The sequence below is a fragment of the Azospirillum sp. CT11-132 genome (assembly GCF_047302835.1).
Classification (GTDB): Bacteria; Pseudomonadota; Alphaproteobacteria; order Azospirillales; family Azospirillaceae; genus Azospirillum.
Window position 1 is genome coordinate 64,678 of record NZ_JBGLZA010000003.1, and the last position, 55,479, is coordinate 120,156.

The window sequence follows — 55,479 nt, forward strand, 5'->3', positions numbered from 1 at the left end:
GAAGAGGGGCGCCCACTGTGGGCGCCCCTTCTTTGCATCCGCTACGAAACGATGCTGTCGCGGTCAGTGCGTCGAACCCGCCGCCGACAGCGAGGCCAGTGCGTCCACCGGGCAGGTTCCGAGCGGGCGCAAGGCGGGTTCCAGTGCGGCGAACATCGCGCGCACGCCGTCCTCGTTGACGTGCAGGGCGTCCATGAACAGCTCGTCCTTGTCCACCGCGCGGCGGGCGTCGACCACGGTGACGCCGGCGGGCAGGCGGCTTTTCAGCTCGGCGAAGAAGGCGTCGAAATTCCTCAGCTTGCCGGCATAGGTCGGGAAATAGGGGGTGATGACCACCGCCACCCGGGTGCCATGCGCCTGGGCGCTGCGGATGATGTGGTCCAGCGCCTGCCAGTTGACGTCGGCGGCGGTCATCACTTCCTCGGGCGCGGCGGCGAGCTGGATTTTCATCGGTTCGGGGATGGCGCCCACCAGGGTGCGGTCGGCGGCGGGCTTCACCAGACCGGCGATCAGCCGCATGGTCTGGTTGTTGTTGAAGGTCATCAGGTGGAAGGCGTGGTTGGCCATCCACAGCTCCTCGTTCTCCTGCCGGACGAAGGCGTCGATGCGCGGCGAGTAGTAGGCCAGCAGCGGCAGGTCGGCGAGGTCGTGCGGGTTGTCGACCACGCCGGTCGGCTCCAGCACCAGCAGGCGCGGCGCGCCGTGGCGTTCGACGTAGTCCTCCCACAACAGGGCCGACAGCACGGTCGGCGCCCCGCCCATTCCCAAATTCAACGCCCGGCCACAGGTCATGTCCTGCAGGGCGGAGACGGGGAAATGGTTGTCCGCCCGCGAGTTGCCGAGCACCAGCACGTCGGCCGGCCCGCGAACCGGGTGCGGCTCGGCTTTCAGGGCGGCCTTCACCAGCAGGGGACTCGGCTGCTCTCCCTGATCGGCGGGCGGTCTGGCGGGCGGCTTGATGCCCGGCCTTTCGGCTTCCGGTTCGAACGGGCGGTAGATCGCCATGAAGCGGTCGCTGGAGCGCAGCAGCAGGCCGCCCAGCGCCGACGCCAGGACCCGGTCCATCGCCGTGACGGTGGCGAGGATCAGCACGATGCAAGCCAGAAGGCGATACATGGGAGGGGGCTCCGTCGGGTCAGAACTGGAAGTAGATGAAGGCGTGGTTGGCGAAGCTGCCGAACAGCAGCATCACCAGGATCAGGGCGGAGCAGGCCATCGACCGCGCCACCACATTCATCCCGGCATAGCGGCGGCCGGCCCCACGCTCGATCATCGCGTCGACCATCAGCACGATCAGGCCGGTGACGGCGACACGCAGAAGCGAGCTGGCCTGCTGGTTGCCCTGCTGAAGCCCGAAATCACCGTCGGCGATGATGCCCAGGATGGTCCAGACCGTGTGCAGGTTGTCGGCGCGGAAGGGCAGCCAGGTCAGCGTCACCACGGCGAAGACCAGCCCGATCATCACCAGCCGCCCGGCGGCCAGCACCGGACCGCTGAGCCGCACCGGGCTGAGGACGGCCAGTCGGCGGGCGCCGTCCTCGACCAGCATCAGCCCGCCATGCAGCGCCCCCCACAGGACGAAGGTCCAGTTGGCGCCGTGCCACAGGCCGGAGATCAGCATGGTGATGACGACGTTGCGGATGCGCAGCCAGCGCGTGCGGCTGCCGCCCATCGGCACATAGACATAGTCGCGGAACCAGGTGGACAGCGAGATGTGCCAGCGCCGCCAGAAATCGCGCATGCCGGTGGCGAAATAGGGCCGGGCGAAGTTCTGGCACATGGTGTAGCCGAAGATCTGCGCCAGCCCGATGGCGATCAGCGAATAGCCGGCGAAGTCGCCGTAGATCTGCAGCGAGAAGCAGATCAGCCCGATCACATGCTGGAGCGCGTTGAAGAACTCCGGCTGGTGGAAGCGGGCGTCGACCACCACCGCGGCGTTGTCGGCCAGCCCGATCTTCAGGAAATAGCCCCAGATCACCTTTTCCAGCCCGGCGAAGCGCTCCTCGAACGGGATGTCGCGTGGGCGCTGCTGGATTTGCGGCAGCAGGTCGCGCGCCCGCACGATGGGTCCGGCAACCAGCTGCGGGAAGAAGGCGACGAAGCTGGCATAGCGCACCAGCGAGCGTTCCGGCTGCTTCAGCTCTCCCGTATAGAGGTCGATGCCATAGCTGAGATTCTGGAAGGTATAGAAGGAGATGCCGACCGGCAGCAGGATGTCGAGCGTCCGCCGCCCGATCTCGATCCCCAGCGAGGCGAGCGCCACCTCGGCGCTGTCGGCGAAGAAGTTGTAGTATTTGAAGAAGAACAGCATGCCCAGGTTGGCACCCAGGCTGATGAACAGATACATCTTCTTGGTGCTGCGGTCGGGCGCATCGGCGATCTTCAACCCGCAATAGAAGTCGATGAAGGTGCTGAGCGCCAGCAGGCCGCAGAACCGGTAGTCCCAATAGCCGTAGAAGATGTAGCTCGCCACCAGCAGGAAGGGCGTGAAGGCGCGGGTGCGGGCCAGCGCCATGAAACCGGCGCTGAACACGGTGATGAACAGCAGGAAATTCAGGCTGGTGAAGCTCATCGTGCCCCCGGCAGAGGTGGTCGCGCGTCCTTGCATCCGCGCAGGAATGGCCATGCGCGGAAACGCGCAAAAAAGGCGCGGAATGACGCCGACCATAACCTCGATTTCGGGAATTCCCGGCCTCCGCGGTAGGGTTGTGCGGCCGGATTTGGGACGTACTCTGAAATGAGCCGGACCGATGATCCCAAACGGTTAGGACCTCCAAGCAGGGGCTGGGCCATACACGAAAGTGGCAAGCCCTCCCATTGCGGGCTTCCGGTTGGCCTGCCCGCGGTCATTAAGAGGGTGCAAGGCGGGGAACGAGCGGCTACATATGCAGCCGACAAACCCTTCAACTCTGGCTGACGAGGAGGCACCGCCATGCGGGCCGAGATCGAAGCGGCCGCCGGCGAGATCAGAGAATCGCTGGCGCTGCTGAGGAGGCATCTTTGACTGGGACAATGCACTGCGGCGTCTCGACGAACTGAACAACCTCGCGGAGGATCCCAAGCTTTGGGACGACCCGACGCGGGCCCAGACCATCATGCGCGAGCGCACCCAGCTCGACACCTCCGTCGCCGGGTATCGGGCGCTGGAGCGCGATCTGTCCGACAGCCTGGAGCTGATCGAGATGGGCGAGGCGGAAGGGGACGCCACCGTCGTCGCCGATGCCGAGGCCCAGCTCTACGGCCTGCGCGACCGCGCCAACAAGCTGCAGATCGAAAGCCTGCTGTCGGGCGAGGCCGATGCCAACGACTGCTTCGTCGAGGTGAATGCCGGCGCCGGCGGCACGGAGGCCCAGGACTGGGCGCTGATGCTGATGCGCATGTACACCCGCTGGGCGGAGCAGCACGGCTACAAGACCGAATGGCTGGACGAGACGCCGGGTGAAGAGGCCGGCATCAAGTCGGCCACCGTGCAGATCAAGGGCCACAACGCCTATGGCTGGCTGAAGACCGAGGCCGGCGTGCACCGTCTGGTGCGCATCAGCCCGTTCGACAGCCAGGCGCGGCGCCAGACCAGCTTCGCCGCCGTCTCGATTTCCCCGGTGATCGACGACAAGATCGACATCGAGATCAACGAGAAGGACTGCCGCATCGACACCTACCGTGCGTCGGGGGCCGGCGGCCAGCACATCAACAAGACCGACTCGGCGGTGCGCATCACGCACATCCCGACGAACATCGTGGTGAGCTGTCAGCAGGAACGGTCGCAGCACAAGAACCGCGCCAAGGCGTGGGACATGCTGCGTGCCCGCCTGTACGAACGCGAGCTGAAGATCCGCGAGGATGCCGCCGCCGCGCTGGAAGCCACCAAGACCGACATCGGCTGGGGCCACCAGATCCGCTCCTATGTCCTGCACCCCTACCAGATGGTGAAGGATCTGCGGACGGAGGTGGAAACCTCGCAGAGCCAGGCGGTGCTGGACGGTGCGCTCGATCCCTTCCTGGAGGCGGCGCTCGCCTCCCGGATCAAGGGGCAGAGCGACGACGCGCACGCCGCCGGGGGCTGACGGGTCGGAACGAAAAAAGGGCGGTCGCTTGCGGCCGCCCTTTTTGATTCCCAGCATTCTGGAATGCAAGGCTGGGCTCGGCTGTTTCAACAGGCTGCGGCCCCAACGATCTGGAGCAACCGATCCATGAACAGACTTCTTCTTCCGGCCCTGTGCGGCGCCATGCTGCTGGCGACCCCGGCCTTCGCGGCCTGCGAGACCGACAATCTGCCGGACGAGATGCGACAGGCCTTCATCTCCGGCGCGCAGGAGGCGCTGAACGAGCACGGCTTCAACGCCGGGACGGTGGACGGCAAGATGGGCTCGCGCACCCGCACCGCGATCCGCTCCTACCAGCGTGCGGCGAAACTGCCGGTCGACGGCTGCGCCACCCAGGGGCTGCTCGACCATCTGAACTTCAGCCAGCCCAAGATCTACGGCCCGAACAAGCCCCGCTGATCCGGGTTTAGGTTTCAGGCCAGCATGTCGAGCAGGCGGCGGCTGTTCTCCTGCGTCGCCTGCAGCACCTTGGCGTTCGCGGCGAAGTCCACCTGGGCGGAGGTCAGGTCCAGCACCACCGCCGGGTCCAGGTTGCCCGCCGCGATCTGCTCCGACGCCGCTTCGGTCCGTGCCTGCGCGTCCTGCAATCCGTCGAGCGCGCTGGCCTGCGGCCGGGAGGGCGTGGCGGTGCTGGCCGATCCGATGGCTGATCCGATGTCCATGACGCGCTGTCCGGCTGGTTGAGCGGTCAGGATAGCGGGCTGAGGGTTTAGGGTTGGTGAATGGGGGCGAAGTCAGCCCCCACCGACCATTACCCCTCCGCCAGCCAGTCCGCCAGCCGCCCCAGGAACGCCGTGGCCTCCGCCGGATCGTGCAGGCTCCAGGTCGCCGCGGTCTCGGCCGGGCTTTCCATCACCCGGATGCCGACTCCGCGGCCGGCCAGCGCGCGGAAGGCGTCCTCGTCCGTCTCGTCGTCGCCGAGATAGATCGGCAGGGTGCCGTTTCCCTCCAGCCCCAGCGTCTCCAGCAGGGTGACCACGGCGCGACCCTTGTCCCAGGGCAGGTTGGGGCGAAGCTCGAACAGTTCCTTGCCGCCGGTCATGCGCAGGCGCGGCTGGGCCTCCGCCACCGCGCGGACGGCTTCGCCGACCTCCGGCTTGTCGGGCGGGGCAACCTGCCGGGTGTGGATGGCGATGGCGAAGCGCTTGCGCTCCACCAGAGCGCCGGCGATACCGCCGAGCCGGTCGCGCAGAAGCCGTTCGGCCGCGTCGAGGTCGGGAACATACTCCACCCCCACCTGCCGGCGCAGGTCCGGACCGCGCAGGTCGAAGCCGTGGCTGCCGGCATAGACCAGCCCCTCCACCGCGACCATCGCCGTCAGGTCATCCAGGTCGCGCCCGCTGACGAAGGCGACCGGGCAGAGGGCCGACAGCCGCTGCACCACCGCGCGCGCCTCGTCCGGCATCACCGCCAATTCGGGGCGCGGCGCGATGGCGGCCAGCGTTCCGTCATAGTCGAGGAACAGGGCGGGGGTGCGTCCGCCCAGCGCTGCGGTGAAAGCGTCGAATTCCGTGAAAGCGGATGGTGGGAAGAGGGTCAATGCTGGCTCCTCGCGCCGCTGCCTGTCGGGATGCGGCGGCTGACCGGAGCCGGCACGCCGCAGGTGAGTAACGGGCGGGAGGGAAAAACGGCCAGTGTCCCAATGAAGGAGCGGGCTTGATGTGGCCGATCGGCAACACATCCCGCCAAAAGCTGCGGCCCCACGCAGGGGCCGGCTTTGGGGGTTGCAGGCCCCCCGGGTTCTGATACTGTTGCAGTGCAGCAAGCGATTGCTGCTTCGCCCTTCTTGGGCGTTTCCTCCCTAAACTCAAGGCCGCTGACTTCAGCGGCCTTTTTCTTGCCAGAAAGCCCCCTGGGAAGGCAACCCCTGAAAAAAGTCATAGCGCTGCGGTTTTTCCGTCTGGAATCCGCAGTTTAAGCGGGACGGGCCGCCGCTTGGGCGTGGTCGGCCACCGGTGCCGGCGATTCCGCTGAGTAAGAAAATCTTTTGCTTGCAAAGAGTTGCGCTGATTGGCGGCGGCCATCCGGGGCTGGCCGTTGGGTTTGGCGGCTGTGGAGGCGCTCCGGATTTGGGCGTTGTCCGGACCGTGGACGCTGTCCGTCCAGCGGAATTTTTTGTGCGGATCGGCTGTCAGACCGGGCCGGGGGGTGAAAAACCGCCGCAGGGGAACGGAAGCACTGCCACCGGCCGGCGAACTGTCGTATAGATCGACGTGAAACGCCTATCCGCCGTCATCCACAGGAGTCGTTCCCATGGACATCGCCATCATGGTCCTCGCCGTCGCTTTCTTCTTCTGGCAGACCATCACCGACTGAGCAGGCCACTGCCGTCGGACGAACGAAAAGGGCGGTCCGCGTGGCCGCCCTTTTTCATGTCGTCTTTCTCGTCGTCAGCCGGCTTACCGGCGGGTCAGTCGGCAGCGATCGGCGGCTCCAGCCGGGCATGGGTCGATGCGATCAACTGCAGCGTCTCCATGATCGACCCGATCGCCTCGTGCAGATCGGCCTGCTCGTCGCCGGGCAGTCTCGCCAGCACCGTCTCCAATTCGACGGCCGCGTTTTGCAGGCTGGCGCAGGCATGCTCCAGATGGCGTCCGGTGCCCTGACTTGCGTCAGGGTCATTTGCAGAATGCAAACGCACTGCCGGTTTTCCGGCCCGCGTCGCGTTCCGGTTTGCAAAATGCAAATGGACGCTGTTGCCCGCAGCCCGCGTCCCCACTTTTTTCCGCATCATGGGCGTACCCCCGTTCGGTCCGACCGGAGAATGCGCAAGTCCCGTGCCACTCCGTGACCGTTGGTTGCGGTCGCCGTCGCAGAGGTGGTGACGCTCAGTCCGGCCACAAGCGGGCGGCGCCGCGCATTCCGCTTTCGGCACCATGGCGGGCAACGGCCATCCGGGTGCGCGGCTCGGCCGCCAGCGTCCAGGCGCCCCAGCGCCGCGTCACCGCTTCGCACAGGCCGGGCAGCGCGGACAGGCCGCCGCCGACCACCACCATGTCCGGGTCCAGCAGGTTCAGCACCGGGGCCAGCGCCCGGGCCAGCGCGTCGGCATGCCGGGCCAATGTTCCGGCCGCGGCGGCATCGCCGGCCAGGGCGCGGGCGGCGATCTCCGGCGGGTCCAGCGTCTCGCCGGTCAGATGGCGATGCAGGCGGGTCAGACCGGCGCCGCACAGCACCGTCTCCAGGCACCCCGTCTTGCCGCAGCCGCAGGGCACCGGTGGGCCGTCGGCCTCCTCGCGCCAGGGAAGCGGCGCATGGCCCCATTCGCCGGCCAGCCCGTTGGCGCCGGGCAGGATGCGCCCGTCGATGACGATGCCGCCGCCGACCCCGGTGCCGAGGATGACGCCGAACACCACCGAGGCGCCACCGGCCGCTGCGCCGTCGGTCGCTTCCGACAGGGTGAAGCAGTTGGCGTCATTGGCGATCCGCACCGGCCGGCCGATCCGCCGGGCCGCATCCTCGGCGAAGGGACGGCCCTCCAGCCATGGCAGGTTCACCGCGCGCACCCGTCCGGCGGCGGCATCGACCACGCCGGGAAGGCTGATGCCGACGCCACGCGTGTCGCCAGCGGGAATACCGGCAGGAATGAGGGCGGCCACCGTCTCGGCCAGCGCATCCAGCGTGGCGTCGTAGCCGCGCGGGGTCGGGCGGCGGTGGCGGGCGAGTTCCGTCCCGTCGCGATCCAGCGCCACGGCGGCGATCTTGGTGCCGCCCAAATCGATTCCGAGTCGCATGCCTGCCGCCGTCCGGATGGTGGAAGATGACCGATTTTCGGGGGCAACCCTATACCGCTCCCCCGATCGGCGGGCCAGGGATGCTTTCGTGCCGGAAGGGTCAATCCACCCACCCCGGAAGAGAGGGGGTAACCGCCCTTTGCCCCGTCGGGGCTTGCGGGGGGCATCACTAGAGTCTCATGAGCGCATCCTTCACTGATCGGCGTCTTGAGATGTCCATGGACCGTTCTGCCCCGAAACATTCCTCGCGCGCCCGGCGCGCCGCTCCGGGCTACCACGATCCCGTTTCCGAATCCGCCGGCGCCACGGCGGCCGAGATCCGTGATGGACTGGTTCTCGCCTTTTTGGCCCGCAAGAGGCTGCTGGTGCTGGTGGGAGATGCCGGGTCGGGCCGTCCCGCGCTGTTCCGCCAACTGGTCGAGCACGTCGAGGCGGACGGCGCCATGGCGCTGCCGGTCGCGGCGTCGCTCGGCGCGGAGCTGGAGGATCTGGTCGCCGCGGCCGGCACCGGCGCGCTGCCCGATCTGGCCGCCGGGGATGAGGGCGGCGAGGTCGATTTCGACGCCCTGATCGCCGCGCTGGAGGAAAGGCTGGAGCTTGCCGGCTCCGGGCTGCTGGCGGTGGATAACGCCGCCGTGCTGGCGCCGCCGGTGCTGACCGATCTGGTCGATCTGACGCGGGCGGAAACGCCGTCCGGCCGCTTCATGCAGGTGCTGCTCTGCGGCACTCCCGAGTTGGAAGGAACCTTGGCGCGGGCCGGGCTGACGGATGTGCTGCGCGACATGGGCGTGATCTACCGGATGTCGCCCGGCGGGGGCTTCGTCGACGAGTCGCAGGAGGCCGCCGCATCGCCGGCGCCGCGTCCGGTGCCGATCCTGGCGCCGCCGCCCCAGTCGGCGGCGATTCCGCCCGCGAACGACTGGTCGGTGGGTGAGCGGCAGGAAGACCGGCCGCAGGATCACCGCTGGTCGGGCGATCAGGAATGGAGCGACCGCGATCCCGGACCGATGGCCGGTGCGGAAGGGCCGGTCGTCGACTATCGTAACCGGGGGTACCCGGGTTTCGGCCAGGGCCAGACGATGCGGGCGCCGCGCCGGACCGGGCTCTATGCCGGAGCGGCGCTGACCACCCTGGTCCTGCTGGGAGCCGCAGGCGCCGCCATCGCCACCGCGATGCCGGGCGCCTTCCCCGACCGGGCGCTGGCGATGGTGGAGGAGGGGTGGGTCCGCGCGCGCGATGCGGTCGAGCGGACGGTGCTGGGCCTGACCGGTGACGAGACTCCGGCCGCCAGCCGGCAGGCTGCCGCCGATACTGCCACGGCCGCGCCCGGTGCCGGCCCGTCGGTTCCGGCAACGTCGGTTCCGGCAGCCTCCGTTCCTGTGGCGCCTGCCGCTTCCTCCCCGACGTCTACGCCACCCGCCCCGCGTCCGGCCGCCACCGCCGATGCTCAGAAGACGCCGGCCCAGAGCGCGCAGCCGCCTGCGAGCGGCACCCAGACGGTGGCGAAGGCGGCGGTGCCCGCCTCGACAGCCACTCCGCCGGCGGCGGCGCCGGTCGAGACCGCGGCACTGCCGCCGGCCCAGTCGCAGCCGTCAGCCGCCAAGCCCTCCGCCTCGCCGGGCAATGCGGAGGCGGCGCCGGGCGTGGCCTCGCTGCCGCCGCTGGAGGACCCATCGGCCACGCCCGCCGTTCCCGCCGTGCCGCAGGTCGCCGTTCCCGACGCCGACACCGCCCAGCGCGTGCGCAGCATGGTCGATCAGGCCCGCCGCCAGATTGCCGGCAAGCGCCTGACCACCCCGCCCGGCGACAATGCCTTCGAGACGGTGCAGCGCATCCGCCAGATCGCGCCGTCGGCGCCCGAGGTGGCGGAACTGCTGACCACCATGGAGGACACCTATCGCCGCTGGGCGATGATGGCGGAGCGCGACGGCGACTGGTCGGAGACGAAGCGCTTCTACGAGCGGGCGCAGATGATCTCGCCTGCCAGCCCCGATCTGGCCGAACGAATCCGCGCGGCGGGCGAGCAGCGGGCCTATGCCGGCCCCTCCAACGGCCCTTCCACCGGCACCGCGTCCGGCACCGGCGGCGGAAGTTCCGCGGCGCCGGTGAAGGCGACTCCGGGTCTGGGCGACCGCGAATCGGTGCTGGCCCTGCTGCGCAACCCGTCGGAGCTGTCGCGCACGCTGCAGGCCGGGGCCAGTCCGGATACGCGGCTGGAGAATGGCAAGACCCTGCTGATGATCGCCGCCGAACAGGGGCTGACCGATGCGGTGCGGGTGTTGCTGGACCGTCATGCCCGATCCGATCTGCGCACCTCCGACGGCGCCACGGCGGTGATGTACGCCGCCTGGGGCGGGCATGATGCGGTGGTCCGCGCGCTGGCCGACGGCGGCGCCGATCTCGACACCACCAACAGCGACGGCAAGACCGCGCTGATGGCCGCCGCCGCCCGCGGCCATCAGGACGTGGCGCGCACGCTGATCCAGCATGGGGTGATGGTCGACCGCACCACCGCCTATGGCTGGTCGGCGCTGATGTACGCCGCCAACAACGGGCACGAGGCGGTGGCCAAGCTTCTGCTCGACAGCGGCGCCAACCCCTACCGCATGGACGCCAACGGCAACTCCGCCCTGACTCTGGGCGCGCTGCAGGGCCATGTGCAGGTGGTGGAGGCGCTGAAGCCCCGCTGATCCCCGCTCGGCGGTGGTCCTACTGGTCCAGGCGGACGGAGCCGCGCCACAGGCCGGCGCTCTGTCCGCCATTGGCGTAGTGGAAGACGCCCGGCCCGTCCGGTTGACCGTCGCGGAAGCGCCCGGCAAACCGGCTGCCGTCGGTGAAGGTCATCACGCCATAGCCTGACATCAGGTCGCCCGACCATTCCCCTTCATAGGTCTGGCCGTTGGCGAAGTGGTAGACGCCCGCCCCCTGGCGGATCGGCCGGCCCAGCCCCGAACCGGAGGATGGCTGCGCCCAGGTTCCTTCATAACGGTCGCCGCCGGCGAAGCCGTAGCTCCAGTATCGGCTGTCGGGACGGCTGCGCGCCCGATCCGCGGCGGTGCGGGCATCGCCGAGCGTGCGCATCGCCTGCTGCTCCGCTTCCACCGCCGGGCTGTCCGGGACAGTGAAGCCGGTGCCGGGCGGCGCGGTCGGGAAGCTGCGCGGCTGCTCCGTCCGGATCGGATCGGAATTGCCGGCGGCCGGCGGCTCCATCCCTTGCTCTATGCCGGGATCGCCGAAGGAGGGGCCGGCCTCCACCGGACCACGGGCGCGGGCGGCGAGTGGCGACGGGTCGGCCCAGCGGGTGGCCAGCACGCCGGCGGTGAGATAGCCGGTCCGGCCGGCCGGATCGCGCACGCGCAGCCAGCTTCCTTCCGGCACAGCCTCCAACACCGTCACCATGCTGCCGGCCGACAGTTGTGCGACGCCGCGCGCACCGACGGCCGGCCGGTCGAACAGGGTGCTCGACTTCGCCATCTCATATTCGCCGGGCGGAAGGCTTGGGGTGGTCACCGCGGGCGGTTCCTTCGCGGGCGGTTCCTTTGCCGGAGATGTGGTGGACGCGGCCGGCGGTGTGGCGGGCGGTTTGGCGGGCGCCGATGCCACGGCCGGCACCAGCACCAGATTGCTGCCCAACCGGTCCTGAAGCCAGGGCAGTTGCCGGCCGTCGCTGCGTTCGGCGACGGCGCGCGCCACCTCGGCCAGCGAATCGCGGAAGGCGATGCCGGGCTTGACCATCTCGCGCGCCAGCGCGGCGGTGAAGGGATCGGGACCCTTGCCCGACTTGGGCGGCACCGGCGGCACGCCCGGACGGTGGGCGTAGACGACGAACAGGCCGTCCGCCTCGATCGGCGTGCCCAGCGCGCCGCCGCCGACCCGCTGGGCCAGCGCCTCGGCGATGCCGGGGTCGATCACCACCACCGCCTTGCGTCCGCTGTCCCGCAGGTCGCTCAACACGGTGTCGAGGTCCAGGGCGGCGCGTGGCAGGTCCTCCGCACCCGTAGGCGCGGCGTCGGCCGGCAGCAGGAACTCCCGCTCCCCCAATCCGACGGCGAGGCCGGTGTAATAGACGAAGCCGAGGTCGGCACCGGACAGCGCCTCGCGGAAGCGCTCCAGCGCCGATTCCATGGCGATCCGCCCGACATTGTCGGCCCGCGTCACCGAGAAACCGGCGTTGCGCAAGGCCGACGCCATGGCCGAGGCATTGGCGGCGGCCTGATCCGACCGGCCGTCGAGCGCCGTGTAGCGGCCATTGTCGATGACCAGCGCCACGCGCTTTCCAGTGTCCGCCAGCGCGCCGCCGAAGGGCAGGGCGGCCAGCAGCGCCGCCGTGAGGACGGTCGCTTCAAGGCGACGCCTCCATCCTCCTGTCTTGCGGCGGGTGGCATGGCTTGCAGTCGGGGTCATCGTCACGGCGTTCCATCCTTCGTCTGCGCGGCAGCCTCCGGCACGGGCATGATCCTATGCGCCGCCCGATGCCGGGTTGCGTACCGCCGCCGGGAGCATAGCCTTTTCCACCAGTCGGGGACTCCGCTCTTTCGGGGCGGCGGACTGTGCCGGCGTTACCCCGCGTGGACAATGGGCGGAGCCGGAGCAGGCGCCGCGTCTCCTGCGGGAGGGAGGAGATCCGGCGAGGTATCGCTTTCCCTTCGCGGCGAAGCCGCCTATATGACGCTCCTTCGCAGACAACGAGGTTCGCCATGCCGCCCGTCAAGCCGTCCGTCGTCCGGATGTCCGACACCGAAATCGCCCGCGTGCAGATGTACCTGCGCAAGACGCTGGGCAATCCGAAGATCGTGATCGAGCCGCCGGCCAAGGCCGGCCAGTCGGCCGAAGTGACGGTGGATGGCGAGTTCTTCGGCACGCTGAACCGTGACGAGGACGAGGGCGAGGTGTCCTATGCCCTGAACGTCGTCATCCTGGAAGAGGATCTGCCGGAGCCGCCGGCCATTCCGCGCCGCTGATCACGCTGGTCTTTTCCTGACGCCCTAGCGGCTATGAGCGCGAAGCTCCGCCGCCAGGGCGGCCAGCAGGGTTTGCCCGCCCGACAGGGTCAGGCCGCGCACCAGCACGATCGCCTTGTGCCCGCCGCGCCGGTGCATGACCAGCCGCACGTTGCGGCTGCCCGCCGCCTTCAGTTCCGCCTTCACCGCATCATTGGGCGCGACGTTGCCGGCGACGAGGTTCATCTCCGCCTTGTGGCCGTATTCATGCGCCGGGTCGATCCAGGCGACGAACAGCGGCTTGCCGCCCACCATCGGGTACAGCGCCAGATCGCGGATCGTCTCATGCGCATGGATGCGTGAACCGTCCACCGTCAGCCCGCGTGCCGTCACGCCCAGCCGCACGGCCCGGCACTGGACCGTCTCGGTCAGCATCACCACCCACAGCAGCAGCACCGGAACCGCGCAGAAGACCGCCAGCCATTGCAGCATGCCGGCCAGTTCCTCGGGCGCCAGACCGGCCCCGGCGATGAAGCCCGTGGCCAGAAGCCCCGCGATCAGCAGATAGCGTGTGCGGATCACCGGGGTCAGCACCGGGGTCGCCACGAACACGGCACCGGCCGCGCCGTCCTCGCGCGTGATCTCAAGGCTGGGGGGCGGCTTGGCGGTGGGCATGTCTTGAGGGCGTTGCGGGGAAGGGGCGTGATCCTGTTCCGGCAGGGTGCCGCCCGTCCAGTTCTTTCGCCCATTCTCCTCCGATCGATCGCCCGTACCCGTGGAGCGTGTCAGGCCGGGGCGGCCCCTCGCCCGCACCTTGAAAATGGCGGGGGGCGTGGTAATCTCGGGGGCAGGAGGTGACGCGAGGCGCTTTCCTGAATGACGAGACCGGTTTCCCGGCCCCGCCATCCTTGGCTTACCTGTCCTGGTCCGTGTTGAAGCCCGCTTGGAACTCGAACTTCAGCTTGAACCAGAAGCGGCCAAGCCACTTCAGGAATTTTCTCACTCGCGTCACCTCCTTTCGGTTGCCTTTCATGCACGATGCGCGTCCGGCGGCGCGAGAATACCGTGCACGCATGTGCATGCCAACGTCGCTTCGGCGAAAATTTCCCTTAAAGTTGCGTTCTGATGCCCTCAGGCGAGAGACCTGGGCTTTTGCAACTCTGGCGCCTCGATCGGAGGGGTGATAGTTTGCGGGGCGGACGATTCCTGACCGGACCGTCAAGTCCGCTCCCCAAATCCGAGCTGTGAAGGACCGCCGCCCGTGACCTTCCCCAATCCGCTCGATGTCCGGGAGGCGACCGCTGCCCGGCAAGACTACGACCGTACCGCGTCCCTGGCCCCATCCCCGGTGGTCGTCGAGGCGCGCAAGCTTTCGCTGGTCTATCCCACGGCGGACAAGCCGGTCACGGCGCTCAGCGAGGTCGACCTGACCATCGCCCGGGGCGATTTCGTCTCTCTGATCGGTCCCAGCGGCTGCGGGAAGACCACGTTGCTGCGGGTGATCGCCGATCTGGAACGCCCGACCTCCGGCCATGTCGCCATCGAAGGCATGACGCCGGAGCAGGCGCGGCTGAAGCGGCTCTACGGCTATGTCTTCCAGGCGCCGGCGCTCTATCCGTGGCGGACGGTGGAGCGCAACGTGATGCTGCCGCTGGAGATCATGGGGCTGTCCAAAGCCGAACGCCAGCAGCGCGCCCGCGAACAGCTGGAGCGCGTCGGCTTGGTCGGCTTCGAGCGCAAGTTCCCCTGGCAGCTCTCCGGCGGCATGCAGCAGCGCGTCTCCATTGCCCGCGCCCTGGCCCTGCAGCCCGACCTGCTGCTGATGGACGAGCCGTTCGGCGCGCTGGACGAGATCACGCGCGACCATCTGAACCTGCATCTGACCCAGCTGTGGCGGGCGACCGGCAAGACCTGCGTCTTCGTCACCCATTCCATTGCCGAGGCGGTCTTCCTCTCCACCCGCATCGTGGTGATGAGCCCGCGCCCCGGCCGCATCCTCGACATCATCGACTGCGATTCGCTGCCGCGCGAGCGCACGCTGGACATACGCGAGTCGCCCGAATTCGCCGCCATCGCCCACCGCGTGCGCGAGGGGCTCAAGGAGGGGCACAGCTACGATGACTAAGTGTGCGCTTCCTGTGACGGTGATGACGCTGCTCCTGCTGGCGGCGTGGTATGTCGGGGCGGCGTGGCTGAACTGGCCGCAGGCGGCGGAGACGCTGGCCCGCACCGGCAAGCCCACGGTCTTCGGTGACGTGCTGGCCCAGGCCTATGCGATGAAGCGGCCGATCCTGCCCACCCCCGATCAGGTGGTGGTGGAGTTGTGGAAGTCGCTGACCGGCTATGCGCCGACCAGCCCGCGCAACCTGCTGTTCCACGCCTGGGTGACGACGGAGGCGGCGCTGACCGGGCTGGCGATGGGGCTGGTTCTGGGCATTCTCCTGGCCGCCGGTATCGTCTACACCCGGACGCTGGAGGCCAGCCTGCTGCCCTGGGTGATCGCGTCGCAGACCATCCCGATCCTGGCCATCGCGCCGATGATCGTCGTGATTCTCGGCAACATCGGGCTGACCGGGCTGCTGCCGAAGGCGGTGATCTGCATGTATCTGTGCTTTTTCCCGATCACCGTGGGCATGGTGAAGGGGCTGCGCTCCGCCGATCCGCTGTGGCTCGATCTGATGCGGACCTATTCGGCGGGCGGGATGCGCGCCTTCTGGTCGTTGCGGCTTCCAGCGTCCATGCCCTTCCTGTTCGCCAGCCTCAAGGTGTCGGTCGCCATCAGCGTGGTCGGTGCCATCGTCGGCGAGCTGCCGACCGGCGGGCAGGCCGGGCTGGGGGCGCGGCTGCTGTCCGGGTCCTATTATGGGCAAACGGTGCAGATCTGGTCGGCGCTGATCATGGCCTCGCTGCTGTCGGTGGCGCTGATCGGGGTGGTGCGCGGGCTGGAACTGGTTCTGCTGGGCCGGGCGGGTGCGCGATGAGCGAGGCTTTGACGAACCCTTACCGCACCAGCCTGCGCAGCGCCGCCGATTGGGGGCTGGTCGCCGTGGTCCTGCCGGCGCTGGTGGCGCTGGTCCTGCCGCTGGGCAGGTTCGACGATACGCCCGTCGGCTGGCTCGGTGGAACCATGGCGCCGCTGTTCCTCATCGGCGTGGTGCTGGCGGTGATTGCCGGCCGGTCCGCGCCGAAGCGGGTCTGGGGTGCCTGGGTGGAGCTGGCGGGTGTGGCGCTGGCCTGGCTCCTGCCGTTCCATTTGCTGAAAGAGGGATTGGACCTGTCGGCCGGCTGGGGGCTGTGGCTGTTCCTGGTGGCGGCGACCTTGCTGCTGTGGCGGGTGATGGGGGTGCTGGCCGGGGTGCCGGGCTGGACCCGCTCCGTCATTGTGCCCGGCCTGTTCGGCCTGGGCCTGCTGGTGGGGTGGGAGGTGCTGGTGCGCGGCTTCCAAGTGCCGGCGATCCTGCTGCCGCCGCCCAGCCGCATTGCCGCGGCGCTGGCCGCCAACGCGCCGGTGCTGTGGGACGATTTCCGCCAGACGGTGCTGACCTCCGTCCTGCGCGGCTATGTGATGGGCTGCGGCGCCGGCTTCCTTGTGGCAATCCTTGCCGACCGGGTGCCGTTTCTTGCCCGCGGATTACTGCCGCTCGGCAATCTCGCCAGTGCCATTCCCGTCGTCGGCATCGCGCCGATCATGGTGATGTGGTTCGGCTTCGACTGGCAGTCGAAGGCAGCGGTCATCGTCGTCATGACCTTCTTCCCGATGCTGATCAACACGCTGGCCGGTCTCGGCAATTCGGAGCGCATCCAGCTCGACCTGATGCGGTCCTACGCCGCCGGCTATGGCCGGACGCTGACGAAGCTGCGGCTGCCGAATGCGCTGCCCTTCCTGTTCAACGGGTTGAAGATCAACTCCACCCTGGCGTTGATCGGCGCCATCGTTGCCGAGTTCTTCGGCACGCCGGTGGTCGGCATGGGCTTCCGCATCTCCACCGAGGTGGCGCGGATGAACCTGGACATCGTGTGGGCGACCATCGCGGTGGCGGCGCTGACCGGCTCCGGCCTCTATGGCGCATTGGCATTGCTGGAGCGGCTGACGACGGCATGGCACCCGTCGATGCGGCGGCGCTGAACCGCCCGGACGGTACTGGCACGGCCATTGCTTTCATCTTCGCCGTTCCAACCAGCAAGGGAGGTGGACATGGCCGTCGTCGTCGTTCTGAAGCATGTCCGCCTGACGCGGGCGCTCCAGGCCATCGAAATGGCTGCGGCGTCGCTGGATGGCGAGCTTGCCGCCCTGCATGCCGCCGGTCAGGTGGGATTGCTGGGCAACCATGCCGAGGAAGCCACGCTTCTGCGCACCTATGTCCGCACCTTGCGCGTTCTGTTGCAGGCGATGACCCCCGACGAATTGGACGAAGCGGGCCTGAGCGAGCGCCATGGTCTGGCGGAGGCTGCGGTCGGCCGCTGTGCCACCGCTTTGCGGGTGTTGGAACTGCCGGCCGGCTCCGGTCCCGTCAGCGGCATCGCCTGACGAACCCTGTCGCGAAGCCGACAGCGCCTTGACGTCTTCCGGCCACTACCATACTGCCGTATGGCTGGAATGCGGAAAGCCTTTCCCCTCTCCAGAGGAGGAACGCCGCGCTATAGTGGCAGGCCCAACGAACAGTCGGACCCCGCCGACAAGGCTGCGGGCATAAAAGGGCGCGATGAGGCTTCTCGTTTCCGATCTGACCCACCGCTATGACGATCTGACCGTCCTGGACGGCATCGACCTGACGCTGGCGGAGGGCGAAATCCTGGCCGTGATCGGCCCCAGCGGCTGCGGAAAATCGACGCTGCTCGGCATCGCCGGCGGCATCGTCGCCCCGACCTCCGGCAGCATCCGGGTGGAGGGGGAGGTGCCGGACGGCTGCCTGAACCCGATCACCTTCATCTTCCAGGATTTCGCCCTGCTGCCCTGGCGCACGGTGGAGGACAACATCGCCCTGGTGCTGGAGCATCACCCGCTCTCCACCGCGGAACGGCGCGAGCGCGTCGACAGCGGCCTGCGCCGCATGGGGCTGTCGGAGTTCCGCAACGCCCTGCCCAAGCAGTTGTCCGGCGGCATGCGCCAGCGGGTCGGCATCGCCCGCGCGCTGGCGGTGCGCCCGGCGATGCTGTTGCTGGACGAGCCACTGTCGGCGCTCGACGCCCAGACGCGCGAGCTGCTGATGGACGATTTCCTGGAGCTGTGGCGGCGGGAGAAGACCACCGCGCTCTACGTCACCCACAATCTGGACGAGGCGTTGCGGCTGGCCGACCGTGTCTGCGTGCTGAGCCGCCGTCCCGGCCGCATCCGCGAACTGGTCACCATCGAGGAGCCGCGCGAGCGCCGACAGCAGCCGTCCGCGCAGGCCCATCTGGCCGAAGTGCGCGAGCGGCTGTGGCACCTGATGAAGGCCGAAGCCCAGATGGCCGACCGGGAGATCGCCCGTGCCTGACAGCCTGAACCCGACTGCTGTTCCGACCACCACCGCCATGGGCCAGCCGGTCCGTTTCCGCGGCGGCGGTTTTACCGTGAAGCGCCATCCCTGGGCAGCGCTGGCCGCCTTCGCCGCGCTGATCGCGGTTTGGGAAGGGGCGAGCCGCCTCGGCCTCGCCAGCCCGTTGTTCCTGCCGCCGCCGAGCGCCGTCGGCCATGCGCTGGCCGGCATGGTGACGGACGGCTCGCTTTGGCTGAACCTGAAGGCGTCGCTGGCGCGCATCGCCGTCGGCTGGGTGATGGGCACTCTGGGCGGCATGCTGGTCGGTTTCGCCATGGGCATCTTCTCCACCGCCCGCGCGGTGGGGGTGCCGCTGGTGTCGGCCTTCTTCCCGATCCCGAAGATCGCGCTGCTGCCGCTGTTCATCCTGTGGTTCGGCATCGGCGAGCCGTCGAAGTTCGCCACCATCGGTTTCGGCGTCTTCTTTCCCACCGTCATCGCCACCTACAGCGCCATCGACCAGGTGCCGCGCAACCTGATTCGCATGGCGCAAAGCTTCGGCCTGCCCTGGGGATCGATCCTGCGCTCCATCGTGTTGCCGGGCGCCTTGCCGGGCATCCTGGCCGGCTTCCGCATCACCGCGTCGATCGCGCTGATCCTGGTGGTGGCGGCCGAGATGATCGGGGCGGAGTACGGCATCGGCGCCTTCGTGCTGATGGCCGGCAACCTGATGCAGACCGACACGCTGCTGGCCGGCGTGCTGGTGCTGTCGCTGCTGGGGCTCGCCATCGGCACGGTTCTGTCGCAGCTTGAGCGGCGCCTGCTGAACTGGCGCTGACCGGCATTCTTCACAAGAAACCTGAACCATCCATCGGGAGGATTTCCGTCCATGACCGCCGCCTCGACCGTTGCCCGTCTCACCCGGCGCGCCGTGATCGCCACAGCCGGTGCCGCCTTCGCCGCCGGCACCCTGATGTCCGCCGCGCTGGCGCAGCCGTTGGAGAAGGCGACGGTCGGTGCGCTGGCGCTGTCCTCCTCCGGGCCGATCTTCATCGCCAAGGCGAAGGGCTATTTCGAGAAGGAAGGGCTGGACGTCGATCTGAAGATGTTCACCTCGGCCCAGCAGGTTCCGGTCGCGGTGGCGTCGGGCGATGTCGATTTCGGCGTCACCGGCCTGACCGCCGGTTTCTACAACCTCGCTTCCAAGGGGGCCGTCACCATCATCGCCGCGCAGAGCCGCGACGAGCCGGGCTTCCCCTTGAGCGCCTATATGGCGACCAACGCCGCCTATGACGCCGGTCTGAAAACGCCGGCCGACCTGAAGGGCAAGCGGATCGCCATCACCACCGTCGGCTCGACCTTCCATTACATGATCGGGCTGCTGGCGCAGAAGCACGGCTTTACGGTCAAGGACGTGACCATGGTGCCGCTGCAGGACGTGCCGAAGATGGTTGCCGCCTTCAAGGGCGGGCAGGTCGACGCCATCATCGCGCCGTCCACCGTGTCGCGGCAGCTGGCGACCGACGGCGCCGGCAAGATCCTGGGCTGGGTCGGCGACGAGACGCCCTGGCAGCTCGGCGCCCTGTTCACTGCGCCGAAGACGATGAAGGACCGCCGCCCGCTGGTGGAGAAGTTCATGCGCGCCTACAAGACCGCGCTGGCCGAATACCACACCGCCTTCAACGGCAAGGACGCCACGGGCAATCTGGTGAAGGGTCCCGGCTATGACGAGCTGCTGGGCATCATTGCCGACGCCACCAAGCAGAAGCCGGAGATCGTCGCCGCCGGCCTTCCCTATGTCGACCCGCAGGCCCGCCTGCTGGTGGACGACGTGGTCAATCAGGTGAAGTTCTGGCAGTCGGAAGGTCAGGTCGACAAGTCGCTGGACCCGAAGTCGGTGATGGATCTCAGCGTCGCCGGGGAGTGAGGATAAGGGGAGGGGGCGGTCACACCGCCATTCACACCGCCAGGTATGCCGCCCTCACCCCGTCATCGGCCATAAGCTCCGTCATCGTGCCGGTCCAGCGCAGGCGGCCGGTTTCGATGACGCAGGCGCGGTCGGCGACCGCCGAGGCGAAGGACAGGCTCTGTTCGGACAGCAGGACTGACAAGCCCTCCGCCTTCAGGCGCCGCACCGCGTCGGCCATTTGCCGCACGATCAGCGGCGCCAATCCTTCCGACGGTTCGTCCAGCAGCAGCAGCGACGGGTTGCCCATCAGCGTGCGGGCCAGCGTCAGCATCTGCTGCTCGCCGCCACTCATTCGGGTGCCGCGGCGGCCGCGCATCTCCGCGAGGTTGGGGAACAGCGCGAACAGCTTCTCCGGAGTCCAGGCCGGAGCGCCGGGGCGGGGCGGCTGGCGGCCGACCTCCAGATTCTCCTCCACCGTCAGGTCGGCGAAGATGCGGCGGTCCTCCGGCACATAGCCGACGCCGAGCCGGGCGATTCGGTGGGCGGGCAGGGCCGACAGGTCGCGGCCGTCGAAGCGCAGGGTCGCGGCGCGGCGCTCGACCAGCCCCATGATCGCCTTCAGCGTCGTGGTCTTGCCGGCGCCGTTGCGGCCCATCAGCGCCACCACCTCGCCGCGGCCGACGGTCAGGCCGATGCCGTCGAGGATATGGGCGCGGCCGTACCAGGCCTGGAGACTCTCCACCGTCAGCAGGGGTTCGCTCACGCCTCGCCTCCCAGATAGACCGATTGCACACGCGGGTCGGCGCGCACCGCATCCGGCGATCCCTCCGCGATCAGCCGGCCGCGGTCGAGCACCAGCACGCGGGTGGCGTGGCCGAAGACGGCATCCATGTCATGCTCGGTGAACAGCACGGCGAGGCCGCGCTCGCGCACCAGCTCCGCCGTCAACGCCATCAGGGCGAGCCGTTCGGCCGGGGCCATGCCGGCGGTCGGCTCGTCCATCAGCAGCACCGTCGGTTCGCTCGCCAGCGCCATCGCCAGTTCGACCCGCTTGACGTCGCCATAGGCCAGGACGCCGCAGGGGCGGTCGGCCTGGGCCACCATGCCGACGCGGTCCAGCAGGGCCAGCGCCGGTTCGCGGAACTGGGCGGCAGCCGGGCGCCACAGGCCGAACAGCCGGCGGGCGCGCGACAGCAGTACCATCTGCACGTTCTCCGCCACGGTCATCGAGGCGAAGGTCGCGGTGATCTGGAAGGTGCGTCCGACGCCCAGCGCCCAGATACGCCGCGGCGGCAGCCCGACCAGTTCCGTTCCGTCCAGCCTGACCGAGCCCGAATCGGGCCGCAGCTGCCCGTTCAGCAGGTTGAAGCAAGTGCTCTTGCCCGCCCCGTTCGGGCCGATCAGCGCCAGCAGGTCGCCGGAGCGCAGGGTGAAGGACACGCCGCCCACCGCCTGCACCCCGCCGAAGGAGCGTTGCAGGTCGCGCACCACCAGCTCGCTCATGGCCGCCTCCCCCCAAAGGAAGAACGCAGGCCGGACAGGAAGCCGACGATGCCCTTGGGGAAGACCAGCACCAGGGCGATGATGATCAGGCCCAGCACCAGCCGCCACCAGTCGGTCATGCTCATCACCTCCGATTCCAGCAGGTGGAAGACCGCGGCACCGGCCAGCGGTCCGGCGACGGTCTGGATGCCACCCATCAGCACCATCACCAGCGCGTCGACCGATTGCGGCACCGCCAGCAGGGTGGGGAAGACGCTGCCCTTGGCAAAGGCGTAAAGGCCGCCGGCCAAACCCGCCGCCGTACCGGCCAGGACGAAGGCCATCCACTGGAAGCGACGCACATCGATGCCCACCGACTCGGCACGGAGTCCTGAGTCGCGGCCGGCCCGCAGCGCATAGCCGAAGGGGGCGAAGGCCGCCCGGCGCAGCAGCCACAGCGCCCCGCTGCACAGCGCCAGCGTCAGCCAGTAATAGGCCGCCTTGCCCGCCGCCCAGGCCGACGGCCAGACGCCGAGGATGCCGTTGTCGCCGCCGGTCACCGCGTACCATTGGAAGGCGATCGACCAGACGATCTGCGCGAAGGCCAGCGTCAGCATGGCGAAATAGAGCCCAGACCGCCGCACGCAGAACCAGCCCGCCACCAGCGCCCCCAGCCCGGCCAGGACCGGTGCGCCGGCCAGCGCCAGCGGCATCGGCGCGTCCAGATGCTTGACCAGCAGGGCCGAGCCATAGGCGCCCAGTCCGAACCACGCGGCATGGCCGAAGGACACCAGCCCGCCCAGCCCGATCAGCAGATGCAGGCTGGCGGCGAACAGGGCGAGGATCACCACTTCGGTCAACAGGATCAGGGCGTAATCGCCGGCGACCAGCGGCGCCGCGGCCATGACCGCCAGCAGGGCCAGCGCCCAAGCCCCGGCATGGCGTCCGGCCGACAGCGGCACGGTCACAGTGGAGGGTGCCGTCGGCGGCGCCTCCTCCGCCCGGCCGAGCAGGCCATGGGGGCGCAGCACCAGCACCACCGCCATGAACAGGAAGACGATCACCAGCGTGATCTGCGGGAAGATCAGGATGCCGAAGGCCTGCAACTGCCCGATCAGCAGTGAGGCGAGGAAGGCGCCGCTCAGGCTGCCCATGCCGCCGACCACGACGACGACGAAGGCCTCCACCACGATGGCCATGTCCATCTGCAGGGTCACCGCCTCACGCGGGACCTGCAGCGCGCCGCCCAGCCCGGCCAGCGCGCAACCCAGGAACAGCACCCCGGTGAACAGCCGCGCCGGATCGACGCCCAGCGCGCTGGTCATCTCGCGGTCCTGCGTCGCCGCCCGCACCAGCGTGCCCCAGCGGGTGCGGTTGAACAGCAGCCACAACAACCCGAGCACCAGCGGCCCGAGCCCGATCAGCACGAGGTCGTAGAGCGGGAAGGGCTGGTCGAGGATGTCGATGGAGCCCTTCAAGCCCGGCGCCCGGCGGCCCAGCAGATCCTCCGGCCCCCAGGCCCAGGCGGTCAGGTCCTGCACCACCAGCACGATGCCGAAGGTGCCGAGAAGCTGGAACAGCTCCGGTGAGCGGTAGAGCCGGCGCAGCAGCCCGATCTCCATGGCGGCGCCGAGAACACCCATCGCCAGCGCCGCGGCGGCGACCGACCCCCAGAAGCCGGCCGGCGTGCCGCCGAACCGCTCGATCAGCGACCAGCCGGCATAGGCACCGACCATATAGAAGGAGCCGTGCGCGAAATTAACGATCCGCGTCACGCCGAACACGATGGTCAGCCCCGACGACACCAGGAACAACGTCGCCGCGGTCGCGAGCCCGCTGAGGGCCTGGACGAGGAGGAAGGACATGGATTCGTCGTTTCGGTGCGGACTCTTGCCCCCTCCCCAACCCTCCCCCTCTTCGAGGGAGAGGGAGTCAGTCGCGGAGCGGCGGCAGTCCCCTCTCCCACCGCAGGTGGGGGAGGGTTAGGGAGGGGGCAATCGAAGCAGGAGAGGACAATTGAAGCCTACAACGTCACTCCGCCGGCCGCAGCTTGCGCGCCTCGTCGTCGGGCGGCAGGTAGTTGGCGCCGTCGGCGTAGTGCCAGTCCTTCATGGTGCCGCGGCCGTCCTTCACCGTTGTCGTGCCGACATAGGCACCCATGGTCGCCTGATGGTCGGAGGCGCGGAAGGTGATCGGGCCGACTGGGCTGTCGATGGTCAGGCCGGCCAGCGCATCGACGATCGGCTCCGAATTGGCCGATTTGGCCTTGGTGATCGCGGCGGCGACCGCCTTCATGGTGATGTAGCCGACGATGGAACCCGCCTTGGGCGATTCCTTGAAGCGCGCGGTGTAGGCGGCGACGAAGGCCTTGTGGGCGGGCGTGTCGATCTGGTCCCAGGGATAGCCGGTGACGATCCAGCCTTCCGGCGCCTCGTCCTTCATCGGCTCCAGATATTCCGGTTCGCCGGTCAGCAGGCTGACGACCTCGCGGTTGCGGAACAGGCCGCGACCCTCGCCCTCGCGCACGAATTTGGCCAGATCGGCGCCGAAGGTGACGTTGAAGATCGCGTCGGGCTTGGCGGCGGCCAGCGCCTGGACGGTCGGGCCGGCCTCCAGCTTGCCTTGGGCCGGCCACTGTTCGGCCACGAACTCCACGTCCGGGCGCTTTTCCTTCAGCAGCTGCTTGAACCACGCCACCGCCGACTGGCCGTATTCGTAGTTGGGGGCGACGGTTGCCCAGCGCTTGGCCGGCAGCTTTGCCGCCTCCTCCACCAGCATGGCCGCCTGCATGTAGGTGCTGGGGCGCAGGCGGAAGGAGTAGCGGTTGCCCTTGGCCCAGGTGATGGCATCGGTCAGCGGCTCCGCCGCGACGAAGGGCACCTTGTTGCGCGCGGCGAAATCGGCGACGGCCAGACCGATGTGGGAGAAATAGGTGCCGGCCAGCACGTCCACCGCCTCGTTCGTCACCAACTCCTGCGCGACGCGCACCGCGTCGTCGGGCTTGCCGGCATCGTCGCGCGAGACGACCTGCAGCTCGCAGCAGCCGATCACGCCGCCCTGGGCGTTGATCTCCTCCAGCGCCAGTTGCCAGCCCTGGCGGTAGGGGATGGTGAAGGCAGGCAGGCCGGTGTAGCTGTTGATCTCGCCCACCCGCACCGGCGCGCCGCTGAACTTCACCGGCTCTTTCGCGAATTGGGCCGCGGCGGGACCGGTGGCGATCGCGGCGATGGAGATCGCGGCAAACAGAGCGGCCGAAAGAAGGGACTTCGCCGTCGGCGAGGCGGTCGGGTGGCGGTGCTTCATCCTGCGGGGACCCCGGTTCGTGAGAGACCAGCGGCGTGTCCGGGTCGCGGTGCGACGCAACACACCGCGTTCATAGCAAACCCCGCGCAAAAGTCACCGACTGATCGGGGTTTTCCCGTTCGGCCTTTCCCAACCGGCCAAGCGATGCCGCCTACATCAGGCGGGCCAGCAGGGCCATGAACTGCACCCGCTCTTCCTCCGACAGCGGTTCCAGGGTGCGTTCGTGGGCGGCGGCGGCGTTCGCCATCAGGTCGACGACCAGCGCCTGCCCGATCCGCGTCAGGCGGACGCTGGTGCGGCGGCGGTCCTGCGGGTCGGGCTGGCGTTCGACCAGATTGCGCTCCACCAGCCGCAGGATCACGCCTTGGGTGGTCGCCGGATCCATGTAGGTCAGCCGGCCGAGCTGGTTCTGCGACAGCGGACCCTCGGCATACAGGGTGGCCAGGGCCGCCCATTGGGTCGGGGTCAGCAGCGAATCGCCGATCAGGTCGATGAAGATCGCCGACGAGCGCTGATGGGCGCGGCGGAGGCGGTGGTGAACCTGGCCGGCCAACTGGTAGTCGTCGGGAGGCAGTCGTCCGAAGTCGTCCATGGCAACGGGCCCGTGGTTCGCGCCCGCCTTCGGTCCGGGGCGAAGGCTGGGGCGGGCACGGACCGCCGCTCCCGGCTGCGTGGGCAGCGGTGGCCCGGCGTTTGCCGCCTGTTGCCACCCGTTGCATCCATTATGCGTTCCTCATGGAAAGGGTAGAAAACGCAATGGCCGCAGTGCAACCTTCGCAGATGCGTCATAGAGCCACAGGAATGCGAACGTGATCGTCGGCGCAACAAAAGAAGCGGCGCAAGTTCGAAAACAAGGCAAGCGCTGCTTCTGCCGCAATTCGGGTGAACCCGATCGCCGATTCATGACGCCGCCGCTATGATACGCTTCGGTCGCCGCCGCTTCTCACCGCCTTTTCTTCGTCAGGGTTTCCGCTTGGGCGGATAGCTGTCGGGCGGAGCGGTCTTCTCGGCCGGACTTGCCGGACCCTCTCCATCGGGGGGCGTCACCCCGCCCGGGGTGTAGGGTGGGGTGGTGGCGTCGGGCGGGCGCTTGGTCGAGGGCGGCGACGGCGGCGTGTCGAGTCGGCGTGTCATACGGCACCTTTCCTGGTCAGGAATCGTCATGAACAACCCGGTGCGGGGCGGACGGTTCCAAGTCGGGGCAGGGCAGGGACGGGGGAGCTTCGCCAGTTCTGCCGGCCGCTGGCTATGACCTTCATCTTACGACCATTTGAAAAAGAGGCTGGAATCAAGCGAATCATTGCCACCGCCGGTCTTGTCCCATTGCCGGCCCTTTGTTGCGGCCACACCACAGGACCCGGCAAAAGCGGCGGCGGCCGGGCTTCACTGTTGCGGAAGGAGCACGGTTTGTTGTGTCTTTGCCGAGGATGCGTCCGCATCGGTTCCCGCCGGAAGGCGGCGCCCGGACGTGTCCCACCAAGGGGCCGGCCCCCGGCCCGATGGGCCGACCGAACCCAGAGCCGACCGAACCCAGCCAAGCGCGGTGACTCCATGAAAACCAGCACCCTTTCCCTCCTCGCCCTCGCTCTCGCCTCGACCGGGCTGACGTCGCTTCCCGCCGCCGCCCAGGACGACCTGCAGCGTGGCGAAACCGTGCTGGAGCGCCGCCGGCCGGAGCTGGAGCAGCTTGGCGTCCGCGCCGGCTCCTTCCTGTTCCTGCCGCGGGTGGAAGCCGGCGCCACCTATGAAACCAACGTCTACGCCACCCGCGACAACCACGAGGACGACGTCATCTGGACCGTCCGTCCGCGGGTCGACATCAAGTCCGACTTCGCGGCCCATGCGCTGAACTTCTCCGCCTCCGCCGATACCGGCCGCTACAGCGACCATTCCGGCGAAAACTACACGGACTATGCCCTGCAGGCCGACGGGCGTTACGACGTGAACAAGGGTGGCGCGCTGGACGCCCGGCTGTTCCACCGCCGCAACCACGAGGGACGCGGCGACATCAACAGCCTGCAGGGTTATACGGAACCGGTGACCTACCGCACCAGCGGCGGCGAGGCCGGTTATTCCCAGCGTTTCAACCGTCTGCGCGCCCGTCTGTCCGGTTCTGCCCAGTACATTTCGTACGATGACGTCGGGGTAATCGGTGGTGGCGTCGCCCCCCAGGGCGACCGCGATCGTTGGGAATATGCCACGGTCGGCCGCGTCGGCTACGAGTTCATCGAGGGCTATGAGGCCTTCGTCCAGGGCACCTATTCCTGGACCCGCCACAAGAATGACCGCGACCTCTCCGGCTTTGATCGCGACTCCGACGGATATGAGGTGGTTGGCGGCCTCGCTACGGAACTGACCGGCCTGATCACCGGCGAGGTCTTCGCCGGCTATCTCGTCCGCAACTACAAGGATTCGCGGTTGGAGGACTTCGGCGGCCTGTCCTTCGGCGGGCGCCTGAACTGGGCGGTCACCCAGCTGACCGGCATCAGCGCCACCGCCAGCCGGCAGGTGCGCGAGACCTCGTCGAGCCCGGGCTTCGGCACCGCCTCCAGCTACACCCGCACCCTGTTCGCCCTGGGCGTCGATCACGAGCTGCTGCGCTCGCTGGTGCTGAACGCCCGGCTGCAGTACCGCCAGGATGACTTCAACGGCAACGACCGCAACGACAAGGTCTATACGGCCGGCATCGGCGGCACCTATCAGATGAACCGCTACCTGTATCTGACCAGCGGCTACACCTATGAAAAACGCAACTCCAACCTGAGTGCGGCCGAGTACAGCGACAACCTGATCTACCTGCGACTCGGCGCTCAGATGTAATCCTGGCTGTAATTCGCCGAATCCGGATCGTCCGTCCGGGAAAGTCCCGGCCGAAGGTCCTAAAGGTTTTGCTGAACAGGGCAGGGCGTCCGTCCTATGACGGGCGCCCTTTTCTTATGCCTGATTTTGTAGCGGGCAGCGATGTATTGGGGGGATCCGAAGGCGGTAATTCCTCTCCACTTTTTCCCAAGCGCTTGCGAGTTGCTAGTCTCCACCCGAATTCAGGTGCGTGACCAAAGGACGCCGCTGCAAGGCGGCCGGCGGATGGGTGGTTCCAAGGAGCCGTTCCATCCATCCGGGCCAACCGGACCGGTGATCAGGACCGGACCGGCGCTGCGGCAGGCATCCACCAGCCAGGGAAAGGGTTTAGGGATGAATCGACGTCATATGTTCCGTGCGCTGGGCCAGGGGATCGGGTTGGCCGCGCTCGCCGTTGCCATGGTCGGCTGTGCCGGCAACGACGCGCCGATGGAGACCGCCAGCGCCGGTCAGATCGGCGAGTACCATCTCGGCCCGGGCGACGCCTTGCGCGTCATCGTGTTCGGTGAGGAACAGTTGTCCGGCGAGTTCCGCGTGGACGGCACCGGCAAGGTCGCCATGCCGCTGATCGGCGAAGTCTCGGCCAAGGACCGCAGCACCCGCGACCTTGAAAAGGAAATCACCACCCGCCTCTCGGCCGGCTATGTGAAGGACCCGAAGGTCAGCGTCGAGGTGCTGAACCACCGGCCCTTCTTCATCCTGGGCGAGGTGCGCAACCCCGGCCAGTACCAGTATGTCAACGGCATGACCGCCCTGTCGGCCGTGGCGATGGCCGGTGGTTACACCTACCGTGCCAAGGAGGATTACGTCCTCATCACCCGCGGCGCCGATCCCAAGAAGGAAATCCGCAAGGCTCCGATCACCACCTCGGTGATGCCGGACGACGTCGTTCGCGTGCCGGAGCGCTATTTCTGAGCCCAGGCTTCCGAGGGTCGATGGCGGGACGCCTGACAACAAAAAGCCCGACCGGGATCCCCGGCCGGGCTTTTTGCCGTTCTGGACGTCTTGCAATCAGGCGGTCAGGTGTCGAGCGTGTCGCCGCCCTTCTTCTGGCCCGGCGGGATGCGTTGGTCTTTGGGGACGATGGGATCGCGCGACATGCCGTGCGGCGGCGTGGTGCCGGCAGCCTCGTCGTCGGTGCCGAGCGGGGCCGCGGCGGGATCGGTGGCCGGAACCTTGTCGCCGGTCAGCCCGCGGTCGATGTCCGCGCGCATCCGATGGGCCTCCGCGCTGGGAGTGGTGGGCGTGTTACCGCCCGACTCGGGGCGCTGGGGCTTGGTCATGATCGGCCTTTCGCACAAGCTGGTGTCAGGGGGCATTTCAATGCCTCCTCCAACCGTGCTGCCGTCCAAGGGTTCCGTGGTGACAATACCGCCAGTGCGGCATCGGGGCGGCCATGGCCTTGCCCGTACATCCCCAGCGGGCGGTGGTGCCGGATACAGGAATCGAACCCGTGACCTTCTGATTACAAATCAGCTGCTCTACCAGCTGAGCTAATCCGGCGCGCCCGTCGCTTGGCGGAGGCACACCTTAGCGTCCCTTTTCCGTGCAAACAAGCACTTGGCCGCACCGGATCCACATCGCGGTCACTCGCGCAGGCGGGCGACCTCGTACAGAGCCACCGCAGCGGCATTGGAAACGTTGAGACTGCCCACCGGTCCGCCGGTCGGAAGGCGGGCAATGGCATCGCAGCGCTCCATCGTCAGCCGACGCAACCCGCTGCCCTCCGCCCCCATGACCAGCACGGTCTTGCCCGTCAGATCCAGCTTGGCCAAAGTCGATTGTCCCGATTCGGCGAGCCCGACCGACCAGAAGCCGTTCTGCTGCAGGTCGGTCAGCGCGCGGGCGAGGTTGGTGACGCGAATCAGCGGCACCACTTCCAACGCGCCCGATGCACTCTTCGCCAACACGCCGGTGGTTTCCGGCGCATGGCGTTCGGTCACCACCACGGCGCGGGCGCCGAAGGCGGCGGCCGACCGCAGGATGGCGCCGACATTGTGCGGATCCGTCACCTGGTCGAGCGCGACGATGACCGCGGATTTCTCGGACTCCAACTCGTTGCACAAATCCTCGATGCCCAGTTCCGGCAGGGGAGAGGCGTCGACGACAATGCCCTGGTGGACGGCGCCCGGCGGCAGCATCCGCTCAAGTTCCATGCGGTCGACGGGCGAAGCCTCCGGGCGTTGCAGCCCCAACGCGCGCGCCGCCGCGAAGGCCGGCTCCAGCGCCGCCCGGCCCGAGTCGGTTGCCAGCAGCCGGTGGATGCGCCGCTCCGGATTCGTCCAGGCGGCGGCGACCGGGTGCAGGCCATAGAGAAGAACGCCGCGCGCGGCCGGCGGACGGCCACCCTTCGCCGGCCGACGGCCGGCCCGTCCGGAGTCGTCCGCCTGGTCCTGCCGCGGCGATGACCCGTGCTGCGCCTTGGCGCCGGACCGCTCGGCGCCGCGGTCGGCATTGCGGTCGGAAGAACGGCTGGAAGCGAGGCCGGAGCCGGGATGTCTGGAGCGCGTCATGATACCCACGAAGAAGGGGAGGGGGCCGCAGCGGACTGCAGCCGAATTTTTTCTGGTGTGAACCGCTTAACCCGTGTTGACAAGGTCTGAAAAATTCGCATATTGCCGAACTCCGCGGCGGGCACTGCCAAGCCGCGGACTGGAAGGGTGGCCGAGTGGTTAAAGGCAGCAGACTGTAAATCTGCCCGCGTTAGCGTACGCTGGTTCGAATCCAGCCCCTTCCACCACTACTTTCCACGGCTTGTCCGTGATCGCGTTTGCCCCGGACGGTCGCGCCGGCGGGATGCTTAGGCGGGTGTAGCTCAATGGTAGAGCAGAAGCCTTCCAAGCTTACGACGGGGGTTCGATTCCCCTCACCCGCTCCAATCCCGCGTGCGCCACGGAAAACGGATCTCGGCCGGGCCATTGTGTGCGTCCGGAACGTCGGGAACGAAAGACCAAAGCGATGGCGAAGGCAAAGTTTGAGCGGAACAAGCCGCACTGCAACGTTGGCACGATCGGCCACGTCGACCACGGCAAGACGTCGCTGACGGCGGCGATCACGAAGGTGCTGGCGGAGTCCGGCGGCGCCACCTTCACCGCTTACGACCAGATCGACAAGGCGCCGGAAGAGAAGGCGCGCGGCATCACGATCTCGACGGCCCACGTCGAGTACGAGACGCAGAACCGCCACTACGCGCACGTCGACTGCCCGGGCCACGCCGACTACGTGAAGAACATGATCACCGGCGCCGCCCAGATGGACGGCGCGATCCTGGTCGTGTCGGCCGCCGACGGCCCGATGCCGCAGACCCGCGAGCACATCCTGCTGGCCCGCCAGGTTGGCGTTCCGGCGCTGGTCGTGTTCTTGAACAAGGTCGACATGGTCGACGATCCGGAGCTGCTGGAGCTGGTCGAGCTGGAAGTTCGCGAGCTGCTGTCCTCCTACCAGTTCCCGGGCGACGACATTCCGATCACCAAGGGTTCGGCTCTGTGCGCCCTGGAAGACCGTCAGCCGGAGATCGGCCGCGACGCCGTTCTGGCTCTGATGAAGACGGTGGACGAGTACATCCCGCAGCCGGAGCGTCCGAAGGACCGTCCGTTCCTGATGCCGATCGAAGACGTGTTCTCGATCTCGGGCCGCGGCACCGTGGTGACCGGCCGTGTCGAGCGCGGCATCGTGAAGGTTGGTGACGAAGTCGAGATCGTCGGCCTGAAGGCGACGGTGAAGACCACCGTGACCGGCGTCGAGATGTTCCGCAAGCTGCTCGACTCGGGTGAGGCGGGCGACAACATCGGCGCGCTGCTGCGCGGCACCAAGCGCGAGGACGTCGAGCGCGGCCAGGTTCTGGCCAAGCCGGGTTCGATCACCCCGCACACCAAGTTCAAGGCCGAAGCCTACATCCTGACGAAGGAAGAGGGCGGCCGTCACACCCCGTTCTTCACCAACTACCGTCCGCAGTTCTACTTCCGTACGACGGACGTGACGGGCATGGTCTCGCTGCCGGAAGGCGTCGAGATGGTGATGCCGGGCGACAACGTCGCCATGGACGTGGCTCTGATCGCCCCGATCGCCATGGACGAGGGCCTGCGCTTCGCCATCCGCGAGGGCGGCCGTACCGTCGGCGCCGGCGTCGTTGCCAAGATCGTCGAGTGATGCTATAAGCCTGCCTCCCCCGCCGGGCTTCGGTTCGGCGGGGAGTTCTGTCTGGCTAAAGAGTACGGTTGGGCTTCCGGAAAGCCGTTCTAAAAAGTTATTCCGAAAGTCAGGCCGAAAGGCCTTGACACCGCCGCCGAAAGAATGCTTTAAGCGGCGTCCCACGCCGAAAGGTGTGGCCGGACGGAGATAGGAGTGTAGCTCAATTGGTAGAGCACCGGTCTCCAAAACCGGGGGTTGGGGGTTCGAGCCCCTCCACTCCTGCCATCCCGTCCCAATAACGGTTTAGGGTAAAAGCGGCGCCCTTACAGTCGCTCCGGAGCTCGCACGGTTCGCACGATGGCTAAAGTCAATCCCGCAGAATTCGCGCGCGAGGTCCGCCGCGAGGTAGCCAGGGTCACCTGGCCGACCCGCAAGGAAACCGGCATCACGACCGCCATGGTGTTCGTCATGGTCGTGCTCGCCGCCCTGTTCTTCCTCGTCGTCGATCAGGTGCTGGCGGTTGCCGTTCGCTTGATCCTTGGGCTGGGAGGCTAAGACATGGCAGCGCGCTGGTACGTCGTTCACGTCTATTCGGGTTTCGAAAAGAAGGTCGCCCAGGCCATCCGCGAAAAAGCGGCTCAGAAGGGTCTGGAAGACAAGTTCGAGGAAATCCTGGTCCCGACCGAAGAAGTGGTCGAAGTGCGCCGGGGTTCCAAGATCAACACCGAACGCAAGTTCTTCCCTGGCTATGTCCTGGTCAAGATGGACCTGACCGACGAATCCTGGTCGCTGGTGAAGAACACGCCGAAGGTTACGGACTTCCTGGGCGGTGGCGGCAAGCCGCAGCCGATTTCCCAGCGGGAGGCCGAACGGATCATCCATCAGGTGCAGGAAGGCTTTGAGCGCCCCAAGCCCTCGATCACCTTCGAGGTGGGCGAGCAGGTACGAGTGAGCGACGGTCCCTTCACCTCGTTCAATGGCGTCGTCGAGGAAGTCGACGAAGAGAAGTCCCGTCTCAAGGTGGCGGTGTCGATCTTCGGCCGCTCCACGCCGGTCGAACTGGAATACACGCAGGTCGAAAAGATCTAAGCGCAAGGTTCCACAGTTTTTCGTGTCGGAGCTGCCGGTGCTTGCATCGGTGGCTCCATTCTGTTGCGGGAGGCTCGCCATGGCCGAACCGCAAAACCCCGCGACGCCGCGCCGGACCATCCGGTCATAGGCGTGAGGCGTCGTCCCAGGAGGTTGTGAGATGGCGAAGAAAATCGTCGGTTACATCAAGCTGCAGGTTCCGGCCGGCAAGGCGAACCCGTCGCCGCCCATCGGCCCGGCGCTCGGTCAGCGCGGCCTGAACATCATGGAGTTCTGCAAGGCGTTCAACGCCAAGACGGCGGACCTGGAAGTCGGCATGCCGATTCCCGTGGTCATCACCGCCTACGGCGACCGCACCTTCACCTTCGTGACCAAGACCCCGCCGGTCAGCTACTTCCTCAAGAAGGCTTCGGGCAAGGACAAGGGCTCGACGACCCCCGGCAAGGGCGGTTTCGTCGGCCAGGTCACGACCTCGCAGATCCGCGAGATCGCCCAGAAGAAGATGGTCGACCTGAACGCGCACGACGTCGAAGCCGCCGCGACCATGATCGCCGGTTCCGCCCGCTCGATGGGCCTCGAAGTGGTGGAGGGCTGATCCTATGGCGAAGCTGGGCAAGCGTCTGACCGACGCCTACAAGAGCGTCAACCGCGACAACTTCTACTCGCTGGAAGAGGCCGTCACCCTGGTGAAGGGTGCCGCCAAGGCCAAGTTCGACGAGACCATCGAAATCGCGATGAACCTCGGCATCGATCCGCGCCACGCCGACCAGATGGTCCGCGGCGTCGTGAACCTGCCGAACGGCACCGGCAAGACCGTCCGCGTGGCGGTGTTCGCCCGCGGCGCCAAGGTCGATGAGGCTCTGGCCGCCGGCGCCGACGTGGTCGGCGGCGACGATCTCGCCGAACAGATCCTGGCCGGCAACATCAACTTCGACCGCTGCATCGCCTCGCCCGACATGATGGGCGTGGTCGGCAAGCTCGGTAAGGTGCTCGGCCCGCGCGGCCTGATGCCGAACCCGAAGCTGGGCACCGTGACCCCCGACGTGGCCGGCGCCGTCAAGGCCGCCAAGGCCGGCGCGGTGGAGTTCCGTGCGGAGAAGACCGGTATCGTCCACGCCGGCGTCGGCAAGGTCAGCTTCTCGGAAGAGGCGCTGGTCCAGAACATCCGCGCCTTCGTCGATGCCATCACCCGTGCCAAGCCGACCGGCGCCAAGGGCCAGTACCTGCTGAAGGTCTCGCTCTCGTCGACGATGGGCCCGGGCCTGAAGCTCGATCTTACCAGCGTGTCGGCTGCGGCCGGCGCCGCGGCGTAATCGACCGTCTTTCGCCGCCGGTGCCTTCGGGTACCGGTGACGACCGGGTGGATGATCCAAGGGGGCCTGCCTCTGCGGAACGCCCACCCACCCCCTGTCCGAGACCGCAGGTGTCCGCCCCTTCTCCGGAAGGTGAGGGCTTAAAATTCACCGGCGCAGACAGGAGTTGAACCCGTTGACCATTCCGGACCCCGTCAAGGCGGGACCACCGGATCAGGAACGGCTTGAACTTCTGGGACAGGTTCGCCGGACCTCCGGCCCGCAAGGGCAGGGGGTTCATGTAAACCTCTGTGCAAGGAGGCGATCCGTGGATCGTACACAAAAAGAAGCGACGATCGCGGCTCTGCAATCGAAGCTCCAGGACACGGGCCTGGTGGTGGTCACCCACCATCTGGGCCTGACGGTGAAGGAAGTCACCGACCTGCGTGCGAAGGTTCGGGCTGCTGGCGCCAGCTTCAAAGTGACGAAGAACCGGCTCGCCCGTCGTTCCCTTCAGGGGACGCAGTTCGAAGGTCTGGACGGTCTCTTCAAGGGACCGACGGCGATCGCCTTCTCGAAGGATCCCGTTGCGGCTGCCAAGGTGGTGGCCGACTACGCGAAGACCAACGAGAAGCTCAAGATCGTCGGCGCCAGCCTCGGCACCCAGATTCTGGACGCGGAGGGGGTCAAGGCCCTCGCCTCGCTCCCGTCGCTGGACGAACTGCGTGGCCGCCTCGTGGGCATGATCCAGACCCCGGCGACCCGTATCGCCGGTGTTCTCCAGGCTCCGGGTGGCCAGGTCGCCCGCGTGCTTGCCGCCTACGCGAAGAAGGACGACGAGGCAGCCTGAGCTGGCCCGCAAGGCCGGCTCAACTCACTCGTTTTTTTCATCCCCAGAACTCAAGTCGTTTGGAGTAGTAACATGGCTGATCTGCAGAAGCTCGTCGACGATCTGTCGGCCCTGACCGTCCTGGAAGCCGCCGAGCTGTCGAAGCTCCTCGAAGAGAAGTGGGGCGTCTCCGCCGCCGCTCCGGTGGCCGTTGCCGCCGCTGGCCCGGCCGCTGCCGCTGCCGCTCCGGCCGAAGAGCAGACCGAGTTCACGGTGATCCTCGCCGATGCCGGCGACAAGAAGATCAACGTGATTAAGGAAGTCCGTGCGATCACCGGCCTGGGCCTGAAGGAAGCCAAGGACCTGGTCGAGGGCGCTCCGAAGCCGGTCAAGGAAGGCGCCACGAAGGACGAGGCCGCCAAGATCAAGAAGCAGCTTGAAGAGGCCGGCGCCAAGGTCGATATTAAGTAAGACCTTGTTGCGTTACGGATCATACAGTTCCACGCCGGACGGCGGTCGGTTCCCCAGGGAACCTGCCGCCGCACGGCGTTTTCTGCCTTCCGCCGGACCGGGCTTGCCCGGCCCGGCTCTTTCCGTCCCCATCATGGGGATGGCCCGCGCGGGCGCCCTCGGGACCGGTCGACACCAGTCGGCTTGATCCTGCGGTCGGTTGAACGGTCGGTATAACGCGCATCACGTACAGACGTTTGGGGACATCCATGGCCAAATCCTTTACGGGTCGTAAACGTGTTCGGAAGAGCTTCGGGCGCATCCCGGAAGTCACCCAGATGCCCAACCTCATCGAGGTGCAGCGCAGCTCCTACGACCACTTCCTGCAAATGGACATCGCCCCGGAAAAGCGGGCGAACCTGGGCCTGCAGGAAGTGTTCAAGTCGGTCTTCCCGATCAAGGACTTCTCCGACCGCGCGGTGCTGGATTTCGTCAAGTACGAGCTTGAGCAGCCGAAGTACGACGTCGAGGAGTGCCAGCAGCGTGGCATGACCTTCGCCGCCCCGCTGAAGGTGACCCTGCGCCTGTCCGTGTTCGACGTCGAGGAGGACACCGGCCTCCGTTCGATCCGCGACATCAAGGAGCAGGACGTCTACATGGGCGACATGCCCCTGATGACGGCCAACGGCACCTTCGTCATCAACGGCACTGAACGCGTCATCGTCTCGCAGATGCACCGCTCGCCGGGCGTCTTCTTCGACCATGACAAGGGCAAGACCCACGCGTCGGGCAAGTATCTGTTCGCCGCCCGCGTCATCCCCTATCGTGGCTCCTGGCTCGACTTCGAGTTCGACGCCAAGGATCTCGTCTACGTCCGCATCGACCGCCGCCGCAAGCTGCCGGCCACCACGCTGCTGTTCGCACTGGACGGCGCGGAGACCGAGGCGCTGCGTGCCGAGCGCAAGGCCAACCGCAAGGACCTGCTGCCCTACGAGGCGCAGGGCATGGCCAAGGAAGAGATCCTCAACTACTTCTACGACACCATCACCTACACGCGCTCGGCCGGCGGTTGGAAGACCCCGTTCAGCGCCGAGCGGATGAAGGGCGTCAAGCTGATTTCGGACCTCGTGGACGCCTCCACCGGCGCCGTCGTCGCCGAGGCCGGCACCAAGATGACCCCGCGCGTCATCAAGAAGCTGGTCGAGGCCGGCCTGACCGAGCAGCAGGTCTCCACCGAGGAGCTGACCGGCCGCTACCTCGCCGTCGACATCATCAACGAGCGCACGGGCGAAGTCCTGTTCGAAGCCGGTGACGAGCTGTCGGCGAGCGACCTCGACAAGCTGGAGAAGACCGGCGTCGACGAGCTGCCGGTGCTGGCGATCGACCATCTGAACGTCGGCGCCTACATCCGCAACACCATGAATGCGGACCGCAACGCCAGCCGTGAAGATGCCCTGATCGACATCTACCGCGTCATGCGTCCGGGCGAGCCGCCGACCCTGGAATCGGCCGAGGCGCTGTTCTCGGGCCTGTTCTTCGACAGCGAGCGCTACGACCTGTCGGCCGTGGGCCGCGTGAAGATGAACGCCCGCCTGAACTTCCAGACGGACGACCAGATGCGCGTTCTCCGCAAGGAGGACATCCTGGAGATCCTGAAGGTTCTGGTGAACCTGAAGGACGGCCGCGGCGAAATCGACGACATCGACCATCTCGGCAACCGCCGCGTGCGCTCGGTCGGCGAGTTGATGGAGAACCAGTACCGCGTCGGCCTGCTGCGCATGGAACGTGCGATCCGCGAGCGCATGAGCTCGGTCGAGATCGACACGGTGATGCCGCACGACCTCATCAACGCGAAGCCGGCGGCCGCCGCCGTGCGCGAGTTCTTCGGCTCGTCGCAGCTGTCGCAGTTCATGGACCAGACCAACCCGCTGTCCGAGATCACGCACAAGCGTCGTCTCTCGGCCTTGGGCCCGGGCGGTCTGACCCGCGAGCGTGCCGGCTTCGAGGTGCGCGACGTGCACCCGACGCACTACGGCCGCATCTGCCCGATTGAGACCCCGGAAGGTCCGAACATCGGTCTGATCAACTCGCTGGCGACCTACGCCCGCGTGAACCAGTACGGCTTCATCGAGAGCCCCTACCGCAAGGTCATCGACGGCAAGGTCACCAACGAGGTGGTCTATCTGTCGGCGATGGAGGAGGGCCGTTACGTCGTCGCCCAGGCGAACGCCGAGCTGAACCCGGACAACAGCTTCGCCGCCGATCTGGTGTCGTGCCGCCAGGGCGGTGAATACCTGATGTTCCGGCCGGAGGCGATCGACCTGATCGACGTGTCACCGAAGCAGCTGGTGTCCGTCGCCGCGGCGCTGATCCCGTTCCTTGAGAACGACGACGCCAACCGCGCGCTGATGGGCTCGAACATGCAGCGTCAGGCGGTGCCGCTGGTGAAGGCCGACGCGCCGCTGGTCGGCACGGGCATGGAGGCGACCGTCGCCCGCGACAGCGGCGTGACCATCGTCGCCAAGCGTTCGGGCATCGTCGACCAGGTCGACGCCACCCGCATCGTCGTCCGCGCCACCGACAGCTCGGACAGCACGGCGCCGGGCGTCGACATCTACAATCTGCTGAAGTTCCAGCGTTCCAACCAGAACACCTGCATCACCCAGCGTCCGCTGGTGAAGGTCGGTGACCGGGTGAACGCCGGCGACATCGTGGCCGACGGCCCGTCGACCGACCTGGGCGAGCTGGCGCTCGGCCGGAACGTGCTCGTCGCGTTCATGCCGTGGAACGGCTACAACTTCGAGGACTCGATCCTCATCAACGAGCGCATCGTCAAGGACGACGTCTTCACCTCGATCCACATCGAGGAGTTCGAGGTCATGGCCCGCGACACCAAGCTGGGCCAGGAGGAAATCACCCGCGATATTCCGAACGTGGGTGAGGAAGCTCTGAAGAACCTCGACGAGGCCGGCATCGTCTACATCGGCGCCGAAGTCCGTCCGGGCGACATTCTGGTCGGCAAGGTGACGCCGAAGGGCGAAAGCCCGATGACTCCGGAAGAGAAGCTGCTGCGCGCCATCTTCGGCGAGAAGGCTTCGGATGTCCGCGACACCTCGCTGCGCCTGCCGCCGGGCGTCGTCGGCACCATCGTCGAGGTCCGTGTGTTCAGCCGCCGCGGCGTCGACAAGGACGAGCGCGCGCTCGCCATCGAACGCGCCGAGATCGAGAAGTTGGCCAAGGACCGCGACGACGAGCGCGGTATCCTGGAGCGCAGCTTCTACACCCGCCTGAAGGAAGTGCTGCTCGGCCAGACCGCGCAGTCCGGCCCGAAGGGCATGAAGGGTGGCACGGTCCTGACCGAGGAGGTTCTGGCCGGCCTGTCGAAGGGCCTGTGGCGCCAGATCGCCATTGCCGACGAGCAGGTGATGGAAACGGTCGAGAACCTGGCCAAGGTGTTCGACGACTCGATCAAGGCCCTGCAGGACCGCTTCGAGAACAAGGTCGACAAGCTGCAGCGCGGTGACGAGCTGCCGCCGGGCGTCATGAAGATGGTCAAGGTCTTCGTCGCGGTGAAGCGCAAGCTGCAGCCGGGCGACAAGATGGCCGGCCGTCACGGCAACAAGGGTGTCGTCTCGCGCATCATCCCGCAGGAGGACATGCCGTACCTCGAGGACGGCACCCCGGTCGATCTGGTCCTGAACCCGCTGGGCGTGCCGTCGCGCATGAACGTCGGTCAGATCCTGGAAACCCACCTCGGCTGGGCCGCCTCGGGTCTCGGCAAGCAGATCGGCCGCGCGGTCGACCAGTACCGTCTGGCGATCCGCCAGAAGGCCGAAGGTGCTCCCCAGCTGGAGGCCCTGCGCAGCACGCTGAAGTCGGCGTACGGCGAGGTGACCTACAACGAGGACATCGCCGACATGACCGACGGCGAGCTGCTGGAGCTGGGCGGTAACCTGCGCAAGGGCGTGCCCTTCGCGACGCCGGTCTTCGACGGCGCCCGCGAGGAGGACATCTGCGTCCATCTGGAACGCGCCGGTTTCGACCGGTCGGGCCAGTCGACGCTGGTCGACGGCCGGACCGGCGAGACCTTCGATCGCAAGGTCACCGTCGGCTACATCTACATGCTGAAGCTGCACCATCTGGTGGACGACAAGATCCACGCCCGGTCGATCGGCCCCTACTCGCTGGTCACGCAGCAGCCGCTGGGTGGCAAGGCCCAGTTCGGTGGTCAGCGCTTCGGTGAGATGGAGGTCTGGGCGCTCGAAGCCTACGGTGCCGCCTACACGCTGCAGGAAATGCTGACGGTGAAGTCGGACGACGTGTCCGGCCGCACCAAGGTCTACGAGGCCATCGTCCGCGGCGACGACAACTTCGAGGCCGGCATTCCGGAGTCGTTCAACGTGCTGGTCAAGGAGCTGCGCTCGCTCGGCCTGAACGTCGAACTGAACCAGCGGTCCTACTGAGCCGATTTGACGTGACCAAACCCCGGAACGGTGCGAGCACCGCTCCGGGGTCATGCACTGCCCTTAACCGACAACGCGGCGATGCCAGCGGGAGACGGTCATGAATGAGTTGATGAACATTTTCGGCCAGGTCCAGGGGCCGCAGAGCTTCGATCAGATCCGCATCCAGATCGCGAGCCCCGAGCGGATCCGGTCCTGGTCCTACGGCGAGATCAAGAAGCCGGAAACCATCAACTATCGCACCTTCAAGCCGGAGCGCGACGGCCTGTTCTGCGCCCGCATCTTCGGCCCGATCAAGGACTACGAGTGCTTGTGCGGCAAGTACAAGCGCATGAAGTATCGCGGCATCATCTGCGAGAAGTGCGGCGTCGAGGTCACGCTGTCGAAGGTCCGGCGCGAGCGCATGGGCCATATCGAACTGGCGTCGCCCGTCGCGCACATCTGGTTCCTGAAGTCGCTGCCGAGCCGTATCGGTCTGCTGCTCGACATGACGCTCAAGGATCTGGAGCGCATCCTTTATTTCGAAAACTACGTCGTCATCGAGCCGGGCCTCACCCCGCTGAAGCTGCATTCGCTGCTGAACGAGGAAGAGTACCTGAACGCCCAGGACGAGTATGGCGAGGACGCCTTCACCGCGTCGATCGGTGCCGAAGCGCTGCGCATCATGCTGTCCGCGCTCGACCTCGACGAGGAGAAGAAGCGCTGCCGTGAGGATCTGCGCGACACCAACTCCGAAGCCAAGCGGAAGAAGCTGGTCAAGCGCCTGAAGCTGATCGACGCCTTCCTGGCCTCGCAGTCGCGTCCGGAGTGGATGATCCTGGAAGTCATTCCGGTGATCCCGCCCGAGCTGCGTCCGCTGGTCCCGCTGGACGGCGGCCGTTTCGCCACGTCGGATCTGAACGACCTGTACCGCCGCGTCATCAACCGCAACAACCGTCTGAAGCGGCTGATCGAGCTGAAGGCGCCGGACATCATCGTCCGCAACGAGAAGCGCATGCTGCAGGAGGCCGTCGACGCTCTGTTCGACAACGGCCGCCGTGGCCGCGTCATCACCGGCGCCAACAAGCGTCCGCTGAAGTCGCTGTCCGACATGCTGAAGGGCAAGCAGGGCCGCTTCCGTCAGAACCTGCTCGGCAAGCGCGTCGACTACTCGGGCCGTTCGGTCATCGTCGTCGGTCCGGAGCTGAAGCTGCACCAGTGCGGCCTGCCGAAGAAGATGGCGCTGGAGCTGTTCAAGCCCTTCATCTACGCCAAGCTGGAGCTGTATGGCCTCGCCTCCACCATCAAGGCCGCCAAGCGGATGGTGGAAAAGGAGCGTCCCGAGGTGTGGGACATCCTGGAAGAGGTCATCCGCGAGCATCCAGTGATGCTGAACCGTGCGCCGACGCTGCACCGTCTCGGCATCCAGGCGTTCGAGCCGACGCTGATCGAAGGCAAGGCGATCCAGCTGCACCCGCTGGTCTGCACCGCCTTCAACGCCGACTTCGACGGCGACCAGATGGCCGTGCACGTTCCGCTGAGCCTCGAGGCCCAGCTGGAAGCGCGCGTCCTGATGATGTCGACCAACAACATCCTGTCGCCCGCCAACGGCAAGCCGATCATCGTGCCGTCGCAGGACATCGTCCTCGGCATCTATTACATCTCCATGGATCGCCCGAGCGAGAAGGGCGAGGGCATGGTGTTCGCCAACGTCTCGGAAATCGAGCAGGCGCTGAACGCCAAGGTCCTGTCGATCCATGCGAAGATCAAGGCGCGCTACGTCGGCGTGGACGACGAGGGCAACGAGCTGATCAGCATCGTCGAGACGACGCCGGGCCGCATGCTCCTGTCGGAGCTGCTGCCGCGTCACCCGAAGGTGCCGTTCTCGCTGATCAACCGTGTCCTGACCAAGAAGGACGTCGGCAACGTCATCGACGCCGTCTACCGCCATTGCGGTCAGAAGGAGACGGTGATCTTCGCCGATCGCCTGATGAAGCTCGGTTTCGGCCACGCCTGCCGCGCCGGCATCTCCTTCGGCAAGGACGACATGGTCATCCCCGCCGCCAAGGAGAAGCTGGTCAACGAGTCGAAGGAGCGGGTGAAGGAGTTCGAGCAGCAGTATCTCGACGGCCTGATTACCCAGGGCGAGAAGTACAACAAGGTCGTCGACGTCTGGTCGGAATGCACCGAAAAGGTCGCTTCCGAGATGATGAAGGCGATCTCGACCACCGAGGCCGGCAAGCCGGTCAACTCGGTGTACATGATGGCCCACTCCGGTGCGCGTGGTTCCGCCGCGCAGATCCGTCAGCTGGCCGGCATGCGCGGCCTGATGGCCAAGCCGTCGGGCGAGATCATCGAGACGCCGATCATCTCGAACTTCAAGGAAGGCCTGACCGTGCTGGAGTACTTCAACTCCACCCACGGCGCCCGCAAGGGTCTGGCCGACACCGCCTTGAAGACGGCGAACTCCGGTTACCTGACCCGCCGTCTGGTCGACGTGGCGCAGGACGCCATCATCGTCGAGCATGATTGCGGCACCGAGCGCGGCATCACCGTCAAGGCGGTGATCGACGGCGGCGAAGTCATCAGCCCGCTGGGCGACCGCATCCTCGGCCGCACCGTCGTCGGCGCGGTGATCGACCCGCTGAACGGCGAGTTGATCGTCGAGGACGGCGGCCTGATCGACGAGCCGACTGTCGATCGCATCGAGCGGTCGGGCATCGACTCGGTCAAGATCCGCTCGGTCCTGACCTGCGAGACCCGCGACGGCGTCTGCGCCAAGTGCTACGGCCGTGATCTGGCCCGCGGCACGCTGGTCAACACCGGCGAAGCGGTGGGCGTCATCGCGGCGCAGTCGATTGGCGAGCCGGGCACCCAGCTGACAATGCGTACCTTCCACATCGGTGGTGCGGCGCAGCGCGGTGCGGAGCAGAGCCAGATCGAGGCGGCGTTCGAAGCGACGGTGCGGATCAACAACCGCAACGTCGTCATGAACTCGTCGGGCATCCCGGTCGTCATGGGCCGCAGCACCGAAGTCATCCTGCTCGACGAGCAGGGCCGCGAGCGGGCGCGTCACCGCGTGCCGTACGGTGCCAAGCTGCTGGCGGACGAGGGTGTGAAGGTCGAGCGCGGCGCCAAGCTGGCCGAGTGGGACCCCTACACCCTGCCGATCATCACCGAGCGTGCCGGTACCGCCCGCTACATCGACCTCGTGGAGGGTATCTCCATGCGCGAGGTGATGGACGAGGCGACGGGCATCAGCTCCAAGGTGGTGGTCGACTGGCGCCAGCAGCCGCGCGGTGCCGATCTGAAGCCGCGCATCGCGCTGGTGGACGAGCGGGGCGACCTGATCACCCTGCCGAACGGCCTGGAAGCCCGCTACTTCATGTCGGTGGACGCCATCCTGTCGGTGGAGAACGGTGCCGAGGTGCGGGCCGGTGACGTGCTGGCGCGTATCCCGCGCGAGTCGTCCAAGACCCGCGACATCACCGGTGGTCTGCCGCGCGTGGCCGAGCTGTTCGAGGCGCGTCGTCCGAAGGACTTCGCCATCATCTCGGAGATGAGCGGCCGCGTTGAATTCGGTAAGGACTACAAGACCAAGCGCCGCATTGTCGTCCGCAACGACGAGACCGGTGACGAGAAGGAGTATCTGATCCCGAAGGGCAAGCACATCTCCGTGCAGGAGGGTGACTATGTCGAACGCGGCGATCTGCTGATGGACGGCAACCCGGTGCCGCACGACATCCTGGCGGTGATGGGTGTGGAGGCCTTGGCCGACTACCTGATCAACGAGATCCAGGACGTCTATCGACTGCAGGGCGTGAAGATCAACGACAAGCACATCGAGGTGATCGTTCGCCAGATGCTGCAGAAGGTCGAAATCACCGACGCCGGCGAGACCACCTTCCTGGTGGGCGAGCAGGTCGATCGTCAGGAGTTCGACGAGGAGAACGAGAAGACTGTGGCGGAAGGCTTGCAGCCTGCCCACGGCCACCCGGTTCTCCAGGGCATCACCAAGGCCAGCCTGCAGACGCGGTCCTTCATCTCGGCCGCGTCGTTCCAGGAAACCACCCGCGTCCTCACGGAAGCGGCCGTCGGCGGCAAGGTCGACAACCTGGAAGGCCTGAAGGAGAACGTCATCGTTGGCCGCCTGATCCCTGCCGGCACGGGCTCCGTGGTGAACCGCCTGAAGTTGATCGCCGCCGAGCGTGACCGCGAAGCGGCCCTGGAAGCCGGCGCGCCGGAGGAAACTCCGGCCCTGCCGACTCCGGGCGAGGAAAGCTCCGCGGCCTGATCTGTCGGGCTGATCGAGTAGGGAGGGGGCGCGTTCCGCAAGGGACGCGCCCCTTTTCTTTCGGCGCGCCGGTCGTCACGACGTGCGTTCCGAAGGCGCAAGACCGTCCTTGACTCTCCGTTGGCCTTTCCCTAAAGTCCGCGAACTTCAAAGGACACCGGGGCTCTCCGTGTGTCCGCTTGAATCCACCGATCCCGCCGATCGGAGTCCTCCGATCGGCTTTCGCTCATTCAGCCCGCTCGGAACGGCAACGTTTCGCAGGCGGGCTTTTGCTTCGTCCGGCTCGTCCGGCCGAGTGATCTTGAAGGGATGAAGGGCAGATATGCCGACGATCAACCAGTTGATCCGTAAGCCGCGCGAGCCGTTGGCCGCGCGCAACAAGGTTCCCGCGATGGAGGCTTGCCCGCAGAAGCGTGGCGTCTGCACTCGCGTTTACACCACCACCCCGAAGAAGCCGAACTCGGCGCTCCGTAAGGTCGCCCGCGTTCGTCTGACGAACGGCTTCGAGGTGACGAGCTACATCCCTGGTGAGGGCCACAACCTCCAGGAACACTCGGTGGTCATGATCCGCGGCGGTCGTGTGAAGGATCTTCCCGGCGTTCGCTACCACATCATTCGCGGCACGCTGGATACCCAGGGCGTCAAGGATCGTAAGCAGCGTCGTTCGAAGTACGGCGCGAAGCGTCCGAAGTAAGGAGAACTCACGATGTCCCGTCGTCATCGCGCCGAGAAGCGTGAAGTCCTGCCGGACGCCAAGTACGGCGACCGCGTCCTGACGAAGTTCATGAACTGCCTGATGCTGGACGGCAAGAAGTCGGCCGCCGAAGGCATCGTCTACGGTGCGCTGGGCCGTATCGAGGTCAAGACCAAGAACGACCCCGTTCAGGTCTTCCACGATGCCCTCGCCAACGTGAAGCCGCACCTGGAAGTCCGCAGCCGCCGCGTCGGTGGTGCGACCTATCAGGTTCCGGTCGAGGTCCGTTCGGACCGCGCCCAGGCTCTCGCCATCCGTTGGCTGATCAGCGCCGCCCGCGCCCGCTCGGAAAACACCATGACCGAGCGTCTGTCGGGTGAGTTGCTCGATGCTGCCAGCCAGCGCGGCACCGCCGTGAAGAAGCGCGAAGATACGCACCGCATGGCGGAAGCCAACAAGGCGTTCTCGCACTACCGCTGGTAAGGTTCACGCCTGTCCTGGTGATCTTGCATGCCCCGTTCGCACGCCCTCGACCGTTACCGCAACATCGGCATCATGGCTCACATTGATGCCGGCAAGACGACGACGACCGAGCGCATCCTGTTCTATACCGGCAAGTCCTATCGCATGGGCGAGGTCAATGACGGCACTGCCGTCATGGATTGGATGGAGCAGGAGCAGGAACGGGGCATCACCATCACCTCGGCGGCAACGACCTGTTTCTGGCGCGACCACCGCATCAACATCATCGACACGCCCGGACACGTGGATTTCACCATCGAGGTCGAGCGGTCCTTGCGTGTCCTGGATGGCGCCGTTGCCATCTTCGACGCGGTTGCGGGTGTCGAGCCCCAGACCGAGACCGTGTGGCGGCAGGCCGACAAGTACGGCGTGCCGCGCATGGCCTTCGTCAATAAGATGGACCGCGTCGGCGCCGATTTCGACCGCTGTGTCGCCATGATGGCCGACCGGCTGGGCGTCAAGCCGCTGGTCCTGCAGCTTCCCATCGGCGTTGAGGCCGGCTTTTCCGGCGTCGTCGATCTGGTCGCCATGCGCGCCACGATCTGGAAGGCCGAAACGCTCGGCGCCGAGTTCGAACATACCGACATTCCCGAGACTCTGGCCGGACCGGCCGCAAGCGCCCGTCAGGCGCTGCTGGAGGCCGTGCTCGATCTCGATGAGGCGGCCATGGCCGCCTACCTGGAGCGCGGCGAGGAGCCTGCGCCCGATGCCCTGCGCGCGCTGATCCGCAAGGGCACGATCTCCAATGCCGTTGTCCCGGTGCTCTGCGGATCGGCCTTCCGCAACAAGGGCATCCAGCCGATGCTCGACGCGGTGGTCCACTATCTGCCGGCGCCGAACGACATCGGTGCGGTGACGGGCCATGCCGTCGGTGGCGACCGCTCGGAGGAACGCGCTGCCAACGACAGCGCGCCGTTCTCGGGCCTCGCCTTCAAGGTGATGAATGACCCCTATGTCGGGACGCTCACCTTCTGCCGCATCTATTCCGGCACCGCGAGCGTCGGCGATTCGCTGCTCAACCCGGTGAAGGGGGAGCGCGAGAAAATTGGCCGCATGTTGTTGATGCATGCCAACAGCCGCGAGGACATCGAGCACGCCCACACCGGCGACATCGTGGCCTTCGCCGGGCTGGAGCACACTGCCACCGGCGATACGCTCTGCGACCCGGCCAAGCCCATCGTGCTGGAACGCCTTGACGTTCCAGAGCCGGTGATCGAAATCGCGGTCGAGCCGCGCACCGACGCCGACCACGAGAAGATGGCGGCGGCGCTGAATCGTTTGGGCCACGAGGATCCCTCGCTGCAGGTCTCGGTCGACCGTGAAAGCGGCCAGACCGTCATTCGCGGCATGGGCGAGCTGCATCTGGACGTCGTCGTCGACCGCATGAAGCGTGAGTTCCGCGTCGATGCCGCCGTTGGGGCGCCCAAGGTCGCCTACCGCGAGACCGTGCTGCGTGCGGCAGAGATCGACCATGTCCATGCGCGCCAGACCGGCGACCGCGCCCAATTCGCGCGTGTGACCCTGAAGCTGGAGGCCCTCGACCGCGGCGCCGGCTTCGTGTTCGAGAATCGTGCCGCCGGGTTGCCGCGAGAGTTCGTCGCCGGCGTGCAGAAGGGGCTGGAGGCCGCCAAGGATAGCGGCGTCGTTGCCGGTTACCCGGTGGTGGACGTCAAGGTGACCCTGACCGGCGGCGAGGCGCACGACGTCGACTCCTCGCCGCTTGCCTTCGAACTGGCGGCGCGGACCGCCTTCCGCGAGGCCATGACAAAAGCCGCTCCGGCGCTGTTGGAACCGCTGATGCGGGTCGAAATCATCACGCCGGACGACTATATGGGCGACGTCATCGGCGATCTGAACGGTCGCCGCGGACAGATCACCGGCATGGACCAGCGCGGGAACGCGCGAATCGTCACGGGACTGGTTCCCTTGGCGGCCATGTTCGGCTATGTGAACTCCCTGCGCTCCATGAGTCAGGGCCGCGCGCAGTACAGCATGCAGTTCGACCATTATGAGCCGGTGCCACAGGCCATCGCGGACGGCGTCCGCGCCAAGGTGGCCTGAAGACCGCTGGAACGATTGAGAAACGGAGAGACCACCCCATGGCGAAGGCAAAGTTCGAGCGGAACAAGCCGCACTGCAACGTTGGCACGATCGGCCACGTCGACCACGGCAAGACGTCGCTGACGGCGGCGATCACGAAGGTGCTGGCGGAGTCCGGCGGCGCCACCTTCACCGCTTACGACCAGATCGACAAGGCGCCGGAAGAGAAGGCGCGCGGCATCACGATCTCGACGGCTCACGTCGAGTACGAGACGCAGAACCGCCACTACGCGCACGTCGACTGCCCGGGCCACGCCGACTACGTGAAGAACATGATCACCGGCGCCGCCCAGATGGACGGCGCGATCCTGGTCGTGTCGGCCGCCGACGGCCCGATGCCGCAGACCCGCGAGCACATCCTGCTGGCCCGCCAGGTCGGCGTTCCGGCGCTGGTCGTGTTCTTGAACAAGGTCGACATGGTCGACGATCCGGAGCTGCTGGAGCTGGTCGAGCTGGAAGTTCGCGAGCTGCTGTCCTCCTACCAGTTCCCGGGCGACGACATTCCGATCACCAAGGGTTCGGCCCTGTGCGCCCTGGAAGACCGTCAGCCGGAGATCGGCCGCGACGCCGTTCTGGCTCTGATGAAGACGGTGGACGAGTACATCCCGCAGCCGGAGCGTCCGAAGGACCGTCCGTTCCTGATGCCGATCGAAGACGTGTTCTCGATCTCGGGCCGCGGCACCGTGGTGACCGGCCGTGTCGAGCGCGGCATCGTGAAGGTTGGTGACGAAGTCGAGATCGTCGGCCTGAAGGCGACGGTGAAGACCACCGTGACCGGCGTCGAGATGTTCCGCAAGCTGCTCGATTCGGGTGAGGCGGGCGACAACATCGGCGCGCTGCTGCGCGGCACCAAGCGCGAGGACGTCGAGCGCGGCCAGGTTCTGGCCAAGCCGGGTTCGATCACCCCGCACACCAAGTTCAAGGCCGAAGCCTACATCCTGACGAAGGAAGAGGGCGGCCGTCACACCCCGTTCTTCACCAACTACCGTCCGCAGTTCTACTTCCGTACGACGGACGTGACGGGCATGGTCTCGCTGCCGGAAGGCGTCGAGATGGTGATGCCGGGCGACAATGTCGCCATGGACGTGGCTCTGATCGCCCCGATCGCCATGGACGAGGGCCTGCGCTTCGCCATCCGCGAGGGCGGCCGTACCGTCGGCGCCGGCGTCGTTGCCAAGATCGTCGAGTGATGACCATCCGACGGTCGCCGCAGGGTGACCGTCGGAGGGAAGGGTAGGGCGGCGGGAAACTATCCCGCCGCCGGTTGTCAGAGACGGGCCGTCTTCTCCGCGCAAGCAGGGTGGGCGGTCCGCCCGGTTCTAGCCATCGGGCGTCGGCATTCGGGTCCGTCAGCCTGTCGATCCAGCTTCCTCCGACCGGGGGGAGATTCAGGATTGACACGCGGGCGCTGAACGCCTAGAGATTACGCCCTCTGGATTTTGGGTTGGTGGTAGGCAGCTTCGACCTAGACGCAGCCCGAGACGAACGGCACGGCGCGCCTCCCAGTGAGGCGCGCCGTCTGCTGAACGGAACATCCCCTTCGGGCATCCGCCGCGGGGGATGTTCTTTTTCGTATCGGCCCGTCGCATCGGTCACAGTGTCGCCCGTCGGCCCCGCTTCGGTGGTTCGGCGCGCGGCCTTGCGCTGTCGGCGAAGCCCCAAAGCAGCTCGTGGAGTTCCGGTGACGCGTCCGCGTCATCGCTAGAAGGTGCAAGGGACGTTTGGACATGGACAGCCAGAACATCCGCATCCGTCTGAAGGCGTTCGATCATCGCGTGCTCGACCAGTCGACCAGCGAGATCGTCAACACCGCCAAGCGGACCGGCGCGCGCGTGCGGGGCCCGATTCCCCTGCCGACGCACATCGAAAAGTTCACCGTGAACCGTTCGCCGCACATCGACAAGAAGTCGCGCGAGCAGTTCGAGATCCGCACCCACAAGCGCCTGCTCGACATCGTCGATCCGACGCCGCAGACCGTGGATGCTCTGATGAAGCTCGACCTCGCCGCCGGCGTCGACGTCGAGATCAAGCTCTGATTTTGGTTGGTAAGGGACCTCTCCGGTAAGCGGATGTCCCTGGTCAGGAGATAAAGAACAATGCGATCCGGTTTGATCGCGCAGAAGGTCGGCATGACCCGCGTCTTCACGGACGACGGCCAGCATGTTCCGGTCACTGTGCTGAAAGTCGACAGCTGCCAGGTCGTCGCCGTTCGCACCGAGGAAAAGGATGGCTACACCGCCGTCCAGCTCGGCGCGGGCGCCATCAAGGTCAAGAACGTCAACAAGCCTGAGCGTGGGCATTTCGCCAAGGCGCGCGTGGAACCGAAGCGCAAGCTGGTCGAGTTCCGCGTCGATGCCGATGCCCTGATCGAGGTCGGTGCCGAGCTGTCGGCCGCCCACTTCGTCGCCGGCCAGTACGTCGACGTTACCGGCACCTCCATCGGCAAGGGCTTTGCCGGTGCGATGAAGCGCTGGAACTTCGGTGGTCTGCGCGCCACGCACGGCGTGTCGGTGTCGCACCGTTCGCACGGTTCGACGGGTAACCGTCAGGACCCCGGCAAGGTCTTCAAGAACAAGAAGATGGCCGGTCATCTCGGTGACGAGCGGGTCACGGTCCTGAACCTGCAGGTCGTCGCCGTCGACGAAGCCCGTGGTCTGATCATGCTCAAGGGTGCCGTCCCCGGCGCCGAGGGCGGTTGGCTGCGCATCCGTGACGCCGTCAAGAAGAAGGCTCCGGAAGGCCTGCCCTTCCCGGCCGGCATCAAGTCTGCTCCGGCGGCGGAAGCCCCGGCCGAGACGCAGGAGTGAGCGCCATGAAGGCCACGATCAAGAACCTGAACAACGAAGCCGTCGGCGAGATCGAGCTGTCGGACGCCGTGTTCGGCCTGCCGACCCGCACCGACCTGCTGGCCCGCATGGTGAACTGGCAGTTGGCCAAGCGCCGCTCCGGTAACCACAAGACCAAGGGCATCAGCGAGATCAGCGGCACGACCAAGAAGCCCTATGGGCAGAAGGGCACCGGCCGCGCTCGTCAGGGCTCCATCCGTTCGCCGCAGTTCCGCGGCGGTGCGACCATCTTCGGGCCGGTGGTGCGTTCGCACGCCCATGACCTGACCAAGAAGGTCCGCAAGCTGGCGCTCAAGACCGCCCTGTCGGCCAAGGCCGCCGAGGGCAAGCTGATCGTCCTGGAGGCTGCGGCCGCCGAGACGCACAAGACCAAGGAACTGGCGGCCCGTCTCGCCACCCTCGGCCTGACTTCGGCGCTGATCATCGATGGCTCGAACCTGGACGAGAACTTCGCCAAGGCTTCGCGCAACATCCCGCTGATCGACGTGCTGCCGGAGCAGGGTGCGAACGTCTACGACATTCTCCGCCGCGATACGCTGGTCCTGACCCGCAACGCGGTCGAGCAACTGGAGGCTCGCCTGAAATGAGCAAGCAGTCGAAACCTGCGGTGAGCCAGGAGCGGATGTACGACCTGATCCTCGCTCCCGTCATCACCGAGAAGTCGACGTTGGTGTCGGAGCACAACCAGGTCACGTTCCGCGTGCCGCTCACGGCCTCCAAGCCGGAGATCAAGGCCGCCGTTGAAGGTCTCTTCAACGTCAAGGTGACTGCGGTCAACACCCTGGTTTCCAAGGGCAAGACCAAGCGGTTCCGCGGCACCATCGGCCGTCGCTCGGACTTCAAGAAGGCCGTCGTCACCCTCGCCGAGGGTAACAAGATCGACGTGACCACGGGCATCTGAGCGGGAGTGTGATCCGATGGCTCTGAAGCAATACCGCCCGATTACTCCCTCGCTCCGCCAGCTGGTCATCGTCGACCGCTCGGAGCTGTGGAAGGGCAAGCCGGTCAAGACCCTCACCGAGGGCCTGACCAAGTCTGGTGGACGCAACAACACCGGCCGCATCACTGCGCGCCGGATGGGTGGCGGTCACAAGCGTACCTACCGTCTGGTGGACTTCAAGCGTCGCAAGTTCGACGTTCCGGCCACCGTCGAGCGGCTGGAATATGATCCGAACCGCACGGCTTTCATCGCGCTGATCAAGTACCAGGATGGGACCCTGTCCTACATCCTGGCGCCGCAGCGCCTGAAGGTCGGCGACACCGTGATCTCCGGCGAGCGCGTCGACGTGAAGCCCGGCAACGCGATGCCGCTGAAGAACATCCCGGTCGGTTCGATCGTGCACAACGTCGAGCTGAAGGCCGGCAAGGGTGGTCAGGTGGCTCGTTCCGCCGGCACCTACCTGCAGCTGGTCGGCCGCGACGGCGGCTACGCCCAGCTGAAGCTGCCCTCGGGTGAGCTGCGCATGGTTCGTGGCGAGTGCATGGCCACCCTGGGTGCCGTGTCCAACCCGGACCAGATGAACACCAACCTTGGCAAGGCCGGTCGCAACCGCTGGCTGGGCAAGCGTCCGTCGGTCCGTGGCGTCGCCATGAACCCGATCGACCACCCGCACGGTGGTGGTGAGGGTCGTACCTCGGGCGGCCGTCATCCGGTCACGCCGTGGGGCAAGCCGACCAAGGGCAAGAAGACTCGTCACAACAAGAAGACGGATGGCCTGATCCTGCGCCGCCGTCATTCGAAGTAAGGAGGTCGAACGATGGCACGCTCCGTTTGGAAGGGCCCGTTCGTCGACGGCTATCTGCTGAAGAAGGCGGACAAGAGCCGGGCTTCGGGCCGCAACGAGATCATCAAGATCTGGTCGCGTCGTTCGACCATCCTGCCGCAGTTCGTCGGTCTGACGTTCGGCGTCTACAACGGCCACAAGTTCCTGCCGGTTCTGGTTACCGAGCACATGATCGGTCACAAGTTCGGCGAGTTCGCTCCGACGCGGACCTTCTATGGCCACGCGGCGGACAAGAAGGCGAAGAGGAAGTAAGCCATGGGCAAGTCTGCCAACCCCAGCCGGGTCGCGGAGAACGAGGCTCTGGCCCGCAATCCGATGATCCGCACCAGCCCGCGGAAGCTCAACCTCGTCGCCCAGCTCATCCGGAACATGGATGCCAGCCGTGCCGTGGCCGAGCTGACCTTCTCCAAGCGCCGCATCGCCGGCGAGGTGAAGAAGGTCCTGCAGGCCGCAATCGCGAACGCCGAGAACAACCACCAGCTCGACGTCGACCGTCTGTACGTGTCGTCGGCGACGGTCGGTCGCGCTCTGGTGATGAAGCGCTTCCACGCCCGTGCCCGCGGTCGCGGCGCCCGGGTCGAGAAGCTGTTCAGCAACCTGACGATCATCGTCCGCGAGCGTGACGCCGCCGTTGCCGAGGGGGCCGAGTAATGGGTCAGAAAATCAATCCGATCGGGCTGCGCCTCGGCATCAACCGGACCTGGGACAGCCGTTGGTTCGCCAAGCGCGACTACGCCAATCTGCTGCACCAGGACCTGAAGCTGCGTGGCTATCTGCAGGGTCGCCTGCAGCAGGCCGGTTGCTCGCGCGTCGTCATCGAACGTCCGGCCAAGAAGGCCCGCATCACCATTCACTCGGCTCGTCCGGGCGTGGTGATCGGCAAGAAGGGCGCGGACATCGAGAAGCTGCGTCTTGAGCTGTCGAAGATGACCGGCAGCGAGGTGAGCCTGAACATCGTCGAAATCCGCAAGCCGGAAATCGACGCTCGCCTCATCGCCGAGAACATCGCCAGCCAGCTCGAGCGCCGTGTGGCATTTCGTCGCGCCATGAAGCGCGCCGTGCAGTCCGCCATGCGTCTGGGCGCCCAGGGCATCCGGATCAACTGCTCGGGCCGTCTCGGCGGTGCGGAAATCGCCCGCATGGAGTGGTATCGCGAGGGCCGCGTTCCGCTGCACACCCTGCGCGCCGACATCGATTACGGTGTGGGCACCGCCAAGACCACCTACGGCACCTGCGGTGTCAAGGTGTGGGTGTTCAAGGGCGAGGTCATGGCTCACGACCCGATGGCGCAGGACAAGCGCATGGGTTCCGAGCCGGTGTCGACCGATGGCGAGCCGCGCCGCGATCGGCATGATCGTCGCGACCGTCGCGAGCGCTCCGAGCGCTCCGAACGCGAGTAAAGGGGCCGAGCGATGCTTTCTCCCAAGCGCACGAAATTCCGTAAGGCCCACAAGGGCCGCATCCACGGCAACGCCAAGGGCGGCACCGCCCTGAACTTCGGCTCCTTTGGCCTCAAGGCCCTGGAGCCGGAGCGCATCACCGCCCGGCAGATCGAGGCGGCCCGCCGCGCGATCACCCGCGCGATGAAGCGTCAGGGCCGCGTCTGGATCCGCATTTTCCCGGACCTCCCCGTCTCCACCAAGCCCGCCGAAGTCCGCATGGGTTCCGGTAAGGGTTCGCCGGAGTACTGGGCGGCTCGCGTGAAGCCGGGTCGCATCCTGTTTGAACTGGACGGCGTGCCGGCAGATGTGGCAAAAACCGCCTTCGCTCTGGCGGCCGCGAAGCTGCCGATCAAGGTGAAGCTGGTGACCCGCCTGGGCGGTGTCGAGGAGACCGCGGCATGAAGGCCGTAGACATTCGTACGAAGAGCGCGGATGAGCTGAACGATCAGCTCCTCCAGCTCAAGAAGGAACAGTTCAACCTGCGTTTCCAGAAGGCCTCCGGCCAGCTGGAGAACACCGCGCGGGTGAACACGGTGCGCCGCGACATCGCCCGCATCAAGACCATCATCGGCGAGCGTGCCCGCTCCGCCGACGCCGGCAAGTAAGGGGGATCATCCATGCCTCGCCGCGTTCTGCAGGGCACGGTGGTCAGCGACAAGTGCGACAAGACCGTTACGGTTCTTGTCGAGCGCCGTGTCATGCACCCCGTGTACAAGAAGTTCATTCGTCAGTCGAAGAAGTACGCCGCCCACGACGAGGGCAACCAGTTCAAGGTCGGCGATACCGTTTCGATCATCGAATGCCGCCCGATCTCGAAGTCCAAGCGTTGGACGGTCGTGACGGAGTCCGCCGCCGACAGCGGCGCCGCGTGATAACGAAAGGTCGTAAACAATGATCCAGATGCAAACCAACCTGGAAGTCGCCGATAACAGCGGGGCGCGCCGGGTGCAGTGCATCAAGGTGCTTGGCGGGTCCAAGCGGAAGGTCGCGACCGTGGGCGACGTCATCGTCGTCTCGGTCAAGGAGGCCATTCCGAAGGGCCGCGTCAAGAAGGGCGACGTGCATCGTGCCGTCATCGTCCGCACCGCGAAGGAACTGCGTCGGGAGGACGGGTCGGCGATCCGTTTCGACCGGAACGCCGCCGTGCTTATCAACAAGCAGGGCGAGCCGATCGGCACCCGTATTTTCGGGCCGGTCACTCGTGAACTGCGCGGCAAGAAGTTCATGAAGATCATCTCGCTGGCGCCGGAGGTGCTGTAATGGCCGCCAAGATCAAGACCAAGGACAAGGTCGTTGTCCTGACCGGCCGTGACAAGGGCAAGACCGGCGAGGTGTTGAAGGTTTTCCCGAAGGAGAACCGTGCCGTTGTGCAGGGCGTGAACGTGGTGAAGAAGCACCAGCGTGCCAGCGCCCGCTCGCAGGGTGGCATCATCGAGATGGAGGCGCCGATCAACGTCTCCAACCTCGCTCACGTCGATCCCAAGGATGGCAAGCCGACCCGCGTCGGTTTCAAGATCCTTGAGGATGGCCGCAAGGTGCGTGTCGCCAAGCGGTCCGGCGAAGTCATTGACCTGTGAGGACCCGGGCATGACCGCACGTCTGAAAGAAGTTTACGATTCCAAGATCCGCGCCGCTCTGAAGTCGGAATTCGGCTACAAGAACGACCTGGAAGTTCCGCGGATCGAGAAGATCGTGGTCAACATGGGTGTCGGCGAGGCTGTCGCCGACTCCAAGAAGATCCAGCTCGCCGTGGCCGAGATGGCCGCCATCACCGG

The 55,479-nt window shown here is 66.8% G+C and carries 56 protein-coding genes and 4 tRNA genes (1 of these 60 only partly in view); 43 read left to right on the plus strand and 17 right to left on the minus strand.

From position 1 onward, the window contains the following. Window positions 1–63 precede the first annotated feature (63 nt). Together ACCD06_RS06025 and ACCD06_RS06030 are read right to left on the minus strand one after the other, a co-directional pair. Window positions 64–1,116, minus strand: coding sequence for a hypothetical protein (locus ACCD06_RS06025; protein WP_109075308.1), 1,053 nt, complete (start codon window positions 1,114–1,116; stop codon window positions 64–66). 19 nt (window positions 1,117–1,135) lie between these two features. Continuing rightward, window positions 1,136–2,572, minus strand: coding sequence for an MBOAT family O-acyltransferase (locus tag ACCD06_RS06030; protein ID WP_252136924.1), 1,437 nt, complete (start codon window positions 2,570–2,572; stop codon window positions 1,136–1,138). Between the two features lie 360 nt (window positions 2,573–2,932). Here ACCD06_RS06030 and prfB point away from each other — a divergent pair. Together prfB and ACCD06_RS06040 are read left to right on the plus strand one after the other, a co-directional pair. Next, window positions 2,933–4,064, plus strand: a protein-coding gene (prfB, locus tag ACCD06_RS06035) for a peptide chain release factor 2 (protein ID WP_108546617.1) whose coding sequence is annotated in 2 segments (ribosomal slippage) — window positions 2,933–3,001 and window positions 3,003–4,064 — 1,131 coding nt in all. Because the reading frame shifts where the segments join, the coding sequence is not laid out codon by codon here. Between the two features lie 126 nt (window positions 4,065–4,190). Next, complete coding sequence (locus ACCD06_RS06040) at window positions 4,191–4,502, plus strand: peptidoglycan-binding domain-containing protein (protein WP_109150120.1); 312 nt, start codon at window positions 4,191–4,193, stop codon at window positions 4,500–4,502. A gap of 14 nt (window positions 4,503–4,516) precedes the next feature. On the opposite strand, the gene ACCD06_RS06045 is transcribed toward ACCD06_RS06040, so the two are convergent. The 4 genes from ACCD06_RS06045 to ACCD06_RS06060 form a co-directional block, all read right to left on the minus strand. Next, a complete protein-coding gene (locus ACCD06_RS06045; protein ID WP_413339492.1) occupies window positions 4,517–4,765 on the minus strand; it encodes a hypothetical protein in 249 nt (82 codons plus the stop codon). A gap of 89 nt (window positions 4,766–4,854) precedes the next feature. Continuing rightward, window positions 4,855–5,643: a trehalose-phosphatase gene (gene otsB / locus ACCD06_RS06050; RefSeq protein WP_413339494.1), complete on the minus strand. Its 789-nt coding sequence runs from the start codon at window positions 5,641–5,643 to the stop codon at window positions 4,855–4,857. An 870-nt stretch (window positions 5,644–6,513) separates the two neighbouring features. Beyond that, on the minus strand, window positions 6,514–6,744 hold the full coding sequence (locus tag ACCD06_RS06055) for a hypothetical protein (RefSeq protein WP_413339496.1): 231 nt from the start codon (window positions 6,742–6,744) through the stop codon (window positions 6,514–6,516). Between the two features lie 187 nt (window positions 6,745–6,931). After that, entirely contained in the window at window positions 6,932–7,837 is a 906-nt protein-coding gene (locus ACCD06_RS06060) for an ROK family protein (protein WP_413339498.1), read from the minus strand. Between the two features lie 218 nt (window positions 7,838–8,055). On the opposite strand from ACCD06_RS06060, the gene ACCD06_RS06065 reads away from it, so the two are divergent. Beyond that, window positions 8,056–10,527 (plus strand): ankyrin repeat domain-containing protein, encoded by a 2,472-nt coding sequence (locus ACCD06_RS06065; RefSeq protein WP_413339499.1) that lies wholly within the window; start codon window positions 8,056–8,058, stop codon window positions 10,525–10,527. Window positions 10,528–10,546: 19 nt separating this feature from the next. Here ACCD06_RS06065 and ACCD06_RS06070 read toward each other — a convergent pair whose 3' ends face one another. Then, entirely contained in the window at window positions 10,547–12,241 is a 1,695-nt protein-coding gene (locus ACCD06_RS06070; protein ID WP_413339501.1) for a caspase family protein, read from the minus strand. 293 nt (window positions 12,242–12,534) lie between these two features. Here ACCD06_RS06070 and ACCD06_RS06075 point away from each other — a divergent pair, with 293 nt between their 5' ends. Continuing rightward, window positions 12,535–12,798 carry a DUF3126 family protein gene (locus tag ACCD06_RS06075; RefSeq protein WP_413339503.1) on the plus strand — a complete coding sequence of 88 codons (264 nt, stop codon included), beginning with the start codon at window positions 12,535–12,537 and terminating at the stop codon, window positions 12,796–12,798. Window positions 12,799–12,822: 24 nt separating this feature from the next. Here the strand turns inward: ACCD06_RS06075 and ACCD06_RS06080 are convergent, their stop codons facing one another. Further along, complete coding sequence (locus tag ACCD06_RS06080; RefSeq protein ID WP_413339505.1) at window positions 12,823–13,452, minus strand: hypothetical protein; 630 nt, start codon at window positions 13,450–13,452, stop codon at window positions 12,823–12,825. 586 nt (window positions 13,453–14,038) lie between these two features. Between ACCD06_RS06080 and ACCD06_RS06085 the strand changes: the two genes are divergently transcribed. The 7 genes from ACCD06_RS06085 (at window position 14,039) to ACCD06_RS06115 (ending at window position 20,163) form a co-directional block, all read left to right on the plus strand. Next, complete coding sequence (locus tag ACCD06_RS06085; RefSeq protein ID WP_413339507.1) at window positions 14,039–14,902, plus strand: ABC transporter ATP-binding protein; 864 nt, start codon at window positions 14,039–14,041, stop codon at window positions 14,900–14,902. Further along, the gene (locus ACCD06_RS06090) at window positions 14,895–15,758 is read left to right on the plus strand and encodes an ABC transporter permease (protein WP_413339509.1); all 864 of its coding nucleotides are present in this window, start codon (window positions 14,895–14,897) and stop codon (window positions 15,756–15,758) included. Before ACCD06_RS06085 ends, ACCD06_RS06090 begins: the two co-directional genes overlap by 8 nt. Continuing rightward, the gene (locus ACCD06_RS06095) at window positions 15,755–16,903 is read left to right on the plus strand and encodes an ABC transporter permease (protein WP_413339511.1); all 1,149 of its coding nucleotides are present in this window, start codon (window positions 15,755–15,757) and stop codon (window positions 16,901–16,903) included. The genes ACCD06_RS06090 and ACCD06_RS06095 overlap by 4 nt, the downstream gene beginning before the upstream one ends. Window positions 16,904–16,972: 69 nt before the next feature. After that, entirely contained in the window at window positions 16,973–17,305 is a 333-nt protein-coding gene (locus tag ACCD06_RS06100) for a hypothetical protein (protein ID WP_413339513.1), read from the plus strand. 175 nt (window positions 17,306–17,480) lie between these two features. Next, entirely contained in the window at window positions 17,481–18,254 is a 774-nt protein-coding gene (locus ACCD06_RS06105; protein WP_413339515.1) for an ABC transporter ATP-binding protein, read from the plus strand. Further along, complete coding sequence (locus ACCD06_RS06110; protein ID WP_413339517.1) at window positions 18,247–19,074, plus strand: ABC transporter permease; 828 nt, start codon at window positions 18,247–18,249, stop codon at window positions 19,072–19,074. Before ACCD06_RS06105 ends, ACCD06_RS06110 begins: the two co-directional genes overlap by 8 nt. Before the next feature lie 51 nt (window positions 19,075–19,125). After that, a complete protein-coding gene (locus ACCD06_RS06115) occupies window positions 19,126–20,163 on the plus strand; it encodes an ABC transporter substrate-binding protein (RefSeq protein ID WP_413339519.1) in 1,038 nt (345 codons plus the stop codon). 31 nt (window positions 20,164–20,194) lie between these two features. On the opposite strand, the gene ACCD06_RS06120 is transcribed toward ACCD06_RS06115, so the two are convergent. The 6 genes from ACCD06_RS06120 to ACCD06_RS06145 form a co-directional block, all read right to left on the minus strand. Then, window positions 20,195–20,908, minus strand: coding sequence for an ABC transporter ATP-binding protein (locus ACCD06_RS06120; RefSeq protein WP_413339521.1), 714 nt, complete (start codon window positions 20,906–20,908; stop codon window positions 20,195–20,197). After that, window positions 20,905–21,648, minus strand: a complete 744-nt coding sequence (locus tag ACCD06_RS06125; RefSeq protein WP_413339523.1) for an ABC transporter ATP-binding protein — start codon at window positions 21,646–21,648, stop codon at window positions 20,905–20,907. The genes ACCD06_RS06120 and ACCD06_RS06125 overlap by 4 nt, the downstream gene beginning before the upstream one ends. Beyond that, window positions 21,645–23,492, minus strand: a complete 1,848-nt coding sequence (locus ACCD06_RS06130; RefSeq protein WP_413339525.1) for an ABC transporter permease — start codon at window positions 23,490–23,492, stop codon at window positions 21,645–21,647. Before ACCD06_RS06130 ends, ACCD06_RS06125 begins: the two co-directional genes overlap by 4 nt. 166 nt (window positions 23,493–23,658) lie before the next feature. Next, entirely contained in the window at window positions 23,659–24,930 is a 1,272-nt protein-coding gene (locus ACCD06_RS06135) for an ABC transporter substrate-binding protein (RefSeq protein ID WP_413339527.1), read from the minus strand. A 151-nt stretch (window positions 24,931–25,081) separates the two neighbouring features. Then, a complete protein-coding gene (locus ACCD06_RS06140; RefSeq protein ID WP_136705160.1) occupies window positions 25,082–25,522 on the minus strand; it encodes a MarR family winged helix-turn-helix transcriptional regulator in 441 nt (146 codons plus the stop codon). A gap of 368 nt (window positions 25,523–25,890) precedes the next feature. Beyond that, on the minus strand, window positions 25,891–26,064 hold the full coding sequence (locus tag ACCD06_RS06145; protein ID WP_158281995.1) for a hypothetical protein: 174 nt from the start codon (window positions 26,062–26,064) through the stop codon (window positions 25,891–25,893). A gap of 417 nt (window positions 26,065–26,481) precedes the next feature. On the opposite strand from ACCD06_RS06145, the gene ACCD06_RS06150 reads away from it, so the two are divergent. Next, entirely contained in the window at window positions 26,482–27,750 is a 1,269-nt protein-coding gene (locus ACCD06_RS06150) for an outer membrane beta-barrel protein (protein WP_136705161.1), read from the plus strand. A 372-nt stretch (window positions 27,751–28,122) separates the two neighbouring features. After that, the gene (locus tag ACCD06_RS06155; protein ID WP_247870556.1) at window positions 28,123–28,704 is read left to right on the plus strand and encodes a polysaccharide biosynthesis/export family protein; all 582 of its coding nucleotides are present in this window, start codon (window positions 28,123–28,125) and stop codon (window positions 28,702–28,704) included. Between the two features lie 104 nt (window positions 28,705–28,808). On the opposite strand, the gene ACCD06_RS06160 is transcribed toward ACCD06_RS06155, so the two are convergent. The 3 genes from ACCD06_RS06160 to rlmB all read right to left on the minus strand — a co-directional run bounded on the left by ACCD06_RS06160 (window position 28,809) and on the right by rlmB (window position 30,311). Continuing rightward, window positions 28,809–29,072: a hypothetical protein gene (locus ACCD06_RS06160; RefSeq protein WP_109075329.1), complete on the minus strand. Its 264-nt coding sequence runs from the start codon at window positions 29,070–29,072 to the stop codon at window positions 28,809–28,811. Between the two features lie 144 nt (window positions 29,073–29,216). Continuing rightward, a tRNA-Thr gene (locus tag ACCD06_RS06165) sits at window positions 29,217–29,292 on the minus strand. Between the two features lie 83 nt (window positions 29,293–29,375). Next, window positions 29,376–30,311 (minus strand): 23S rRNA (guanosine(2251)-2'-O)-methyltransferase RlmB, encoded by a 936-nt coding sequence (gene rlmB / locus ACCD06_RS06170; RefSeq protein ID WP_413339531.1) that lies wholly within the window; start codon window positions 30,309–30,311, stop codon window positions 29,376–29,378. A 132-nt stretch (window positions 30,312–30,443) separates the two neighbouring features. Between rlmB and ACCD06_RS06175 the strand changes: the two genes are divergently transcribed. The 30 genes from ACCD06_RS06175 to rplE form a co-directional block, all read left to right on the plus strand. After that, a tRNA-Tyr gene (locus tag ACCD06_RS06175) sits at window positions 30,444–30,529 on the plus strand. Window positions 30,530–30,593: 64 nt separating this feature from the next. Further along, a tRNA-Gly gene (locus ACCD06_RS06180) sits at window positions 30,594–30,667 on the plus strand. Between the two features lie 80 nt (window positions 30,668–30,747). Continuing rightward, the gene (tuf, locus tag ACCD06_RS06185; protein WP_136705163.1) at window positions 30,748–31,938 is read left to right on the plus strand and encodes an elongation factor Tu; all 1,191 of its coding nucleotides are present in this window, start codon (window positions 30,748–30,750) and stop codon (window positions 31,936–31,938) included. A gap of 191 nt (window positions 31,939–32,129) precedes the next feature. Beyond that, window positions 32,130–32,205: transfer RNA gene (locus ACCD06_RS06190), tRNA-Trp, on the plus strand. A 72-nt stretch (window positions 32,206–32,277) separates the two neighbouring features. Beyond that, complete coding sequence (gene secE / locus ACCD06_RS06195; protein WP_014246876.1) at window positions 32,278–32,475, plus strand: preprotein translocase subunit SecE; 198 nt, start codon at window positions 32,278–32,280, stop codon at window positions 32,473–32,475. Window positions 32,476–32,478: 3 nt separating this feature from the next. Beyond that, on the plus strand, window positions 32,479–33,009 hold the full coding sequence (gene nusG, locus ACCD06_RS06200; protein WP_014246877.1) for a transcription termination/antitermination protein NusG: 531 nt from the start codon (window positions 32,479–32,481) through the stop codon (window positions 33,007–33,009). 160 nt (window positions 33,010–33,169) lie between these two features. Further along, on the plus strand, window positions 33,170–33,604 hold the full coding sequence (gene rplK / locus ACCD06_RS06205; protein WP_109150179.1) for a 50S ribosomal protein L11: 435 nt from the start codon (window positions 33,170–33,172) through the stop codon (window positions 33,602–33,604). A 4-nt stretch (window positions 33,605–33,608) separates the two neighbouring features. Continuing rightward, window positions 33,609–34,322 (plus strand): 50S ribosomal protein L1, encoded by a 714-nt coding sequence (gene rplA, locus ACCD06_RS06210; RefSeq protein ID WP_109150178.1) that lies wholly within the window; start codon window positions 33,609–33,611, stop codon window positions 34,320–34,322. 307 nt (window positions 34,323–34,629) lie between these two features. Next, the gene (rplJ, locus tag ACCD06_RS06215) at window positions 34,630–35,151 is read left to right on the plus strand and encodes a 50S ribosomal protein L10 (RefSeq protein WP_012973195.1); all 522 of its coding nucleotides are present in this window, start codon (window positions 34,630–34,632) and stop codon (window positions 35,149–35,151) included. Between the two features lie 72 nt (window positions 35,152–35,223). Continuing rightward, window positions 35,224–35,601, plus strand: coding sequence for a 50S ribosomal protein L7/L12 (gene rplL, locus ACCD06_RS06220; protein WP_014246882.1), 378 nt, complete (start codon window positions 35,224–35,226; stop codon window positions 35,599–35,601). Between the two features lie 248 nt (window positions 35,602–35,849). After that, on the plus strand, window positions 35,850–40,043 hold the full coding sequence (gene rpoB / locus ACCD06_RS06225; protein ID WP_109157588.1) for a DNA-directed RNA polymerase subunit beta: 4,194 nt from the start codon (window positions 35,850–35,852) through the stop codon (window positions 40,041–40,043). A gap of 100 nt (window positions 40,044–40,143) precedes the next feature. After that, the gene (rpoC, locus tag ACCD06_RS06230) at window positions 40,144–44,316 is read left to right on the plus strand and encodes a DNA-directed RNA polymerase subunit beta' (RefSeq protein ID WP_413339536.1); all 4,173 of its coding nucleotides are present in this window, start codon (window positions 40,144–40,146) and stop codon (window positions 44,314–44,316) included. A gap of 322 nt (window positions 44,317–44,638) precedes the next feature. Continuing rightward, window positions 44,639–45,010, plus strand: coding sequence for a 30S ribosomal protein S12 (gene rpsL / locus ACCD06_RS06235; RefSeq protein WP_012973201.1), 372 nt, complete (start codon window positions 44,639–44,641; stop codon window positions 45,008–45,010). Window positions 45,011–45,022: 12 nt separating this feature from the next. Next, window positions 45,023–45,493, plus strand: a complete 471-nt coding sequence (gene rpsG / locus ACCD06_RS06240) for a 30S ribosomal protein S7 (protein WP_012973202.1) — start codon at window positions 45,023–45,025, stop codon at window positions 45,491–45,493. A 27-nt stretch (window positions 45,494–45,520) separates the two neighbouring features. Beyond that, a complete protein-coding gene (gene fusA / locus ACCD06_RS06245) occupies window positions 45,521–47,593 on the plus strand; it encodes an elongation factor G (protein ID WP_413339540.1) in 2,073 nt (690 codons plus the stop codon). Window positions 47,594–47,631: 38 nt separating this feature from the next. Then, a complete protein-coding gene (gene tuf / locus ACCD06_RS06250) occupies window positions 47,632–48,822 on the plus strand; it encodes an elongation factor Tu (RefSeq protein ID WP_136705163.1) in 1,191 nt (396 codons plus the stop codon). A gap of 537 nt (window positions 48,823–49,359) precedes the next feature. Then, complete coding sequence (gene rpsJ / locus ACCD06_RS06255; protein WP_012973204.1) at window positions 49,360–49,668, plus strand: 30S ribosomal protein S10; 309 nt, start codon at window positions 49,360–49,362, stop codon at window positions 49,666–49,668. 60 nt (window positions 49,669–49,728) lie between these two features. Next, window positions 49,729–50,439 (plus strand): 50S ribosomal protein L3, encoded by a 711-nt coding sequence (gene rplC / locus ACCD06_RS06260; RefSeq protein ID WP_044549480.1) that lies wholly within the window; start codon window positions 49,729–49,731, stop codon window positions 50,437–50,439. Between the two features lie 5 nt (window positions 50,440–50,444). Then, on the plus strand, window positions 50,445–51,065 hold the full coding sequence (rplD, locus tag ACCD06_RS06265; protein WP_109076312.1) for a 50S ribosomal protein L4: 621 nt from the start codon (window positions 50,445–50,447) through the stop codon (window positions 51,063–51,065). Next, window positions 51,062–51,379, plus strand: coding sequence for a 50S ribosomal protein L23 (locus ACCD06_RS06270; protein WP_012973207.1), 318 nt, complete (start codon window positions 51,062–51,064; stop codon window positions 51,377–51,379). The genes rplD and ACCD06_RS06270 overlap by 4 nt, the downstream gene beginning before the upstream one ends. 16 nt (window positions 51,380–51,395) lie before the next feature. Further along, window positions 51,396–52,223: a 50S ribosomal protein L2 gene (gene rplB, locus ACCD06_RS06275; protein WP_012973208.1), complete on the plus strand. Its 828-nt coding sequence runs from the start codon at window positions 51,396–51,398 to the stop codon at window positions 52,221–52,223. Window positions 52,224–52,235: 12 nt separating this feature from the next. Continuing rightward, entirely contained in the window at window positions 52,236–52,514 is a 279-nt protein-coding gene (gene rpsS / locus ACCD06_RS06280) for a 30S ribosomal protein S19 (RefSeq protein WP_012973209.1), read from the plus strand. Window positions 52,515–52,517: 3 nt separating this feature from the next. After that, window positions 52,518–52,913: a 50S ribosomal protein L22 gene (gene rplV, locus ACCD06_RS06285; RefSeq protein WP_012973210.1), complete on the plus strand. Its 396-nt coding sequence runs from the start codon at window positions 52,518–52,520 to the stop codon at window positions 52,911–52,913. Next, window positions 52,913–53,662: a 30S ribosomal protein S3 gene (rpsC, locus tag ACCD06_RS06290; RefSeq protein ID WP_085088119.1), complete on the plus strand. Its 750-nt coding sequence runs from the start codon at window positions 52,913–52,915 to the stop codon at window positions 53,660–53,662. The genes rplV and rpsC overlap by 1 nt, the downstream gene beginning before the upstream one ends. A 12-nt stretch (window positions 53,663–53,674) precedes the next feature. After that, window positions 53,675–54,106 (plus strand): 50S ribosomal protein L16, encoded by a 432-nt coding sequence (rplP, locus tag ACCD06_RS06295; RefSeq protein WP_014246894.1) that lies wholly within the window; start codon window positions 53,675–53,677, stop codon window positions 54,104–54,106. Further along, window positions 54,103–54,309, plus strand: a complete 207-nt coding sequence (gene rpmC, locus ACCD06_RS06300) for a 50S ribosomal protein L29 (protein ID WP_111065626.1) — start codon at window positions 54,103–54,105, stop codon at window positions 54,307–54,309. Before rplP ends, rpmC begins: the two co-directional genes overlap by 4 nt. Window positions 54,310–54,321: 12 nt before the next feature. Next, complete coding sequence (gene rpsQ, locus ACCD06_RS06305) at window positions 54,322–54,576, plus strand: 30S ribosomal protein S17 (protein WP_042694099.1); 255 nt, start codon at window positions 54,322–54,324, stop codon at window positions 54,574–54,576. 19 nt (window positions 54,577–54,595) lie between these two features. Beyond that, window positions 54,596–54,964 carry a 50S ribosomal protein L14 gene (gene rplN / locus ACCD06_RS06310; protein WP_012973215.1) on the plus strand — a complete coding sequence of 123 codons (369 nt, stop codon included), beginning with the start codon at window positions 54,596–54,598 and terminating at the stop codon, window positions 54,962–54,964. Beyond that, the gene (rplX, locus tag ACCD06_RS06315) at window positions 54,964–55,281 is read left to right on the plus strand and encodes a 50S ribosomal protein L24 (protein WP_014246896.1); all 318 of its coding nucleotides are present in this window, start codon (window positions 54,964–54,966) and stop codon (window positions 55,279–55,281) included. The genes rplN and rplX overlap by 1 nt, the downstream gene beginning before the upstream one ends. 10 nt (window positions 55,282–55,291) lie before the next feature. Continuing rightward, a protein-coding gene (gene rplE / locus ACCD06_RS06320) for a 50S ribosomal protein L5 (RefSeq protein ID WP_012973217.1) crosses the window boundary here: on the plus strand, window positions 55,292–55,479 show its start. Its footprint extends 355 nt past the window's final position; 188 of the gene's 543 nt are visible here — the first part of the coding sequence; its start codon is at window positions 55,292–55,294; its stop codon lies off the right edge, out of view.

Coding starts and splice junctions, on each gene's coding strand:
- rpsG (WP_012973202.1), top strand. CDS start 45,023: ATGTCCCGTCGTCATCGCGCCGAGAAGCGTGAAGTCCTGCCGGACGCC.
- secE (WP_014246876.1), top strand. CDS start 32,278: ATGGCTAAAGTCAATCCCGCAGAATTCGCGCGCGAGGTCCGCCGCGAG.
- tuf (WP_136705163.1), top strand. CDS start 47,632: ATGGCGAAGGCAAAGTTCGAGCGGAACAAGCCGCACTGCAACGTTGGC.
- tuf (WP_136705163.1), top strand. CDS start 30,748: ATGGCGAAGGCAAAGTTTGAGCGGAACAAGCCGCACTGCAACGTTGGC.
- rplX (WP_014246896.1), top strand. CDS start 54,964: ATGGCCGCCAAGATCAAGACCAAGGACAAGGTCGTTGTCCTGACCGGC.
- rpmC (WP_111065626.1), top strand. CDS start 54,103: ATGAAGGCCGTAGACATTCGTACGAAGAGCGCGGATGAGCTGAACGAT.
- fusA (WP_413339540.1), top strand. CDS start 45,521: ATGCCCCGTTCGCACGCCCTCGACCGTTACCGCAACATCGGCATCATG.
- rplC (WP_044549480.1), top strand. CDS start 49,729: ATGCGATCCGGTTTGATCGCGCAGAAGGTCGGCATGACCCGCGTCTTC.
- ACCD06_RS06135 (WP_413339527.1), bottom strand. CDS start 24,930: ATGAAGCACCGCCACCCGACCGCCTCGCCGACGGCGAAGTCCCTTCTT.
- ACCD06_RS06065 (WP_413339499.1), top strand. CDS start 8,056: ATGGACCGTTCTGCCCCGAAACATTCCTCGCGCGCCCGGCGCGCCGCT.
- ACCD06_RS06140 (WP_136705160.1), bottom strand. CDS start 25,522: ATGGACGACTTCGGACGACTGCCTCCCGACGACTACCAGTTGGCCGGC.
- ACCD06_RS06130 (WP_413339525.1), bottom strand. CDS start 23,492: ATGTCCTTCCTCCTCGTCCAGGCCCTCAGCGGGCTCGCGACCGCGGCG.
- ACCD06_RS06060 (WP_413339498.1), bottom strand. CDS start 7,837: ATGCGACTCGGAATCGATTTGGGCGGCACCAAGATCGCCGCCGTGGCG.
- ACCD06_RS06100 (WP_413339513.1), top strand. CDS start 16,973: ATGGCCGTCGTCGTCGTTCTGAAGCATGTCCGCCTGACGCGGGCGCTC.
- rplN (WP_012973215.1), top strand. CDS start 54,596: ATGATCCAGATGCAAACCAACCTGGAAGTCGCCGATAACAGCGGGGCG.
- ACCD06_RS06150 (WP_136705161.1), top strand. CDS start 26,482: ATGAAAACCAGCACCCTTTCCCTCCTCGCCCTCGCTCTCGCCTCGACC.
- rpoC (WP_413339536.1), top strand. CDS start 40,144: ATGAATGAGTTGATGAACATTTTCGGCCAGGTCCAGGGGCCGCAGAGC.
- ACCD06_RS06270 (WP_012973207.1), top strand. CDS start 51,062: ATGAGCAAGCAGTCGAAACCTGCGGTGAGCCAGGAGCGGATGTACGAC.
- ACCD06_RS06115 (WP_413339519.1), top strand. CDS start 19,126: ATGACCGCCGCCTCGACCGTTGCCCGTCTCACCCGGCGCGCCGTGATC.
- ACCD06_RS06070 (WP_413339501.1), bottom strand. CDS start 12,241: ATGACCCCGACTGCAAGCCATGCCACCCGCCGCAAGACAGGAGGATGG.
- ACCD06_RS06145 (WP_158281995.1), bottom strand. CDS start 26,064: ATGACACGCCGACTCGACACGCCGCCGTCGCCGCCCTCGACCAAGCGC.
- rpsJ (WP_012973204.1), top strand. CDS start 49,360: ATGGACAGCCAGAACATCCGCATCCGTCTGAAGGCGTTCGATCATCGC.
- rplD (WP_109076312.1), top strand. CDS start 50,445: ATGAAGGCCACGATCAAGAACCTGAACAACGAAGCCGTCGGCGAGATC.
- rplP (WP_014246894.1), top strand. CDS start 53,675: ATGCTTTCTCCCAAGCGCACGAAATTCCGTAAGGCCCACAAGGGCCGC.
- ACCD06_RS06045 (WP_413339492.1), bottom strand. CDS start 4,765: ATGGACATCGGATCAGCCATCGGATCGGCCAGCACCGCCACGCCCTCC.
- rplB (WP_012973208.1), top strand. CDS start 51,396: ATGGCTCTGAAGCAATACCGCCCGATTACTCCCTCGCTCCGCCAGCTG.
- ACCD06_RS06040 (WP_109150120.1), top strand. CDS start 4,191: ATGAACAGACTTCTTCTTCCGGCCCTGTGCGGCGCCATGCTGCTGGCG.
- ACCD06_RS06105 (WP_413339515.1), top strand. CDS start 17,481: ATGAGGCTTCTCGTTTCCGATCTGACCCACCGCTATGACGATCTGACC.
- rplV (WP_012973210.1), top strand. CDS start 52,518: ATGGGCAAGTCTGCCAACCCCAGCCGGGTCGCGGAGAACGAGGCTCTG.
- ACCD06_RS06030 (WP_252136924.1), bottom strand. CDS start 2,572: ATGAGCTTCACCAGCCTGAATTTCCTGCTGTTCATCACCGTGTTCAGC.
- rpsQ (WP_042694099.1), top strand. CDS start 54,322: ATGCCTCGCCGCGTTCTGCAGGGCACGGTGGTCAGCGACAAGTGCGAC.
- rplA (WP_109150178.1), top strand. CDS start 33,609: ATGGCGAAGCTGGGCAAGCGTCTGACCGACGCCTACAAGAGCGTCAAC.
- rpsS (WP_012973209.1), top strand. CDS start 52,236: ATGGCACGCTCCGTTTGGAAGGGCCCGTTCGTCGACGGCTATCTGCTG.
- ACCD06_RS06025 (WP_109075308.1), bottom strand. CDS start 1,116: ATGTATCGCCTTCTGGCTTGCATCGTGCTGATCCTCGCCACCGTCACG.
- rplL (WP_014246882.1), top strand. CDS start 35,224: ATGGCTGATCTGCAGAAGCTCGTCGACGATCTGTCGGCCCTGACCGTC.
- ACCD06_RS06075 (WP_413339503.1), top strand. CDS start 12,535: ATGCCGCCCGTCAAGCCGTCCGTCGTCCGGATGTCCGACACCGAAATC.
- rpsC (WP_085088119.1), top strand. CDS start 52,913: ATGGGTCAGAAAATCAATCCGATCGGGCTGCGCCTCGGCATCAACCGG.
- nusG (WP_014246877.1), top strand. CDS start 32,479: ATGGCAGCGCGCTGGTACGTCGTTCACGTCTATTCGGGTTTCGAAAAG.
- ACCD06_RS06160 (WP_109075329.1), bottom strand. CDS start 29,072: ATGACCAAGCCCCAGCGCCCCGAGTCGGGCGGTAACACGCCCACCACT.
- ACCD06_RS06080 (WP_413339505.1), bottom strand. CDS start 13,452: ATGCCCACCGCCAAGCCGCCCCCCAGCCTTGAGATCACGCGCGAGGAC.
- rpsL (WP_012973201.1), top strand. CDS start 44,639: ATGCCGACGATCAACCAGTTGATCCGTAAGCCGCGCGAGCCGTTGGCC.
- rplK (WP_109150179.1), top strand. CDS start 33,170: ATGGCGAAGAAAATCGTCGGTTACATCAAGCTGCAGGTTCCGGCCGGC.
- ACCD06_RS06155 (WP_247870556.1), top strand. CDS start 28,123: ATGAATCGACGTCATATGTTCCGTGCGCTGGGCCAGGGGATCGGGTTG.
- rpoB (WP_109157588.1), top strand. CDS start 35,850: ATGGCCAAATCCTTTACGGGTCGTAAACGTGTTCGGAAGAGCTTCGGG.
- ACCD06_RS06095 (WP_413339511.1), top strand. CDS start 15,755: ATGAGCGAGGCTTTGACGAACCCTTACCGCACCAGCCTGCGCAGCGCC.
- ACCD06_RS06090 (WP_413339509.1), top strand. CDS start 14,895: ATGACTAAGTGTGCGCTTCCTGTGACGGTGATGACGCTGCTCCTGCTG.
- ACCD06_RS06125 (WP_413339523.1), bottom strand. CDS start 21,648: ATGAGCGAGCTGGTGGTGCGCGACCTGCAACGCTCCTTCGGCGGGGTG.